Source organism: Actinomycetota bacterium, from assembly GCA_041658625.1.
In the GTDB taxonomy this organism is placed as follows: domain Bacteria; phylum Actinomycetota; class JAHEXW01; order JAHEXW01; family JAHEXW01; genus JBAZZW01.
Window position 1 is genome coordinate 344,958 of record JBAZZW010000002.1, and the last position, 57,671, is coordinate 402,628.

Genomic DNA, 57,671 nt, shown 5'->3' on the forward strand with positions numbered 1-57,671 from the left:
GTCGTAACCTCGATCGACGAGCAGTCGCCCGATATCGCCGGCGGGGTCGACCATGCTCTTGAGGAACGTTCGGGCGAGGCCAAAGACGCCGCGTTCGACCAGCTTGGGGCAGGCGACCAGGGTATGATGTTCGGGTACGCGGTCAATGAAACGCCGGAGCTTATGCCGATGCCGATCATGGCCGCGCATAAGCTGGCGATGCGATTGACAGAGGTCAGAAAGGACCATACGCTGCGGTATCTGAGGCCGGACGGCAAGACGCAGGTAACAGTGAGATATGAAGACGGACAGCCAAAACACATCGAAACGGTAATCGTGTCGACCCAGCACGGACCGGACATCGACCAGGATCAACTGGCGGCCGATTTGCTGGAGCACGTGGTTAAGCCCGTCCTGCCGGCCTCGATGGTCGATTACGACAAACTAAACCTCTACGTCAACCCGAGCGGCTACTTCGTTATCGGGGGACCGCAAGGAGACACCGGCGTGACCGGCAGGAAGATAATCGTCGACACTTACGGCGGATTAGCCCGGCACGGCGGCGGCTGTTTCTCCGGCAAGGACCCGACAAAGGTGGACCGGACCGGCGCCTACTATGCCCGTTACGCGGCCAAGAACATCGTCGCGGCCGGACTGGCCGACAAGTGCGAGATTCAGGTCGCCTACGCCATCGGCAGGGCTCATCCTGTTTCCATTATGGTAGAAACCTTCGGAACGGAAAAAATCGATAACGCGAAAATAGGAAAATTGATTCGCGAACATTTTGATTTCCGCCCAGCGGCGATTATAGAGAACCTTAACCTGCGCCGGCCGATTTTTAAGAAGACTGCCGCCTATGGACATTTCGGACGCGACGACGCCGATTTTACCTGGGAGAAGACGGATATCGCGCCGGCGCTAGCCAAGGCGGCCGGCGTCTAGCCAACAAACCGGCATTCTAATAGAATAATCATTAATGGCGAACACCCTAACGGTTTTTCGGCTAATCTCGGTCCCTGTCTTTTTCGGCCTGCTCGCGTGGTCCAATCCTAGCGCCGATAAGGTCGCCTTTGCCGTATTCGGGATCGCGGCAATTACCGATTTGTTTGACGGTTATATAGCCAGACGCTTTAAACAGGTAACCGAGTTCGGGCGACTTGTCGACCCGCTGGCCGACAGGGCCTTGATCGTCACGGCGATTGTCGCGCTTTTTATGCGCGGCGTCATTCCGACATGGGCCTTGGCCGCGTTGCTGCTCAGGGACGGCATGATGGTTTTAGGCTATTGGCTGACCAAAGAGCTTAACAAACCCCTGGTTCCGGTTAATCAGATGGGCCGGGTATCGAACTTCTACCTAATGGTAACCATATTCCTCCTATTGTTTCACTTAAGCTTCAACCCCTTGCTGCTTTTTGTTTGGGCGTTTTACCTGGGCGTCGTCCTTTATATGGTGAGCGGCTTGGTGTATATTATTCAGGAGGCGACGCTGTTGAATAAAACCGCCAAGGAGACCGATAAATGAACTTAAAAGCCAGGATTGCCGAGGACATGAAAACGGCCATGAAGGCCGGCGAAAAGCTAAAGGTTTCAACACTCAGACTGACCTCCTCGGCCATGACTTACGCCGAGAAAGACAAGAAACGCGAACTTAACGAAGACGAGGCCATGGAAGTGGTTGTTCGCGAAGTCAAGAAGCGCCGCGAGGCCGCCACCGAATACGCCAAGGCCGAACGGGAAGATCTAGCCGGCAAGGAGCGAGACGAGGCTGCGATATTGACCGCCTACCTGCCGGAACAGATGAGCGAGGCCGAAATAAACGAAATCGTAAAACAGGCTATCGAAGACGCCGGCGCGATGGGGCCGGGCGACCTCGGTAAGGTAATGAGTGTTGTTATCCCCAAAACTAAGGGCCGGGCTGACGGCAAGCTGGTCAACGAGATCGTCCGCCGGCTTCTCGAACAAGGGGCTTAGGATTCTAAAACACAAAGAAACCAAGCTGACAATCCCGTCATATCTGTCCATGGTGGACATTACTGGCCGCGCAGACGAGTGGCTTAAGATTATCGAACCCCGATTCAATTGCGTCATATCCGTCAGAGGCAACGAGATTACCATCAGCGGGGACGAAAAAGAGGTAGATTCGGCGGTCAAGCTGTTTGAGGAAATGATCGCCCTGCTGGAGAAGAAGCGGCCGTTAACGCCCGAGGGGCTGAATGTCGCCATCGACATGGTAAAAAGCGGCGCCGGACGACCCAGCAAGGTGTTTTCTGATGTGGTGCTGGTCCACCGCGGCAAGACCATCGCGCCCAAAACGCCCGGCCAGAAAGCCTACGTCGACGCTATCCGCAAACACACCATCGTTTTTGGCATCGGACCGGCCGGAACCGGTAAGACGTATCTGGCCATGGCCCTCGCCGCGTCGGCTCTGGCTAATAAACAATACGGCCGCGTCGTCCTGGTCAGGCCGGCGGTTGAGGCCGGGGAGAAACTGGGTTATCTGCCGGGGACGCTCTACGAGAAAGTCGACCCTTATCTTAGGCCGCTTTACGACGCGCTATACGAAATGATGGACCCGGACCACTTCCGTTACCTCATGGAACGGGGGACCATAGAAGTGGCTCCGCTCGCCTACATGAGAGGCCGGACATTGAACGATTCGTTCATCGTCTTGGACGAAGCCCAGAACACCAGCCCGGAGCAGATGAAGATGTTCCTGACGCGGCTGGGCTTTGGCAGCAAAGCGGTCGTTACCGGGGACGTCACGCAGATCGACCTCCCGCCAGGTCAGGAGTCTGGTTTAACGGTGATCGAGAAGATTCTGACCAACGTGGAAGACGTAGAATTTATCCATCTTGACGCCAAGGACGTAGTCCGGCATAAGCTGGTCCAGCAAATTGTGGAAGCTTACCGGACGGCGGGATTGTCTTGATTGGAGCGGGGTAGGTAGACCATGGAGAAATCCGCCGTATCCACACCGAGGCGTCTGCGAGCCAGCCTGGCCAGCAAGGAGATAACATCAAAGCACTGGTTGCTGGCGGCCGGCATGTTTGGCGCGCTGACAGCGATTCTATCCGTTAACTTATTGCCGCCGGACTATGTGTTTAAAGCCGTCGATGTTAAAGAACTCGCGGGGATCGCCCTGCTGGTTCTGGGAATTATTACGATATCCGGCTTGTACCTTTATGACTACCGGCCTTACGCTTTCGCCAGACCATCTCTTTTGCTGCTTTTAGGATTCATGTTCGTAGTCTTTACCGTGATCGCGAAAGCATTTTCGATCCTGGCGCTGACCAACGCCGCTTACTGGGGATACCTGATACCGGTCGCGTTCATCGCCATGCTGGTTACCATTTTGTTCGATCCTCACTTGGCGATCATGCTTGTCATTAGCGCGTCGATCATGGTCGGCTACGAAACGCACTACAACTTTTCTTACACGATAACGGCGCTTATGGGCGGGATGATAGCGGTCTATTCGACGACAGGAATATCCCAGAGGACGGAATTGGCCAAAGCCGGCGTGGTAACCGGCATCGGCATCGCGTTCTTCGCGATAACCGCCGGGTTGCTTCAAGACACCACCTCGGCCGCTTTTATAAACGGCATGATCGGGGTGGCCAACGGCGTGTTTTCAGCCGTCCTGGCGCTGGGAACATTGCCGTTCCTGGAGAGAGAATTCGGCATCTTAACGCCGATGCGCTTACTGGAGCTATCCAACCCCAGTCAACCGCTTCTAAGGCGGCTGATGACTGAGGCGCCAGGCACTTATAGCCATAGCATAGGCGTCGGTAATTTGGCGGAAGCGGCCGCCGAGGCTATCGGCGCAGACTCGTTGCTGGTCAGGGTAGGCGCCTATTACCATGACATCGGTAAGCTGAAAAGACCGTCGTTCTTTGTCGAGAATCAGGCGGAAGAGGAAAGCCGGCACGAGAAAATCAATCCGCAATTGTCATGCCTGGTAATCACATCTCATGTCAGGGAAGGCGTGGACATGGCCAGGGGTGAGAGCCTGCCGCAACCGATTATTGATTTAATCGACCAGCATCACGGCAAGAGCATCGTAACTTTCTTTTTCCACGAAGCCAAGAAGAGGAAGTTGAAAGAAGACGTCTGTGACGACGCTTTCCGGTACCCAGGGGATAAACCGCACAGCCGCGAGGCCGCGATTTTGATGCTGGCCGATGCCGTGGAAGCCGCGGCTAAAACAATTAAGGATCCGAGCGCGGTAAAATTCGAGACGTTGATCAAGAAGATAATTCAAGAGAGAATCGACGACCACCAATTGGATGAAAGCGATATGACGCTGGCCGACCTGAGTAAGGTCGCCAAAACGTTTACCCAGATTCTGAGCGGCGTCTACCACAAACGCGTCGCCTATCCGGACCTGAAAGATGAAGATATGCCGGCCAAGCATAAAGGCGCGGTCCATGGATGAGGCTAATCGAAAGTCCGGCGACGTTACCATCGCCAATGAGCAAGACTCTGTGGCCGTAGACAACGAGAAAGCCATACTTCTTGCCGAGTATGTCTTATCCGAGGAAAAAGCGTCCGGCCAAGGTGAACTGGCGATAACCTTCGTCGTCAAAGACGAGATGGCTTCCCTTAACTCAAGATACAGGCGCCTGGAGGGACCGACCGATGTGCTTTCTTTTTCCCTAAGAAAAAGCGGGGAGGACGAGTTTGTCTCGCCGGTGCCCTTGATGGGAAACGTCATAATCTGCCCGGAGGTGGCCGCGGCCAACGCGGCTAAAGACGGCCGCAGCCTCCAAAGCGAAATAGACCAACTGGTGGTTCACGGCATACTCCATATCCTGGACTACGGGCACTCAACGGCAGAGGATGAGGCTAAAATGTTCGAGCGCCAGGCCGAACTGGTGGACAGGTTCAAAAACGCGGGGCAGCTTTAGGTGAAGCACAGGAACGTGTTTGAGAGTTCCGTGACGGCTTTCCAGGGTTTGATGTTTGCTTTGAGGCATCAAAGAAGCGTCAAAGCCATCGCCGCCATCGCCATTATCGTTACAGCGGTAAGCGCTTTTTTAAAGTTGACGGCCGTCGAGTACATGATTCTGACGACCACGATATCCTTGGTTTTCATAACGGAGCTGATCAACTCGGGACTGGAATACGCGATCGACCTTGTGACCGAGGACTATCACGACCTGGCCAAAGCGGCCAAGGACGTTGCGGCCGCGGCTGTCTTACTGGCCTGCGTCAACGCCGTACTCGTAGGAGCGATCTGGCTAATGGGACGATTGGGGTGGATGTAGTTTGGCGCCAAGCACGATATTTGGATTAACAAGCTTGTTTTTGTTGCTTGTGTCGGCGGCCTATATGGCTTTAGCCGAGACGGCCATTCTGACAGTTACCCTTGTACAGGCGAGAAGGATGGAAGAGGAAGGACGCCGGGGAGCGGTCGCCCTGGGAAAGATACTTAAGAAACGCAGCGATTATCTGACTACGATCCTTCTCTTAACGCTGGTAACAAATCTCACCGCGACCAGTATAGCCAGTACGCTCGCTTACCGTTCTTTCAAAAGCACGGGCGTCGCTTTGGCGACGGCGGTAATGACCATAATAATCTTCATCTATTGCGAGGTGGCGCCGAAGACTTACGCCGTCCGTTACGCCGATAAGATGGCCGCGCGCGTCGCCGGTTCGGTCGTCTTCCTGGGCACCGTTTTCGGCCCGGTTGTGCATCTGCTGGCTCGTATCGCCATTTTATCGATGCGCCTGGTCGGTATACGGGTTAGCGCACCAGGACCGTATATGACGGAAGAAGAACTTTTGACGGCTGTTGAAATCAGCGAGGAAGAAGGCGTTATCAAGGAAGAGGAGAAACGCCTTATCCATCACATTTTCGAGTTCGGAGACACCATTGTCCGAGAGGTCATGATGCCAAGGCCGGATATGATTTGCATAGACGAGAACGTTTCCATGGACAAAGCGATCGATACGGTTGTCAAGGCGGGGCACTCTCGTTTTCCCGTCTTCAAGGATAATGTCGATAACATAGTCGGCATCCTTTACGCCAGAGACCTTTTAGCCATGGTGGCCAAGAAAACGACCGGCGGCGCGGTTAAGGACGTAATGCGGCCGGCCATTTTCGTGCCGGAGACGAAGCGGGTCGCCGACCTGCTTAGGGAGATACAGAAAGAGCGGGTGCACCTGGCGGTCGTTATCGACGAATACGGAAGCACGGCCGGCTTGGTGACGATGGAGGACCTGCTGGAGGAGATCGTAGGTGAGATATACGACGAGTACGACGCGGCTATAGCGGAAATCGAGACACTGGCTGAAGGCCGGCTGCGGGTTGACGGCCGGGCGCCGGTCGACGACGTAAGCGATTATTTTCAGGTTAAACTTGATTATCCGGAAGTGGACACTATCGGAGGTTTGATGCTAGAAATATTCGGGCGTGTGCCCTCGCGGGGCGAAAACATCGAATCTGACGGCCTGGAGTTCAAAATAGAAAAGGTAGCCGGGAAGCGGGTAAGGACTGTTCTGATTACCAGGGCGGAAGAAACCGATGAAGATATGAAAGGCGAGCGTTAAGTGGAGATAAAAGCGCCGAAAGGCACAAAAGACATTTTACCGGCGGAGTCGCGGAAATGGGACAGGTTTTTCGCCGACGTCGAGATGGTTTTTAAGAACTACGGTTACGGGCGGATCGAAACGCCCGTATTTGAGTCCGAAGGGCTATTCGCCCGGGCGATCGGGGAAAGTACGGACATCGTCAAAAAAGAGATGTACGTTTTTGAGGACAAAGGCGGACGCCGACTGGCGCTTCGTCCGGAAGAAACAGCCGGCGTCGTCCGGGCTTTTATCGAACACAAAATGTACACGGGGAACGGTCTGGAAAAGATTTACTACAAAGGCCAGATGTTCCGTTACGAGCGGCCGCAAGGCGGGCGGCAGCGGCAATTCTGGCAGATAGGCGTGGAGGCGTTGGGAAGCTCTGACCCGGCGCTTGACGCCGAGGTTATAGACATGGCCGTGACTTGCCTTGACGCGACCGGCTTGGGCGGATTAGAGCTGAAAATAAACAGCGTCGGCTGCCCGATTTGCCGCCCCGCTTACACAAAGGCCCTCAAGACGTTCTTGAACGAGAACCAAGAGGAGCTATGCGCCACCTGCCGGGAAAGAACCTCGACTAATCCGTTAAGGGTTTTTGACTGCAAGAACGAGCAGTGCAGAGCGGCGATAAAAAACGCGCCACTGGTAATCGATCATCTGTGCGAAGACTGCGCGGACAATTTTAATAAAGTTAAAGCTTACCTTGATACTATGTCCGTGGATTATACAGCTGACCCCCATCTGGTCAGGGGCCTTGACTACTATACAAAAACAACCTTCGAGATAACGGCGCCGGGATTAGGAGCCCAAAACGCGGTGGCGGCCGGCGGACGTTACGATAACCTAGTAAAATCTTACGGCGGCCCCGATACGCCCGGTTTAGGATTTGCCATCGGGATTGAACGGGCTTTACTAGCGTTGGGAGACGAGGCGGCCGAGGCGGATGAAGCGCTGGACGCTTATATTATCACGCTGGATGAGGAATCGAAACAAGCGGGCCTGGCTTTGGCCAAGACGGCCCGGGCGTCGGGACTCGCGGTGGAGATGGATTTCACGGGGAAGAATATGAAGAAGCAGATGGCCAACGCGGATAAGTCGGGAGCGAGATACGCTGTAATTATCGGGAGCGACGAACTGTTGACAGGCTCGCTGACCATCCGGGACATGGCCTCAGGCGAACAGAGGGGCGTCGACGCGGAAGCGATGATCGACGTCCTGTCGGGACATATCTAAAGGCAAGGAGAAAAGGTGTCGCATAAGTACAAAGACATTGGCTGCGGAGAGATTAAGAGGGAAGACATAGGAAAGACGGTGACCTTGTCCGGCTGGATAGACACCAGACGTGATCACGGCGGCCTCATATTCATGGATTTAAGGGACCGGAGCGGAGTTGTCCAACTGGTCTTCAACCCTGAACGAGACGCGGCGGTGCACGCGACCGGGGAGTTGCTGCGCGGCGAGTACGTAGTGACGGCGAAGGGAGAGGTCTCGCCGCGTCCTGAGGAAAACGTGAACCCGAAGTTGCCGACGGGAGAGATCGAGCTAATCGTCGACGAGCTTACAATATTAAGTAAAGCCAAGACGCCGCCGTTTGAAATAGAGGACGGGATTAACGTCGACGAATCCATCAGGCTTAAGTATCGTTATCTGGATATCCGGCGTCCCGAGGTCGCCGGCGCCTTGCTGCTAAGAAGCCGGGTCGTGAAGACGATACACAAGTATCTTGATGACAGGGGTTTTATCGAAGTGGAAACCCCGTATCTGACCAAAAGCACGCCGGAGGGCGCGCGCGATTTTCTGGTGCCCAGCCGGTTAAGCCCCGGTCATTTCTTCGCGTTGCCGCAATCGCCGCAGCTTTTTAAACAGATTTTGATGGTCGCCGGCATGGAGCGCTATTACCAGCTGGCCAGATGTTTCAGAGACGAAGATCTCAGGGCCGACCGGCAGCCTGAGCACACCCAGATAGACCTGGAAATGTCCTTTGTTACCAGGGACGATGTTATGGACGTGGCCGAGGGCATGATCAGAGAGATATTCCGCCAAGACATCGGCGTAGACATACCCGACCCGCTGCCGAGGATGACTTACCGAGAGGCGCTGGAAAATTACGGCACGGACAGGCCGGAGCTAAGGTTCGGATTGACGATCAAGGATCTTACTGGGGTTTTCGCGAGATCAGAATTCAAGGTGTTCAGCGGGGCGATTGCCGCGGGCGGCAGGATAAAGGGACTTGTCGCGCCGGGAGCGGCCGGATATTCCCGTAAGGACATGGACGAGCTGACGGAGTTCGTTAAGATCTACGGCGCGAAGGGCCTGGCTTGGGCGGGAGTCGGCGAGGACGGCGTTTTGACGGGGCCGATAGCTAAGTTCATCACGGATAACGAAGCGGACGCCGCGAAAGGCGCCCTGGGGGCAAGCCCTAACGATATGATCCTGATGGTCGCGGACAAAGAAGACACCGCCTTGAACGCGATCGGCAACCTGCGTCTCGAAATCGGCAAAAGGCTCGATTTGATAAAGGAAAGTGACTTCAGACTAACATGGGTCGTTGATTTCCCGCTGGTTCAATGGGACGAAGAAGAAGACCGGCCGAAGGCTGTCCACCATCCTTTCACCATGCCGACCGTCGATTCCATGGGGCTGCTTGAGGACGACCCGCTGAGCGCCAACGCAGATGCCTATGACCTGGTTATCAATGGTGTGGAGGTTGGCGGCGGAAGCCTTCGTATCCACGACGCGGACCTGCAGCGGCGGATGTTTAGGCTGTTGAAAATGTCCGATGAAGAAGCCAGGGATAAATTCGGATTTTTGCTGGAGGCGTTCGAGTACGGGGCGCCGCCGCACGGCGGTTTGGCTTTCGGCCTGGACCGCCTGGTTATGCTTCTGGCCGGCCAGTCTTCGATCAGAGACGTAATCGCTTTCCCCAAAACACAAACCGGGACCTGTCTGATGACGGGGGCGCCGGACACCGTACAAGACGAGCAGTTGCGCGATCTGGACATCAAGCTGCGATAAGTCAAAGGGGGCAACATGGAACAAGTTGTATCGGATGAAAGGGTGCCTAAGATGCCTTTGCTGACCTGGTGGTTGATTCTTATCGACGGGATATTCGTCACAAATCTGGGCATCTTGCTGCTGGTGTCTCCACAATCTACGTTAACGCTTCTAATTATTTTCCTTGGCGCATATTGGTTCGTGACAGGTATTTTTCAGTTTGCCGGGGCTTTTATGCACATAGAACACCGCGTCGCGAACATATTTATGGGTCTCTTGGGTTTAGCCGCCGGCGCAATCCTCTTAGTAAATCCCTTGATGGGCGACGTTATTATTCCCGGCATGATCGTCATAATCCTGGGAGCGGAGGGCATTTTGATGGGCGCGGCGGCGATGTTCCAGGCTTTCAAAGGCGCCGGCGCCGGCCGCTTTATTTTCGGCCTGTTCAGTATGGCCATCGGATTGATACTGCTTCTTAACCAACCGTTCGCCATAGGCGTTACGGCCTTACCGTTCGCGATTGGCTTATTCGCCCTCTTCATTGGGCCGGCCGTAATCGTAGCGTCTTTCAGGGTTCGCAAAATTCAGCAAGCATCCTAGGGCTGCCGACTAAGGAGACTACGATGGCGGAGAAGAAATCGGTAAAGAAAAAGTCAAGCGCAAATAAGAAATCAACCCCCACGGCCGCGGTTACCCCGCCGCGGGCGGAAGCGTCGGCCGCAACCTCGGCAACGGAGAGACACGGCTTCAGACGGTTCTTAGCCGGGACCTGCGTAGCAATCGCCTGCGTCATAATCATTTTAAGTATCTACGCGGTCTTCCTGCAGCAAACAATACTCGACACCGAGCGATATACGGCGAACATGCGCGAGATAATCAAGGAACCGGCGGTTAAGAAAGCGGTCAGCGAATACGCCACCGACGAACTTTTCACGGCGCTCAAGGTTCAGAAAAGAATCAGCGACGTCCTGCCGGAAAAAATCAGGATCGTCGCCGTTCCCGCTACGACCTGGCTGAAAGGCTTTACCGAGCAGCAAATCGAGGCTCTGATGGAGACCAAACAGTTCCAGGACGTCTGGGTAAGCGTAAACGAAACCGCCCATGAGAATATAGTGGCGGTCATCAGAGGCGAGACCAGGCAAGTGAAGATGACTTCCGACGGAACTGTTTACATAGATTTTATGCCTATCGTTAAGGATCTGGCGCTCAAGCTGACCGAGGACACAAGATTACACAGTCTGGTCAGTAAGATTCCGGAGGGGGCCGTCGGACCGGCCTTAAAAACAGCCTTGTCAACCGCTGGGGTCGAACTGCCGGATGATTTCGGCCAGTTGAAAATCATGCAGGCCAAACAGCTGGTCAGGGCACGACAGATTGTCGCGGCGTTGGACGCCGCGGCGACATGGCTGCCGGTCGCGTCGCTTTTATTCGTCGGCCTGGCCATGGGAATATCGGTCGGGCGGCGGCGGACGGCGATGCAGCTTGGCGCGGGCGTTACGGCTGCCGCGGTCATCGGTACTTTGCTTTCCCAGATTGCCGTCGAGCAGGCCTTGCTGTCGATAGCCGACGACACGGTCCGGAATATGATGACCACGATCGTTGAAATCGAGTTACGAGGACTACCTGAGTTGTTCTTGTACGCCGGTATAGCCGGAGCGGTCATTTGGGCGGTCGCGTTCCTGGCGGGCAAGAGGATTTGGATTGAGAAAATGGACGCCTGGTGGAGGTCGAGGATCGGCTACGCGACGCCGGAAGATTTAGCCAAACACCCGCTTATTCGCTGGATCAACTTAAACGTCAACATATTAAGGCTGGTTCTAGTTTTCACGGCGGTAATCGTCCTTCTGCTGATTAAAGGCTGGTGGGGCGTTGCCGCCTTCGGCATGATTCTGGCGGTCGGTGAAGCGAAACTGCGTTACCTGACGGGATGGTACTGGTTCAGCAAACCTGACGCCCGGGCTTGATGGCGGTCCGCCTTTGCACTAACATTACAGGTAGGCATTAAAATTCTGCCTTGTTCGTGATTTGCGAAGCGTATATTTGAGCCAACACTCAAATACAGGGAGCCGAGTAAGGGGGCACCCACCTGCGTGCGCACAGGGTTCAATTGCGCGGCGGACACGGCAAGGCGGAACCCTGCTAAATAGGAAATAATATATAAGAAACAAGAAACCCGCTTATGCGAGCCAAAGAAACAATTAATAAAAAACCTGAACAGGCCGATAACCTTAAACATGAAATAATAAACATGGTAAGAACCGTCATCCTGGGCGAGCGGCATTTGCGAGCGCAGCCTGCCTGCCGGCAGGCAGGGAACTGAGACGAGGCTATGCATTCGGTCCTAGTCGTGTTTGGTGGAACAGAAACAGTAAGCAATAAACCTTAGGAAGGGAGATTAAGCTGAAGAGTCGGAGGCTACTAGCGGCAATATCTTTAATCGCCCTGACGGCATTGTTAGCGGCCGGATGCGGCGGCGGAGAAGAGACCACCACCACAACCACTAACACGCCCGCCACGTCAACAACAACGCCGACGACGACCACCGGCGGCACCGGCAACTTAAGAAAAGTGCCAACGCCGTCCACTCTCGAGGTCAAGCCGGTCGAAAAATTCAACGACAAATTCCCGGACGAGTTCGCCGTAAACATTGTATTTACGCCGAACACGGACACCCCGCAGTTCTTTACCGACGCGCTAAAGAAAAAGATGCCGATGGTAGTGGAATTCTATGGTCAGGTAGATTCGATAAGCTCAAGCATGACGCAAGGTATCTCGGAGTTGCAGTCGAAGTACAGCGGTAAGGTTTTGTTTATCCTGCTTGACGCGGACAATCCGCAATCATACGGCTCTCTGTCGGCCCAGCTGCCGGTTCAGTATATTCCTCAAATATTTGTCTTCAACAAAAACTCGACGATAATTCGGAGCTATACCGGTTACGTTGATAAAACTCGCTTAGACCAGGCTCTTTATGACGCCGTCAACCGCGGATACTGATCGGCCGCTCTCACTTCGCATGCGGCCCAGGCGGCTTGAAGACTTCGCCGGGCAGGAAGAAATTGTCGGGCAGGGCACCGTCTTACGTCAGGCAATCCAAGAAGACACCTTAAGTTCCGCCATTTTTTGGGGTCCCCCGGGCTGCGGCAAAACCACGCTGGCTGAGATAATCGCCGAAATGACGTCGGCGGAATTCGTGAAAATCAGCGCGGTTACGGCGACCGTCGGCGACGTGAGAAAGGTTATCGCGGCGGCCAGGGAGAGGCAAAAAGCATACGGCCGCCGTACGATCATGCTTCTAGACGAGGTCCACCGTTTCAACAAGGCTCAGCAGGACACCCTGTTACCGGCCGTTGAGGACGGCACGCTCATCCTTATCGGCACAACGACAGAAAACCCCTATTTCGAAGTAAACTCGGCCCTGATATCCAGATCGCGAGTATTCCAGTTAAACGGGCTAAGAGACGGAGACCTTTCAGCCATCCTTAAAAGAGCGCTCAAGGACAATGAGAACGGCCTGGGGCGGGAGAAAGTCGTTTTGGACAAAGGGGCCGAGGAACACTTGATTAAAACAGCGGCCGGCGACGCAAGATCTCTTTTAAACGGGTTGGAGACGGCCGCGCTGGCGGCTCGTCCCGACGCGAAGGGGCGGAGACTGATTACCCTGGAAATCGCCGAAGACGCAATGCAGCGACGCGCCCTTTTGTACGACATGAAGGGCGAAGCTCATTACGATGTAGCCAGCGCGTTTATTAAAAGTATGCGAGGAAGCGACCCGCAAGCGGCTGTATATTGGCTGGCTGTTATGATTTACGGCGGCGAGGACCCGAAGTTTATCGCGCGCCGGATGATCATTTTCGCCAGCGAGGACGTGGGCAACGCCGACCCGATGGCGCTGGTCGTGGCGACGGCCACCGCTCAGGCCATGCAGAACGTAGGCTTGCCCGAGGCCCGGATAAATCTGTCGCAGGCGGCCATATATCTGGCGACCGCGCCAAAAAGCAACGCCTCCTACGCGGCCATAGACGCGGCCTTAAAGGATGTGGCCCAGGGACCTTTATCGCCGCCGCCCAAACACATCAGGAATGCGCCTCACCCGGGGATGAAAGAACAAGGATACGGCGTGGGGTATAAATATCCCCACAATTATCCCGGCCACGTCGTCGAGCAGGAATACCTGCCGCCGGAGCTGAAGGGACGGGAATACTACAAGCCGAGTGATTCCGGAGCGGAAGCCCTTATCAAGAAGCGAATGACTGACAACAAGTATGATAAAATCAAAGCACCGGACAAAGGATCCGGCGGTAAACCTTAAAGAGGAGGCGAGCGGGACGTGATCTATGTGCAACTGGCAGGCGCGGTGGCGTTGCTGGCGTTGGCTGTCTTGATTTCCGCTTTTGTTCCGGCGGCTTACCGTTTGAAGAATACCGTCGATTCCCTGGACGACATCCTCGGGAAGCTAAAAACAACAGTTGACGAGGTTAATGCTGAATTGGCTAAGGTAAACGAAACAACGGAATCCGTCCAGAAGGCCGTGTCCAGGATAGACAAAATCGCCAGCCTGCTTCAGGAAACAGTCTCTTCGCCGCTAATAAAGGTGGCCGGTTACGGGGCTGGTCTTGGCGGCGTCATTAAATCGTGGCGCGGCGGCTCGCGGAAGGGCAAATAAGCAAAGGTGGCAGACTTGAAGAACCGGAAGTTCTTTACGGAACGAACGGTCGAGCGATTCAAGGATACCGCCTTGGTAAGCTGGGCCCTGATCGGATTGATCGGCGTCGGCTACTTGGTCTGGAAAGGCATCGCCGAAATCAGCTTCATCCTTCGTCCATTCTTCTTCGCTTTGGTTATCGCGTTCATTCTCAAACCGTTTCTGGAATTCCTGGAAAAGCGCGGCCTGAATCGCACCATAGCTTTGGCCTTGACGTACATATGTTTCTTTACCGTTTTGGGAGTTATCGTGGGATTCCTGATTCCGATAATCAGCAACGAGGTCAGTGACTTGGTAAAGGCTTTTCCCAAGTACGCGCGGGATATGAGCGACACCTTTGCGTATTACCAGATGAGGCTGGCAGCTTTCCGGCTGCCGGCGCCCGCGGCGAGCGCCCTTGATTCCGCCTTGACCAACGCGCAGACCTCTACCTATGACGTTTTGAGAAAAGCCCCCAGCTATACCATGAGCTTCCTGTCGCTTATAATGGACTTTTTTTTATCGCCTTTGATTGCTTTTTTCATTCTTAAGGACAGAGCTTCGATAAGCCGCGGATTCTTCAGAATCGTACCGTCGGCGTGGCGTCCGGAGGCGATGTATCTTACTTTTCGGATAAACATCGTCATTCAGGGCGTTTTCCGGGTAATGCTGCTTCTGGCGTTGCTGGTTAGCGTGCTGGCGTCAATCGGGCTTTTCATAACTGGTATCCCGTACGCTCTGCTGCTCGGATTTGTTTGCGGCATCTTTCAGGTTATCCCTTATATTGGCCCCGTTGTCGGCGTCGTGCCGGCGGTCATCGTTGCCTTCGTTGTTAAAGGCGGTTGGTTCGCCTTAGGCATAGGCATTTATTTCGCGGTGCTGACCCAGGTGGCCAGCCTGATTCTGACGCCGATCATGATGAAGGACCGCGTGGGGGTGCCGCCGATACTGGTTATCTTTATTCTGCTGCTGTTCGGCGCCCTCTTCGGTTTCTGGGGCGTCCTGCTGGCCGTACCGGCGGCCGCGATCATCAATGAGATCGCGATTTTCGCGCTGATGAAGGACTTCGAGCGCGAAGCGGCGATCAAAGCCGAAGGTATACCGGTCGACTGATATGAAAAGCGCCGAAATCAGGTCCAAGTTTCTGGAGTATTTCGCTCGCCTTGACCACACAATCTTGCCCGGCTCCTCGCTGGTGCCTGATGAACCGTCGCTATTGCTTACGACGGCCGGTATGGTTCAGTTCATCCCGTATCTCCGGGGAGACAAAAAACCCGAGCATGCCCGTATGGCAACCGTCCAGCGATGTCTTCGCACGACTGACATAGACCATATCGGCCATACGGCCAGACACCTCACGTTTTTCGAGATGTTGGGAAATTTCAGCGTCGGCGATTACTACAAAAAGGAAGCCATCCCCTGGGCCTGGGAGTTTGTCACCAAAGAGCTCAAAATCGATTCCGCGAATTTATGGGTCAGCATATTCCTGGATGACGACGAGGCTTTTGACGTTTGGCATAAGGACGTCGGCTTGCCGGATGAGAGGATAGTCAGGCTGGGTGAGGACGAGAATTTTTGGAGCATGGGTCCGACGGGACCCTGCGGCCCGTGCTCGGAGATACATTATGATTTCGGCCCGGACAAGGCTTGCGGACCTGATTGCGCGGTCGGTTGCGACTGCGATCGGTTCTTGGAGATTTGGAACCTCGTGTTTATGCAGTACGACAGGGACGAAGACGGAGAACTTAAACCACTGCCAAAGAAAAACATCGACACTGGTATGGGTCTGGAGCGCGTGGCCAGCATCCTTCAGGGCGTCGACAACAATTTTGAATCGGACCTTCTAAAAGCCTTGATCGATAAGATGAGCGAGATCAGCGGCGTGGCATACAAGAGCGGCGAGCGCCAGGACGTTAGTCTGAAAATAGTCGCCGACCATAGCCGGGCCGTCGCGTTTATAATCAACGACGGCGTCTTGCCTAGCAACGAAGGCCGCGGTTACGTGTTGCGGCGGCTTCTGCGGAGAGCGGTCAGACACGGCCGCCTTTTGGGTGTGGAGCGGCCGTTTATGAAGGAAATGGCCGGCGCGGTGATCGATCTTATGGGCGGCGATTACAAGGACATCGCCAAGAACAGGCATTCGATCGAGGATATTGTCAAGAGTGAAGAGGTCAGGTTCCTGGATACCCTAAAAGCCGGCCTGTCCGTTTTGGACGGGTATCTTGATGACGCGGCAGCGGCGGGCGCTGATATGCTGGAAGCAGACAAAACGTTTAAACTCTACGATACTTACGGCTTCCCGTTCGAACTGACTAAAGAGATTGCCGCCGAGCAGGGCATCGGGGTAGACGAGACCGGATTCGCGGGGTTGATGGACAAACAAAAGGAAACGGCGCGCCAGGCGGTGGGCGAAACCAAAGGTAAAGCCGGGGAAGAGGCGCTGGTTGCGCTGGCGGAGGAGTGCGGCCAGACGGAGTTCACCGGCTATGGCAACGCGAGCGCCGAAGCGAAAATAAAGGCTATCTTCCGCGAAGGCAAAGAAGTCAAAACGGCCAAAGCGGAAGAAAAGGTGGAAATCATTTTAGATAGAACGCCGTTCTACGCCGAGATGGGCGGACAAATCGGGGATACGGGTTCGATAAAAACTAAGACCGGCCGGGTGGAAGTGTCCAGCGCTTTTCCGAACAGCGGTTTAACCGTTCATGTAGGAAAGGTGGCGGAAGGGTCGATCAAAGAGGCCCAGGAGGCCGAGGCCGCTATCGATATGGACCGCCGCCAGGCTGTCAGAAGGAACCATACCGCGACGCACATATTGCACTGGGCCCTCCGGATGACGTTGGGCGATCACGTCAGACAAGGCGGCAGTTACGTCGACAACAAGAGGCTGCGGTTCGATTTCACCCACGGTAAAGCCTTGACAAAACAGGAGCTAGACCAGGTCGAAAGGCTGATAAACAAAAAGGTCATCGAGGACAGCCCGGTTAGGGCTTATGCGACGACTTATAAATATGCCACCGAAAGCGGCGCTCTGGCGTTTTTTGGCGAGAAGTACGGTAAGCATGTCCGAGTCTTGGAGGTCGGTGACTATTCCCGCGAGCTCTGCGGCGGCACTCACGTGGCCAGGTCGGGCGAGATCGGCTTGGTCAAGATCATCAGCGAATCTTCAATCGGCGCCAATTTGCGCCGGATCGAGGCTGTTACCGGGCTGAACACTCTCGAGCGGGCCAGGGAGTCGGAGGCGCTGCTGCTACAGTTTGAGAACGAGCTAAAGACGGGCCGGGCCGGGATTGCCGGGCGCCTAAGCCACCTTATGCTGGCGCTGAAGGCCAGTGAGAAAGAGGTGCACCGGTTGAAGTCCAAGTTGGGCAGCGCCGATACGGCCGGTTTATGGGCCGGGGCGGAATCTGTTAACGGCGTGAAACTTGTTTTTACGATTGTCAAGGATAAGAAGCCGGACGAGTTGCGGGTTATCGCGGACGATATCAGAGGCAGAGGCGAACCGGCCGTGGTCGGTCTGGCCTCGGAGTCGGACGGCAACGTAGGCCTGATAATAGCGATGACCAAAGACCTGACCGCCAAAGGCTTGGACGCGGGCAAGATCATCCGCGAGGTCGCGCCGAGAATTGGCGGCGGCGGCGGCGGCCGGCCCGACCTAGCGCAGGCCGGGGGAAGCGAGGCCGGCGGCATGGTCGCGGCTATCGACGCGGCCAGACAAAAGGTTATCCAGAAGCTTTCATGAGATTTCTTGGACTAGACATAGGCGGGCGCCGCATAGGCGTGGCCGTTTCCGATCCAGGCGGCATAACCGCTCAACCCTTGACCGTAATCATCAGGGAGACCGACGATCAGGCGGTGGCCGACATAGTCAAGTTGGCCGTCGAGTATGAAGCGGAGGAAATAGTCTACGGCGTTCCTATGGAAGCGGACGGCGACTACGGGAAACAGGCGGAACTAACGCAAGACTTCGCCTATAAATTAAAGGCTGCCGGGTTAAACGTGAAAGGCCATGACGAAAGGTTCAGCACAGCTGAGGCGGAGAGAGTACTGATAGACCAGGACGTGTCGAGGATGAAAAGACGTGAAGTCGTCGATAAGATAGCGGCCTCGATTATTCTGCAAGGTTACTTAGACAGGCGGAATGGCTAGAAGAGAGATATCAAACAAACGCAACGGATACGGCAAGACGCTGACATCGCTCGCGGCGGTGGCGGTGTTGCTTATCGTGGTCGTCGGCCTGGTATTCTTATGGCCTCAACCGCATCAGAAAGTAACGGTGACGATAAAACCGGGTTCTTCCAGCGGTGAGATCGCGTCGGTTATGGCCGGTCAGGGCGTTGTCAGGAACGCGTTCTTGTTTAAGTTATTCATCGGCCGGCAAAACGCCCAGAACAAATTGCAGGCCGGCGATTACGCGCTGGAAACCGGCATGTCGTTCGCCGAGGCTTTGGCAGCCCTGCTAAAAGGTCCGGCGGTTAGACTTTATAAGGTGACGACGCCGGAAGGCCTGACCATCGAGCAGACAGCCGAGACTGTAGCCGCTAATTCTCCGATCAAGAAGGACGATTTATTGGCGGCCAACGATAAATCGAAATACAAGTTCGATTTTCTGGACGATGTGCCGGAAAACGATTTGGAAGGGTATTTGTTCCCGAAAACCTACACCGTCAGGCAGACGACGACTGCAGAAGATCTGATAAGGACGATGCTCAAACAGTTCGAAGAGGAGACGGCGATCTTGGATATGAGCTTGGCCGAGAAGAGGGGCATGAAGCTCTTTCAAATTGTCACCATCGCCTCCATCATTGAAAAGGAAGTTAAGATACCGGAGGAAAGACCGCTGGTAGCGGCGGTTATATATAACAGGCTGGACAAAGATATGTACCTGCAAATCTGCGCGACGGTAGAATACGCTCTGCCGGAACACAAGGAGTCCCTGTCATATCAAGACCTGGAATACGATTCTCCGTACAATACCTACAAGTATCCGGGCCTGCCGCCCGGACCCATCTGCTCGCCAGGTATGGCCTCGATGGAAGCGGCCTTGAAGCCGGCTCCGGTCGATTACCTTTATTATGTCCTCACCGGCGAGAACGGCAGTCACACCTTCACCAATAACTACGAAGAATTCGCCAAGATAAAAGAAGAAAAAGGACTTTGATAAGCGGTGAGCTTGCTGAGGCCCAACCACAGGTTCCGCGAAGCGACTGAGATTACGCCCGAATTCCTGACCGCCAACGATATCACCGGCCTTCTTGTAGACATCGACAACACGATCGTTCCTTGGCGAGGTGAAAATCCGTCGACTGAGATCCAGGGCTGGATAAAGAGACTGAAACAAGCCGGCGTCGTCCTCACGCTATTAAGTAACGCCGGTGGACGGAGAGCAGCGCGCATGTCGGAGATACTAGACGTGCCGGTCGTCGCTCCGGCCAAGAAGCCTTTCAGGTCCGGTTACAGGCGCGGGCTGGAGATCTTGGGACTGTCTAAACAGCAAGTCGCGGCCGTTGGCGATCAGGTTTTCATGGACGTATTCGGCGGCAACCGGTCAGGAGTCAGGACGATTCTCGTGGAGCCGGTAAGCCGTCACGAGTTCTTCGGCACGAGACTTTTAAGGCAGGCGGAGAAAATCGTAAGAAAACCCCTTTAAGGTAAAATCAATTTAGACTTAAAGTTTCCTCGCAGTTGCCGATAATATGCATAGGGTAAAATGCAAGCGTGCGCTTACTTACACGGCGTAGTCTTTGGGCGAAAGACAGGCGGACCGCGCTGCATAAGGAGGAACAGACTAAAGTGATTACCGGAACGACAAAAATAGTCGGTATTATCGGCGACCCGGTTGCCGGGTCGTTGTCTCCGCAAATGCACAACGCCGCTTTCTCCCACGACGGATTGGACTGGGTCTACGCCGCCTGGAAGGTATCGCAAGATGATCTGGCTGACGCGATCGCGGCGGTTAGGGCTCTAGGCATAGCAGGTTTAAACGTGACGATGCCCCACAAAGGACCGGTCATCAAGTATTTGGACAGCGTTGACGATGAAGCCTTGGCGATCGGGTCTGTCAACACCATCGTTAATACTCACGGTAGGCTTAAGGGTTACACAACAGACGGAGAGGGTTTCCGTCTTTCATTAAAAGACGCCGGATATGACCCAACCGGAAAAAAAGCAATCATAATAGGCGCAGGCGGGGCGGCCAGGGCGGTCGCCCGAAAGCTGGCCGAGAGACGGGCCGCGGTGGTCGACGTCGCCTGCCGGAATCAGGAAAGCGGGCGGAAGCTCGCGGATATCGTAAAGTCGGGCGGCGCGGAATCCACTCAATATGACATCAATGAAGAAGCGGCGGCCCCGCTAAAGCGGGCCGATATGATCATAAACGCGACACCATTAGGCAAATACTCTTTAGACGACATAAAATTCCTGGCGGACGGGCTCAATCCCGAACAATTCGTGGCCGACTTGAGCACCGTTCCTCCGCTCAGCGCATTCCTCGTCGCCGCCCAAGAACGAGGCTGCACCGTCATGGGCGGTTTGGGCATGCTCGTCCGTCAGGGATCTTTATCTTATAAGCTGTGGACCGGCCTGGACGCGCCCTTGGACGTCATGCGCCGGGCGGTCGGTGAGGAAAAATGAGAGAAGGAAGGAAACAGCTCGGCGACCTGTTGGTCGAACGTGGCAAAATTACAGCCGAACAACTTGACGAGGCCTTGACCCGCCAGCGCGCCAATGGGGAACCGCTGGGGCAGATGCTGGTCGACTCCGGTTACATAACGGAAACGGACCTATTAAAGATGCTGGCCGAGCAGCTGGGGCTAGATTTTGTCGACCTTACCGAATATAAGATCGACCTGTCGGCGGTCGCTATGCTGCCGCATAACGTCGCTAAGAAGAACCTGGTCCTGCCGGTGGGTTTCGAGGAGAACAAGCTGGTCGTAGCAACGGCCGACCCTACCAACGTGTTTATCTTCGACGACTTGAGGATTATGACTGGATTTGAGATAAAACCGGTTGTCGCCTCCAAGGAAGACCTTATCGGAGCGACCGAGCGTTTTGCCCAGAGCGAAGACGTTCTTGAGGAAGCGTCCAAGGGAGAGGAGACTTTTTCCGAAGCGCAGACGGCGGCCAAGGAAGCGGAAGAAGCGGCCGAGGAAGCGCCGATCGTCAAGCTGGTTAACCTGATAATTAACCAGGCGGTCGAGGAACGGGCGTCGGATATTCATATAGAACCCCAGGAAGACGACATGAGGATCAGATATAGGGTGGACGGTGTTTTACACGAAGTCATGCGGAGTCCCAAGAAGATTCAAGCCGGTCTTATATCAAGACTGAAGATCATGGCCGACATGAATATTGCCGAACGCCGGGTACCGCAAGACGGCCGGATCGGTCTGGTCGTCGGCGACCGCGCGGTTGATTTCCGGGTGGCCAGCCTGCCCAGCGTCTACGGAGAACAGATGGTTTTACGTATCCTGGAGAAGGAAAGCATCATGCTGGACCTGGAGGATCTGGGATTCTTCCCGGAAACGCTCGAGGTATTTCGCAAGGCCGTCGGCAAACCTTACGGAACGGTGCTGGTCACCGGTCCAACCGGCTCGGGCAAATCAACGACTCTATACGCCACTTTAAACGTCCTCAACGTGCCGGAGAAAAATATTATGACTATCGAGGACCCCGTTGAGTACCGCCTGTCGGGCATTAGCCAGATGCAGGTCAACCTGAAGGCGGGGATGACCTTCGCGGCCGGCTTAAGAGCGGTCTTGCGCGGCGACCCGGATTGCCTGCTCGTCGGCGAGATCCGGGACAGAGAGACCGCGCTGATCGCCATAGAAAGCGCCTTAACCGGACATCTCGTTCTCTCGACGCTTCACACAAATGACGCTCCGTCAGCGGTGACCAGGCTAATTGAGATGGGCGTGGAACCGTTTCTGATAGCCTCGGCCTTGGATTGCGTGTTGGCCCAGCGGCTGGCCCGGCGTTTGTGTAAGTACTGCAAAGAAAAGCACGTTTTGACGGGCAAAGAGGTAAAGAACCTCGGTTTTCCCGCGGATGAAACTAAGAAATACGAGTTTTACAAACCGATCGGCTGTACCCGCTGCAACAACACCGGATATAAAGGCCGGATGGGCGTTCACGAGGTAATGTTAATGACGCCGACTGTCGGGGAGCTCGCCGTTAAGAAAGCGAGCTCGGATGAGCTTATGAGAAATGCTATCAAGGAAGGCATGAATACCCTGCGGCAAGACGGCTTCAACAAAGCTCTGGCTGGCATGACGTCGTTAGAAGAGGTTATTAGGGTGGTCGCTTAAATGAAGGAAAGCCGGAAACAATTGGGCGACTTGCTGGTCGCTCAAGGCGTAATCAAACAGGAGCAGTTGGACGAGGCCCTGAAGACGCAGAAGGAGAGCGGGGAGCCGCTCGGCCGCGTCTTGGTTAAGAGAGGGCTCGTCACCGAGGCCGACCTGTTAAGAATTCTGGCCAACCAGCTCGGTTTGGACTACGTTGACCTGAACGAATACAAGATCGATTTAAGCGCGGTGTCGCTGATTCCGGAAAGAATAGCCAAGAAAAATGTAGTCTTACCGATAGGATTCGAGGACGACAAGTTGATTGTGGCCGTAGCGAATCCGACGGACGTCTTTATTTTTGATGACCTAAGGATGATGACGGGATTCGAGGTCCGGCCGGTGGTCAGCACAAAAGAAGATATTCTGGCTTCAATCAGTCGGTACGCCAGGGCGGACCAGCTGGTCGGCGAGGGGCTTGACGAGTTAACTCGCGAGGTGGCCGGCGAAGCCGAGGAAGAGGAATCTATCGCCGCGGCGATAGACGAAGCGCCGATCGTGAAACTGGCCAACTTGATTATCAACCAGGCCATAAACGATAGAGCCTCGGATATTCATATCGAACCGCAGGAGAAGGACGTTCGCGTCCGTTACCGCATAGACGGCGTTTTACACGAGATCATGACGCCGCCGAAGAGAGTTCAAGCCGGGTTGATTTCCCGCATCAAAATCATGTCGGACCTTAACATCGCGGAAAATCGCGTGCCGCAAGACGGCCGCATCGGCCTGAACGTTGCCGGGCGGGCTGTCGACTTACGGGTGGCGACGCTGCCGACGGTTTACGGGGAAAAGATCGTCATGCGTATTCTGGAAAAGGAAAGCATCATGATCGACCTCAAAGACCTTGGTTTTTTACCTGACACCCTGGAGAGATACCAGAGATCGTTTAAGAAACCGTACGGAGCCATCCTTATAACAGGACCGACCGGTTCCGGCAAAACGACGTCGCTGTACGCGGCGCTGAACGTGCTTAACACGATAGAGAAGAAGATCATTACGGTCGAGGACCCCGTGGAATACAAACTACCAGGCGTCATCCAGGTTCAAATCAACGCCAGGGTCGGCCTGACGTTCGCGGCCGCCCTAAGGTCTATATTACGCAACGACCCCGATATTGTAATGATCGGTGAGATACGGGATAGGGAGACAGCCCTGATCTCCGTTGAAAGCGCGCTGACGGGCCACCTGGTTTTAGCCACCCTGCATACCAATGACGCGCCGCAAGCCTTGACCAGGCTGACCGAGATGGGTATAGAACCATTCTTGTCAGCCTCGGCCGTCGATTGCGTCGTCGCTCAGCGATTGGCAAGAAAGCTCTGCAAATCCTGCAAAGAAGCTTATACGCCGGACGAGGAATCACTAAAGGCGGCGGGCTTTCCGTTCGAAAAAGGAGAGAAGCTGACATTTTATAAGGCGGTCGGTTGCGGAAAATGTAAGGGGAGCGGATACAAAGGGCGATTGGGGATTTATGAAGTAATGCTGGTCAGTGAGACGATTGAAAAGCTGTCGGTGGAACGGGCTTCGTCCGACGAAATCGGGCGACAGGCTGTCATAGAAGGCATGAGCACGTTGAAAGACGACGGTTATGAGAAAGTCAGGCAGGGGACGACAAGCTTGGAAGAGGTTCTGAGGGTCGTCGCGTAAAAAGAAAACAAATTAGCGTTATCATATATAGCGACAGGAGGATTAATGCCGAAAATCGAAGAGTTGATGGAAACAGTCATGGCCAAGGACGCCTCCGACCTTCACCTCACGGCGGGTATCCCGCCAACCCTTCGGATCCATGGGAAGTTGGAACACATGGACAAACCCATCTTGGAACACGAAGACGTTATGGCTCTAGTCTACGAGATTCTCAACGACAGCCAGAGACGTCGTTTGGAGGCGGACCGCGAACTGGATTTGTCGTATGCTTACGAAGACAAGGCCCGATTCAGAATCAATGTTTACTGGCAGCGCGGCAACTTGGCCGCGGCGCTCCGTCTGATTCCGCCGGCGGTAAAGTCCCCGCGCGATCTGGGGTTGCCGCCGATCGTGGAGATGCTGGCCGCGAAACCTCGAGGTTTTATCTTGGTGACCGGGCCGACGGGCTGCGGCAAGTCGACCACGTTGGCGGCGATGATCAATATCATCAACCGGACCAGAAGCGAACACGTCCTGACCATTGAGGATCCGATCGAGTTTATGCACAAACACGATAAGAGCATGGTCAATCAGCGGGAGGTTGGCGCCGATACCCATTCATTTTCCAGCGCGTTACGCCATGTACTTAGGCAGGACCCGGACGTTATTCTGGTCGGCGAGATGCGCGACCTGGAGACGATCTCCATCGCGCTGACGGCCGCGGAAACCGGCCACTTGGTTTTCGCCACCTTGCACACGCAGGACGCGCCTCAAAGCATCGAGCGTGTTATCGATGTTTTCCCGTCTCAACAGCAGCACCAGATTCGGATTCAGCTGGCCAGCACGCTGCAGGCGATTCTGGCCCAGCAATTGATTCCGGCCAAAGGAGGCGGCGAGAGAAAAGTCGCCGTCGAGGTCATGATGGCCACGCCGGCTATCAGAAACATGATCAGGGACGATAAGACACATCAGATAATCTCGGCCATGCAGGCGGGTTACAGCACAGGCATGCAGACCATGGATCAGGCGCTGGCAGCCCTCGTTAAAACGAATCAGGTCACGTACGACGACGCTATGCAAAGGGCAATCGACCCTGACGTTTTCAAGAGACTGGTCGGGTAGGTGGGAATAAATGGCGACAACATTCGCGTATAAGGGTCGCGACGCATCCGGGAAAACGATTTCCGGAACGCTGGAGGGAGATAACGAGACTCAGGTGGCGGAGAGCCTTCGCCGGATGGGTTACTTGGTTAACTCCATAACTGCCGAAAAGGGCGGCCTGCAGATGCAAATCGGCGGGGGCTCCAAGCGGAGGAAAAGGGTTAAGAGCGGCGAGCTGGTCGTATTCACGCGACAGTTCGCGACGATGATCAACGCGGGTTTGCCGTTAGCCCGCTGTCTGGGGGTAATGTCGCAGCAGTCGCCTAATCCGGGAATGGCCGCGACCATCGAAGACGTGCTGCACGACGTCGAAGGCGGTTTGGCGCTGTCGAACGCCATGGCCAAGCACCCCAAGGTTTTCAACACGCTTTACGTAAGCATGGTCAAAGCGGGTGAAACCGGCGGTATATTGGACGAGGTCCTAACCAATGTCGCCGAGAACCTGGAGAAGAACGAAGAGATTAAAAGCAAGATAAAATCGGCCATGGCTTACCCGGTGTTGATGTTCATCATGTCGATCGTCCTGGTCATTGTCATGTTGGTGTTTATCGTACCGGTCTTTACGGGGATGTTCGCGCAGCTAGGCGGGGAGCTGCCGCTGCCGACGCAGATACTTGTTAACTTAAGCGCTCTAATCAGTTCAACCTGGTGGTTCGGCATCCCGTTGACCATCCTGGCGATTTACGGAATCAGGAAATCTTTAAGCATCCCGGCGGTCAGGTTCAAATGGGACACCGTTAAACTGAGGATTCCCATCGTCGGTCCGGTTGTCAAACAACAGTCGGTGTCGAGGTTCGCGAGAACACTGGGGACCTTATCCAGCGCCGGCGTACCGATCCTAGAGGCGCTGGACGTTGTGGAGAATACCGTCGGAAACGCTTTGATTTCATCAGAAGTGGCCAAGATAGCGCTGGGGGTAAAAGAGGGACAGACGATTGCCCAGCCCCTCGGTAAGATAAAGGTCTTTCCGCCTATGGTCGTGCAAATGGTCGCCGTTGGAGAAGAATCGGGCGCCATGGACACGATGCTTATCAAAGTGGCTGAGTTTTACGACAAGGAGGTTGCGACGACCATCGAAGGGCTATCGTCGATTCTCGAGCCGGTCATGCTTATCGGCGTAGGTTTGGTTATCGGCGGCATCCTGATATCTCTATACCTGCCGATGTTCAAACTGGCCAGTTTGATTAAATAAGAAAATTATCAAATAAACAAATAATTCTAAAGTCGACAGGCGCCGCGTCCGACAATCAATAGGAAAGAAAGATACAGGTTTATTAAGGCATATGGAGGGAGGTGACTCAAATGCTAACGAAAATCCGCAAGATGTCAAGGCGGGAAGAGGGCTTCACTCTGATCGAACTCATGGTCGTTATTCTTATCATAGGTATCCTCATGGCTATCGCCATCCCGTCTTTCATCGCTGTACGCAACAGAGGTTATGCGTCAACCGCGAAGGCGATCCGTTCAACAGCTGTCAAGACAATGGAGTTGTACGGAGTCGACAACAGCGGCGACTATTCTGGAGCGACGGCCCTCGCCTTAGGCGCGTTGGAGAAGAGCATTCCTTTCCTGAATGCGGCTCCCGCCGCCGGTGATTTCAAATCGGCCGGTATGTCCGGATTAGCCGCTGACGCGTACACCATCACGGTTAACGGCCGTGACGGAAACACTTACACGGCAGTCAAGGCTGCCGGCCTGGCTGTTGTCTATAACACGAACGGCGTACCTGAATAGACACAAGCCGGCGCAAGAACAGAACTTAAAAAAAGAGGCGGCGCGGAAAAAACCGCGCCGCCTCTTTAGCTAAGCGGCGAAGGCGGCAGGCAGGCACGTGGTGAACCGAACCAACGGCGTGAACGAATAGAGCGGAAATATGCTTATAGGCTTATTTCTGTAAAGCCGGATGCCGATAATAGACTAGGTGAACACGATGAACCGTTTGAACAGCATACGCAATAATGAATCGGGTTTTACGTTAACCGAGATCATGGCCGCCTCGGCCATCATTACAATAGGCATTCTAGGTATTATGATCGTGTTCAACTCCACCTTAAACACGCAAACAAACACAAAGGTCAGAACCCTGGCGACGAATATCGCGACCGAGAAAGTGGAAGCCGCCAGGACGATCGCGTACGATACGCTGACGCAAGAATACCTGGCGGCCAATCTCGGAACGACCGCCACAAAAGGCGGCGTAACGTTTACTATTACATATACTGTGGCGTTTGTTGACGATCCTTCGGACGGCACTGGCACAGGCGATTTAAATCCTAACGATTTTAAAAATGTGCAGATTACCGTGGCTTGGACGAACCCTCAGCCTTCGTCCTCGGTCGTTATAGATACATTGATTAATAAGAACCCGGTCGCGCCGGCTAGCGCCAGCACCGACACGACCGCGCCGGTTTGGCCTAACGCGGGTGTAGGCGTTCTGTCCGGGCGCGCGGAACAGACAACGCCAGGGCTGGGTATGTATATCCAATGGTCGCCAAACTGGGCCACGGACGCCAACGGCGTCGTCGGCTATCTAATATACCGCCAGCCGCCGGACGACACGAGCTACATGCTTATCGCTACGGTTGCACCGAGCGTGGGTTGGTTCCTGGACAATTATTATACGGCGGGTGGCTCGTACAATTTTTATGTCAAGGCCTTCGACGGCGCGGGCAATTTGAGCGGACCGTGTAATATTGTGACGATTGTCGGTCCGGCGGATACGATTGCGCCCAGTATCCCCCTCAATGTAACCGGACAGGCTACCAGCCCGACGACGGGGACATTAAGCTGGTCGTTGGCAACGGACAACTCGGGCGTGGTCGATCACTACAACATATACAGAACGCATTCAGGCAATCCTTTCGGGAACACGCCTTATACGTCGAAAAGTTCCCCGCCGTTTAACGATACCGGACTTAGCACAGGCATTACTTACCAGTATTATATTGCGGCCGTCGATCCGACCGGCAATGAGGGCGGCAAGTCCACAACCGTATCAATAACTCCCTAGCGGGGAGGGTCCAATGACATTCGGCAACAAGCACATCGGGAAAGCATATCGAGGAAAAGGACAAGCCGGTTACACGCTTCCGGAAGTGCTGGTTTCCGCGATCATCGGCGTGCTTCTCCTAACGGCCGTGTTCGGGATATTGCAGTCGGTGATGAGCAGTTATTACGTGCAAAACGCACAAGCCGAGGCGCAAGCCGAGGCGCAGTTCACGATGATGAGACTTGTCAAGGAAATCAGGCAAGCGGAGAAGCCGCTATTGGCTATATCCATAAATCCGGGCAGCGTTGAAACGCTGGCTTTTAAAGCGGATTTAAACAATGACGGAACGTCTGAAGCGATCCTTTACTCATATAACGGATACTTGCATAAGATTGTCAAACAAGTAAATACAACCGGAGTATATGATTTTACCGCTTCGCCGCAAGAGACGATAGCCTCGAATATCCGGAACAATTACAGCCAAACGCTCTTTACTTTTTATGGAACCAGCCTGACAACGCCGCTTGATCCGACTAATCCGAGCGCCGATATTATTAATAAAACAAAACTAATAAAGATCAGAGTGGTAATCGACAAGGATGTGGCAAAACCGCCGGCGCCTATAGACTTGACGTCGGAAATCAAGCTACGCAATTTTGGCTACTAGACTGGTGGTTTAAGATGACACGCAAGAGAATTTTCAGTTTTGACGAGAAAGGTTCGGCCTTAATAGCGGCCATAGGCGTCATGATGGTACTGGACCTTTTCGCGGTCGCGGTGCTGGCCATTTCGGCAAGCCAAATGACGTTGGCTACAACCGAAAGAAAGACAAACCAGGCATTCAATGTCGCCGAAGCGGGCTTTAACAATGCACTCTGGAAGATCGACAATATCGCCAACTATGCTCCGGCTGAAAGCGCGCCTGATTACGGCTCCGTGTCAGGCGGCGATTATAAAATCGTCGTTACCGATGTCACAGGTACGACGAACCAGAAGAGGGTGGAAGTCACCGGCTACGTTCCGAATAGGTATCACTCCAATCCCGGAAGGCGAAAGATAGTGGCCATGGTTGAGGTGGCACCGAAGGTCTTAAGCTATGGCATGTACGCATTTTCCTGGATCGACATCCAGGGGGCGACCGCCAGAACATATCTGGCGCCGCTGGATTATCGCGCCTCCGACGCCAAAGGCGGAGACATGGGCTCCAACTTTGATATCTTTTTCAACGACGCGGCCATAAGGTTGAATGAAAGAGGAACCCAGCAGGGCGAGCAAAATACTTATGACGCGCTTTTCGGCGTTCCGGCGGTGCCGATGGGAGATCTTATAACGGCGGGACCGACGGCCGAGGTCCACGCGGTAAATACGGTGGTAAATACGATCCAGGAGCTAAACGCCAAGTGCCAGTACGTCAAGATGGCCAGCATAAAACACATGAACCAGCCGATCACCTTCCCGACTTTGAATTTCGAGGGCGCCGGCGGCTACAGAGAAATGGCCCAGAACAACTTTACGAACGGTACAAAATATTGGGCGACCGAGCATTCCGGGTATTTCACCAAAGCGGATTTTACCGCCTTGTTCTCCGGCCGGAACAACGTCGAGCTGACGGGTATGATTTTTATCGACGGCGAAGTTGACCTTCCCAACAACAAGAACCTGACCATTACCAACGGCGGGCTGGTCATCAAGGACGATCCCAATGACCCCAGTCAGGCGCTGTCGCTCGCCAATCGAGCGTCGCTTATAGTCAGACACTCGTCCGAAGCGAGCAAGGTCTTTCCCGGCTTGATCGTCTTCACGACCGTGGGGAGCACGGCGTCCGTCGTTGATAGGGGAACGATGGAGATTGAAGGACTAGTATACTCAGAGAGAACTTATAGCGAATCCAACTCGACAGTGCGCATTAAAGGAGCCCTGCTGGCCAGCGGTACTTCTGCGGCGGCCAGTATAGTTAACATGAATGCCAGCATTATCATCCAGTATGACCCGAACGTCACGAACATGTTAGGCTTAAAAACATTCGGCGACGTATTCGTAAAAAAGGTGACGAGCTGGCGCGAGGTTACGCCATAGCGGCAACGCACCGTCCATTCCAATACACGGCCCAACCTCCTATAACAGTCCGCTATAATGATATAATTCTTTAGGCGTCAACAAATGGGAGGTAAGCATGGCAGATTGTATCTTTTGCCTGATTGCAGGCGGTGAAATACCAGCCGATATTATTTTTAAAGGGGTAAACGTTATCGCTTTCAGAGACATCCAGCCGATGGCCCCGACGCATGTTGTTATCATTCCAAAAAAACACATCAACCCAATGGAGGATCTGTCCGAGTCGGATATAGCAGTTATCCCGGAAATCTATATGGCGGCGCGAGCGATAGCTGCCGGAGAGGGGATAGCGGAGAGCGGTTACCGTTTGCTTACCAACCACGGGCCGGACGCGGGCCAGGAAGTCGAACACCTTCATTTCCATCTTCTGGGCGGCCGCCGGCTGGGCGGTATTTGTTAACATGGATAAGGGATAGCTAGCCCATGAAAGCGGTCATCATGGCCGGCGGAGAAGGCACCCGCTTACGGCCGCTCACCAGCAACCAACCTAAACCCATGGTACCGGTATTGAACAAGCCGGTCATGGAGTATATTATCGAACTTCTTAAGAAACATGGCGTGACGGATATCGTCGCGACGCTGCAGTTTCTGCCTGCCATCATCAGGAACTATTTCGGCGACGGCAAAGACCTGGGCGTGGATCTTGCTTATAGCACCGAAGAAACGCCTCTAGGCACGGCAGGCAGCGTTAAGAAAGTCGAGGACTATCTCGACGAAACCTTCATTGTCATCTCGGGCGACGCGGTCACCAATGTCGATCTGACGGAAGCCGTCGCTTTCCACAAGGCCAACAAATCGGTCGCCACGTTGATATTGAAAAGCGTTGAGAATCCGCTCCAGTTCGGCGTGGTTATCACCGACGAAAGCGGCCGAATCCAAAGGTTTGTGGAGAAACCGAATTGGAGCCAGGTCTTCAGCGACACAGTCAACACAGGCATATACATCCTGGAGCCGAATGTCCTGAAGATGATTCCCGCCAATAAACCTTTCGACTTCAGCAAGGATCTGTTTCCGAAACTCTTAAAGGCCAAGAAGAGGATGTTCGGCTATGTTACCGAAGCTTACTGGCAGGACATCGGGAGCATAGAGCAATATATGCAGGTCCACCACGACATCCTCAAGCGGGAGACGGGCATCGAGCCGGAAGGGTTCAAGATCGGGCGCAGTATATGGGTCAACGGAGGAGCCAAGGTCGATCCTCTGGCTAAGATGAGGGGGCCGATCGTCATCGGCCGGAACGCAAAGGTTGAAGCGGGCGCCCGTCTAAATCCATACACGGTTATCGGCAATAACACGGTCGTCAAAGCCGGCTCTCTGGTCAGCCGGTCGGTAGTTTGGGAGAACTGCTATATCGGAGCGGGGGCCGAGCTTAGGGGCTGCACGATCGGCCGAACCTGCGATATTAAGAATAACGCCAGACTGGGGGAGGGCGTAGCCGTCGGTGACAACTGCACCATCGGCGAAAACGCCGTCATCAGCCCGAATGTGAGGATCTACCCGTTCAAAACGGTCGAAGCGGGGGCCGGCATCAGCAGCTCGATCATCTGGGAAACCAGGGGATTCAGGACTTTGTTCGGCCGGCAGGGAATAGCGGGCTTAATCAATATCGACATCACGCCAAGGCTGGCGATGCGGATCGCCGTGTCGTATGGCACTGCTTTGCCCGCCGGGGCGACGGTCGCGGTCAGCTGCGACAACATCAGAGCCTGTGAAATCATGAAGAACAGCATTATCGCCGGTTTGAATTCAACCGGCGTTAACGTCTGGGACATGGATAACGGGCCTTCGGGAGCTAATCGCTACGCGATTATTGGCGACCATCTGGCCGGAGGCGTCGACATCCGCCTGATGCACGACGACATCCAGTCCGTGGAGATGGATTTCTTCGACTCCAACGGCATCAACATAGGCGAAGACATGCAAAGCGCCATTGAGAAATACTTTTACCGGGGCGATTTCAGACGGGCTTTTTACGATGAAATGGGCGAGGTTATCTTCCCTGTTCGGGCGACAGAAACCTATATCAACAACATTTTAGAACATGCTGACCTGGGCTTAATCGGGAGATCAAGACTTAAACTAGTCGTGGATTACGGATTTGGCCGGGGCATAAAAGTCGGACCGGACATCCTGGCCAGGCTAGGGCTGGCCGTCATCTCGCTAAACGGCATTCCCGGCAGCGATCGGTCGGCCATGACTAAAGACGACATGGAGAGGGCTTTGCGGCAGGTATCGACCAGCGTCCGCGCCTTAAAGGCCGATCTAGGCGTATTGATTGACGGGCCGAGCGAACGAATCACCCTGGTGGACGAGAAGGGTCAGCGCATAAACCATTCGGTTGCCCTAATGATGATGCTTAAGATGGTCTGCGCTAAAGCGAAACAGGGGACCGTAGTTTTGCCGATGAGCGTGACTCAAATAGCAGACGATATCGTCGCGGTAAGCGGATGCGATGTTAAAAGGGTCGGCATCAGCTCGGCGGCGCTAATGGAAGCCGCTCTGGAAGAACACGCGATTTTTGCCGGCGCCGAAGGCGGAGGCTATATATTTCCGGAGATTGTTCCCGCCTATGCCGCCTTACCAAGCTTGGTAAAGTTGCTGGAAATTATGGCCGGATCCAAGAAACCGCTCAGCCAGCTGGCCGGATCTGTTCCCAGGTATCACGTGCTGCACCGGACAGAGGTATGCGCCTGGGATCGCAAAGGCTACGTCATGCGGCAGTTAATCGATTCGATCAAAGGGAAGAAGGTCGAGCTGATAGACGGCATAAAGGTTTATAGTCCCCGCGGTTGGGCGTTGATGCTGCCGGATCCCGTCGACCCGGTCTGCCACATCTACGTGGAAGGCGACACCGAGCAGCGCGCGGAGGCGCTAGCCGCTAAATACGCCGCGTTGATCAGAAAATTCAGGTCTTGAGAACAGATGATTAAATTCGGCACCGACGGCTGGCGCGATGTTGTCGCCGACGGTTTCACTATTACAAATCTGAGGCTGGTTACGCGCGGCATATCGGCTTATATAAAGACAAGCGCCGTCGAGCCGCGGCTGGTCGTCGGGTACGACTGCCGGTTCATGGGACGGGAGTTCGCCGCCGCCGTGGCGGATGAAATGTCGGTCAACGGCGTCAGCGTGATACTCGGTAACGAGGCTTATCCCACGCCAACCGTCGCTTATTCGGCGAAAGCGCTCGGAGCAGACGGGGCGATTATGCTTACGGCCAGTCATAATCCCTATTATTACAACGGACTTAAGTTCATTCCCGAGTACGCCGGACCGGCGACGGAGGAGATTACCACCGCCATAGAGGAGGCGATAACTTCAGTCGAGGGCCGCGCCAACCTCGAAGCAAGCGGCCGCCAGGCCACCGCGTCGATAGAGAATAAAGATTTAAGCACTGATTATATGAAGGCCTTGGTCGACTACCTGGACATTGACACGATTGCCGGGAGCGGATTAAAGACCGCCATAGATCCTTATCACGGGTCAGGGCGCAGGCTGATGCCGGAGCTCGCCCGGACGGCCGGATTGGACGCCACGGTCATCAGAGACAATGAAGATCCGCTCTTCGGGGACACCATGCCTGATCCGTCAGAGAAAAACCTGGGCGAGCTGAGAGAGCTTGTGGTCGGCAAGAAACTGGATGTCGGCCTGGCGCTGGACGGCGACGCCGACCGTTTTGGGATAATCGCCGACGACGGGTCATACCTGACACCGAACCAGGTGGTCGCGTTGCTCCTCGGGCACATGGTAAGAAACCGGGGCGCGGCCGGAATCGTCGTCAGGACCGTAGCGACGACGCATCTGCTAGACGCCATGTCGGCCAAGATGGGGCTAAAGATTGTGGAAACCCCTGTAGGATTCAAGCACGTTGGACTGTTGATGAGAGAGGAGAAGGTGATAATCGGCGGGGAAGAGAGCGGGGGCTTAAGCGTGCTCGGACATATTCCCGAAAAGGACGGCTTGCTGGCGGACATGCTTGTCGTCGAGATGATAGCTAAAGAATCAAAACCGCTGTCAACCATCTGGAAAGACCTGGTTGACGAGTTCGGACACTACTATAACGAAAGGCTGGATATACCATATCCGTCCGATAAGATAAAAATACTTTTTGATTCTTTGAAGGATAAGACGCCGGACAAAATCGGCGGCCTGAAAGTAGAGAGGATTGAGACAATCGACGGCGTCAAATTGATCTTAGCCGGTAACGCTTGGCTGCTGATACGACCTTCCGGCACAGAGCCGCTTGTCAGAGCATACATAGAAACCAAGTCAGCCGGCGACATGCAAGCGCTGAAAACCGCGGCCAGGGAATTGTTATCGGCATGATAGAAAGAAGAAGACCCAGGGAAAGAAGTTTCAGACGGTCCATGTCCCGCCTGTTTTTACTTATAATCGTTCTATTCGCTTTTATTATCCATTCATCGGCCTTGTTCGCCGTCGCCGATTACGCGTTTAACCGGGGAAGGATCCACTACGGCGTAAGCATCTACACCCAGAACGTCTCCCAATCGACCAGGGCGGAAGCAAAAAGCGCTATCTCAGCCAAGGCTAAGAAAGCGGCCGCGAAAAACCTAAGGGTAGAAGACGCCAACGGAAGCTGGCCGGTCGAGGTGTTGTTCTTGAAGCCTGCTCCGGACATCGAAGACGCGGTGAATGAAGCTTATCTGGCCGGTCGACAGGGAGGCTTTTTGCCGATGCTCGTGGATCGCGCGCGGCTATATCTAAAACCAAGAACTATCCAAATCACCTCAAAGGTAAACGAGGAATATGTCAAACTGACGACGGCGAAGATAGCTGGATTCATAGACAAGCCGGCCCAGGACGCGACGGTAGAAATTTCAGGCGAGACCGCTACGGTCAGGTCGGCTAAAAACGGGTGGGAGGTCAAACAAGCCTCGTTGCGGACTGAAATAATAACGCACGCCGCTGACTTTTCGTCGCGTACCATAAGCGTCCCCCAGGGCGTCGCCAAGGTAAAAGTGCATGACGCAGACGCCGGTAAAGCCCGTTTAATAGCCCTGAAAATGATGAAGGAACCGATTGAATACACGATAAACAACAAGGAATATGTTATTGACCCGGCGAAGATCGGCACGCTGATAGAGTTCTTGCCGGTCAGAAAGAAAATCAGGAAAGCCGGCAAAACCTCATACGAAACTGTTTTGACCGCGACAATGACCAAGAACAGACTTGAGCAGTACTTCATCCCCCTCAAGGACGAGTTCGAGGTCAGGCCCGTTAACGCGAGATTTGAAGCGGCCGAGGGTGTTGTTGACATCGTTCCGGGAATCAACGGTCTGGTCATAGACATGGATTCTGCCGTTAAGGATATCAACAAGCTGGCCCTGGAGCCGCCGCCCAGAAAAGCGACGCTTAAGATGAAAAACGTCGAGCCGGAGTTGTCGACGGCCAAGGCGCAAAGCATGGGCATCAAGGAACGGGTGTCGGTACATACCGAAAACTTCGAATTCACGCCTAACAGGTCTCAGAATATCGGGACTTTGGCAGAGGCATTAGATGGAATGCTGGTGGCGCCCGGGCAGGTTTGGAGTATCAACGAAGCGACCGGGCCGAGGACGGCGGCCAAAGGATATACGGAAGCGCCGGTCATAGTAAACGGCCAATTGTCTCCCGACATCGGGGGCGGCATCTGCAACGTCTCCACGACCATTTTTAACACGGTATTCTTCGGCGGATATGAAGCCGTCGACCGCTACCCGCACGAGTTTTATATCAGCCACTATCCGGACGGACGGGACGCCAGCATCTATTACGACGGGGGCATGGACTTTAAGTTCAAGAACGATAGTCCTTACTTCATCCTAATAAAAACGGACCACACGAACTCGTCGGTTACGGTCGCCTTCTACAGTACGAATATGGGTACCGACGTATCCTATTCCGATACCGGCTTCACAAATATAGTGCCCTATGGGATAGTCTATAAAGACGATCCGACCGTGCCCACGGGGTATGAAAAAGACGCCGATATGGGCTATGGTGTCGACGGCCGCGATATATCGGTTTTCAGGACCGTCAAACGAGGCGGCAATATATACAGGGAAGACAAGTTTATCAGCCATTACGAGCCCAAGCAAAGGATCGTTTTAAAGGGCACCGGGCCCGCTTTGCCGCCCGGCACGCCGCCACCTGCCGATTTAAGACCTTTGGGGCAGACACCTAGATAAACCGAAAGGCGAGTCGATGTTTCAGGAAGCCAAAAGGATAAAGCCGATCGGGAGCGGTATTTTCGCGGAAATAGCAGCCGTCAAAGCGGCCACCGAAGCGAAAGGCCTGTCCGTGATCGACTTGGGAATCGGCAGCCCGGATCTGCCTCCCCCGGCGCATGTCATAGAGAGACTCCGGGATGAATTATCAGTCAGAGAAAACTACGATTACGGAAGCTCGGATGGCCTACAAGAGTTCAGGGACGCAGCCGCTGCCTGGTATTCTGCCAGATTCGGCGTCGACCTAGACCCGAACGGGGAAGTTTTAACGCTGATGGGCTCCCACGACGGTTTGGCCCACGTGCCCTTGACCGTTCTCAACCCAGGCGATACTGCGCTGATTCCCGATCCGCATTATCCCGTATACCAGGTCGGCGCGATTCTGGCGGAAGCGGATATCGCGCCTATGCGCCTACGGGAGGAGAACGGTTTCTTGCCCGACCTGAACGCGATTGACGGAAAAACCGCGGATCGGGCAAAACTTATGGTCCTGAATTATCCGAACAACCCCACCGCGGCTGTCGCCGATTTATCGTTTCTTGAGGAAGCGGTAGCCTTTGCCAAAAAGCACGACATAGTCCTGGTCCACGACGCCGCTTATTCGGAACTGGCGCTGGACGGGACAAAGCCGCCGAGTTTGCTTCAGGTCGAAGGGGCCAAGGATATCGCCATAGAATTTCACTCCGTCTCCAAAACCTATAATATCGCCGGCTGCCGGCTGGGATTCGTTGTCGGAAACAGGCGAGTCGTCGGCGCGCTTGCTCGTCTTAAAAGCAACTTCGATTACGGGGTTTTCAAGGCGATACAGAAAGCAGGTGTAGCGGCGCTGCTCGGGCCTCAGGATATCATAGATAAAAACATTGCTGAATACAGGTCGCGCAGCCAGGTGTTCATTGAAGGGGTGGCGGAAAGCGGCTGGCGGATCGAGCCATCGCGGGCGACGATGTTCTTATGGACCCGGGTTCCCGAGGGCATAATGTCGCTGGACTTTGTATTGACGATGATAAGAGAGGCAGGCGTGGCGGCGATCCCAGGAAACGCGTTCGGTGAATTCGGCGAAGGGTATGTCCGTCTTGCAATGGTTACGACAATTGATAGACTTAAGGAAGCCGCGAAGCGCATCAACGAGGCGCGGATAATCTGACAAGGTCGATTAAGCTTAAAGGACGGCGAAGGAATCATGATCGAAAGGGGAACCGTCGCTAAGTACGAAGACGGAGAGATCATCTTCAACGAGAACGATTACGGCCGGGAAATGTACGTCATCGAGACAGGCAAGGTCAAGATATTTAGAATCCGAAACAAAAGGGAAATCGTCTTGGCTACCCTGAAGAAGGGCGACTTTTTCGGCGAGATGGCTTTGTTTTCCGGTCTGTCAAGGTCGGCGTCTGTTCAAGCCATCGGCAACTGCCGCTTGAGAAGTGTTAACCGCATCGACCTGAAGAAGATCGTCGACGAACCTGTCATCTGGCGGATTTTGCAGGAGATGAGCCAGAGGATCCGGGAGTTTGACGATAAGATGGAAGATCTTCTGATAGAGGATGAGCTCAGAAAGGTCATCCAGCTTTTCCGCAGATATGTCGCGCCTCAGGTCGTAGATGAGATTCTAAAAACCTCAGGTACTGAAACTTTGGACCTAATGGGAGAATTGCGGGAAGTCACCGTGTTATTCGCCGATATTAGAAACTTTACGTCGATTGCCGAGAAGATGCAGCCGCACGAGGTCGTTGAGTTATTGAACACATATTTGGGCGAGATGACGCACGTGGTGTTCCGTTACGACGGCACGGTCGACAAATATATAGGCGACGCAATTATGGCGGTTTTCAACGCGCCGATGAAGCAGAAAGATCACGCCCGACTGGCGGTAACGGCGGCGATGCATATCCAGGAAGCCGTGACGCGACTGCAGAAAGACAATCCGAACATATCGGTGGGGATAGGCATCAACACTGGCTCCGCGATTTTAGGCAATGTTGGCACAGAGCTGCACCTTGACTATACGGTTATAGGCGACGCGGTTAATATTGCCAGCCGGCTTTGCCGAGACGCAAAGGCCGGCGAGCTGTTGATAAGCCACTCTACATACGTGCAGATAAAAGAATATGTCACAGCTAACTGTCTGGACAGCAGGATGTTTAAAGGCAAGACGGAACCCGTGAAAGTCTACAACGTAAAGAACATGATAGAGGACGTCAAAGCGCCAAGGAAAACGGAAGGGAGCGTTTATGTCACCGGATAGGGGTACGGTCAAGAAATATGCGGACAAACAGGTCATATTCGAAGAAGGCGACCGAGGAGACAGGATGTACGTTGTCGTGTCCGGCTATGTGAGGATCTACCGGACGCGGGGCGGAAAGAACATTGATTACGGGATTATCGGACCCGGGGAATTTTTCGGAGAAATGGCGATGTTCGCCGAACACAAGCGGAGCGCGTCCGCGCAAGCCAAAGGCTTGACCGAGCTGTCGGTCATCGACGTAGACAATTTTTTAGGCAGAGTCAGGGACCCGCTGGTTCTTAACGTAATCAAGAAGCTTTCTGAAAGAATAAGGGAAATCGACGACCGCATCGAAGGTTTGATAATGCAGGATCAGGTCCGGAAGGAACATTTAAGCAACCTTATCACCCACAGTAGAAGGATCTACTAAAACCGGCGCGGTTTATGGGAGTCGTTGAACTTTTCTACGGGCTGGTCCTCGCACACTTCATCGCCGACTACATGCAACCGGCCGCTTTGGTCGAGTGGACGAAAAGAACAGGCCGCGGCCTATACGTTCATGTAGGAGTCTATACCGTATTGACGGCTGTCGTCTTATACGGTTACGGCGGCAATCTTTGGATCCCCGTGCTCATCGTAATGTCGTTAACTCATTTTCTGTTCGACAAGCTCAAATATTCGCTAGGCGATCAGACTGCCGGTCATTATCTATGGTCTTTCCTGCTCGATCAAGCCTTACATGGTCTGGTCATTATCGCGGCGACCGCATACCTTGCAGCAGCGACGGCGGGGCAGATCGATTTTCCGCCCTTTATCCGGTTAACCGCTCCTTACGTACGCGCGCTGATCGGCACGACCTGCGTAATCGGAGCCGGCTTTGGCGGATCGATCCTCGTCTTCGAGGCTTTGCGAACTTTTGCGCCGGCTGATGACGGGAAGATAATCACGTTCAGAGACCGGTTGCCGGGAATTTTGGAAAGATCGGCCGCCGGGATTTTCCTTTTTCTGACGCCCCTGCTTTGGCTAACTCCGCTAGCGCTTGGATTTTCGTTGGCCAGAAGCTTCTTTAACCGGAAGGATGTCGGCAATAGACGGGCGATGGTGGAATTCATTGCCGGCCTGGTTGGCTTTGGCATGGCCGCGGCATTGTATTATGGTAGGTATCTGGTTTAAGGAGAAGAATGATCCCTATTGTCTCGGTTATCGGATATGACAAAGAAGCGAAGACGGCAGCCGTGACGGCGCTGGTCAAGGAGATGACAGGCCGAGGATATCGCGTCGGTACGATAAAACATCACGTGCATAACGACTTCGAGATCGACGTGCCGGGCAAGGCGAGCCATAAGCACAGAGAAGCCGGCGCTTCCGAAGTCGCCATTGCCTCTCCGACCATGCTGGCCTATATAAGAACCCATGCTTCAGATCCCATGCTGGTCGACGTGGCGGCGATGTTTTCGCCGGACATCGATATCATAATCACGGAAGGTTACGCGGCCGCGGATACGTATAAGGTCGAGTCGCCGGTGAAAAATGTTGAGGCCGCGGCCGACGCGATAGAAAAGGAATTCCTGAAAGACAAGGACGGCGGTTAAAGATGCCTTTTAAGGCAGGGTCAAAGGAAATCGATTTTTCGACAGGTGGAAACGACGAGGTTGTCGACTTGACCGGCGGTGTTGCCAAAGCTGTTGCTGAGTTCGGCCTGAAAGAGGGAACGGTAACGGTCTTTGCCGTCGGCTCGACGGCGGCTATAACGACGCTTGAATTCGAGCCCGGTCTGGAAGCCGATATCAAGGTGTTCCTACGGGATATCGCGCCGGCCGGAGACTGGCGTCACAACGCGACCTGGGGCGATGGGAACGGGCATAGCCATATAAGGGCCAGCCTTATCGGACCATCGGTCACAATCCCGGTTACAGAAGGAAAGCTCGCGCTCGGAACATGGCAGCAAGTGGTCTGCATAGACAACGACATAAGAGGAAGGTCGCGAAGGGTGATCCTGCAAATGACGGGCGAGACAACCTGAACAACAAAGGAAGGGGGCAAACATAAAGATAAGGCACCTGGCCGCCGCTTCACTTTTTGCCGCGGGGCTGATTCTGCTGACGGCGGGTTGTTCGAACCGCCCGGAACTGGAACTGAATTATAGAAACTCTTTTAAGAAGATTTGGGACAAAGCGATGTCCGATACGGAAGCGGCCAGGAAGAAAATCGACCAGGCCTACGCTGCCGGTGACATAAAAGAGGCGTCCGACGAGTACAAAAAGCTTGGTTTGACCTACGTCAAAGCCCGGGAAGATACGCGGCGCTTGAAGGAACCGGCAGGATACTCAAAAATCCAGCAGCTCGTTATCAGCTATTTCAACGAAGGGGCCAGCTATTATACGACGACGGCCCGCGTTATCGAGGACAGCGGCGGCAATTATGATTCGGAACAGGAAGCGGACCTAAAGGCTCAAGAAAAGAAATGGAACGAAGCCGCCGAGAATCTTGCCAAGGCGCTTAAGGCGAAGAAGATACAGGTCAAGTAGCGCTACAGACCGGTCGGGTCCGAGGCGTACAGTTCGATATAGCCGCACTTGCGGCAGACATAGACGTTGATCTGGGAGCGGCGCTTAGGGTTGATGTAGAAAGTCTTATGAGGGCCTACAAGCAGGTTGTGCCCGAAATCAGCTTGGATGAAGTTAAGGATCTCGAAACTCGCCTCGATCATGGGGCCGCCGCACTTGTCACAACGTTTGTCGCCATTGTCCTTGTTGACGCCTTCCTCGATTTCCTCCATTATCTGGGCTTCTTGCTCGGCGAACTTGTCATTATCAGCCATTTAACCCTCCGCGTTCACGTAGAATCCGGCCGGCTTCGTCCATATTCTCGGGCGTATTGACGTTAAAAAACGACAGACCGCCGCCGGCGAACTTATTTATAGTATCGTCATCGATATATTGTACCCTGATCTTATCGAAAATAGAGGAGATGCGAAAGAGGCCGTCGTTTAACGAAGAGTCGATTGCGGGCACACAGGCTTTTGAATAAACAGCGTTTACCGTGTGCTCGCGCCCTTCGTAGCGGGGAACAAGAGCGTCGACATTGGCGTCAGCGGCGGTCTTAAGCATGTATTCCACCAGACCGGTATCTATGAACGGAGAATCACAGGGGGCGACGATGCTATATCGGTCCGGAGCGGCCTTCAAACCCGCGTACAAGCCTCCCAGCGGTCCCAAACCCGGCACTTCGTCAGTTACTATGGTGAACCTTCCGTCATGATCAACAAAACGTTCGGCCGAGTCCGCGACTACTATGAGGTTACCGGCCACCGGAGCAAGGGCTTCGACGACATAGTCAATAAGAGGTTTATCGTTGAGTTTCTCGAAAGCCTTGTCGCGTCCGAAACGACGGCTTCGTCCGCCCGCAAGTATCAATCCCGCCAACAGCGCCGCGCCTCCTTTGCTTGAACGAGAGGATTATATCACTATTCGACTAGGGTATTTGTGGTAGAATTACAGGTATCAAATGTTACGGAGGGAAATGGATGTTCGGCCTTGGCATGCCCGAGATTATCGTCATATTGCTTGTCGCTCTGGTTATTTTCGGACCGGATAAATTGCCGGAAATGGCCCGCGGAATAGGCAAGGGCATTCAGGAGTTTAGAAACCTGACAATGGGTGTCGAGAAACAAATGAAGGACGAGTTTGAAGCGATAATCAAGGAAGGCGAGGAGCCTCCAAAAACCGTCGCGGCCAAACCGGAACCGGCTGAAACGAAACCGGAAACCGCTGAAACAAAAACCGAAACGCCGGCCCAAGAAGAAAAAGCTGACGCCGAGACCGAGGCGGCTTCAGAGGACGGGCCGGAAGAAAAGAAGAATTGACATAGGACGGAAATCCGTTCGCGAATAAGAGATTCAAACGGGAGCTGCTATGAATCAAGCAAGCGGGGCGGCTGAGAGGACGCGGACGCGTCGACCGTTAACACCTGATCCGGGTAATGCCGGCGGAGGAAACTCAAAAGCTAATCGAGAGGCTTAACCGACGCCGGTGGAGTCTCTTTTTTATTTTTAAAACAGGGAAACGGGATTAAGGAGGAAACGTATGAATTGGGGAGTTAAGGCTGCAGATTTGATGGTAGCGGTAAGGGAGAAGAAACCACTGGTTCACCACATCACCAACTTTGTCGTCATGAACGAAACTGCCAATATCACGCTGGCCTGCGGCGCGCTGCCGGTTATGGCCCACGCCAAGGAAGAGGCGGCTGAGATGGCAGGCCAGGCCTCGGTTTTGGTACTCAATATCGGAACGCTTTGGCCTGACGAAGTCGAGGCGATGAAGTTGGCCGGACATCGGGCGAACGAACGCGGCATTCCAGTTGTGTTGGATCCGGTCGGGGCGGGCGCGACCGCCTACCGGACGCGCGTCTCGCGAGAACTGCTGGACGAACTTAAGATAAGCCTGGTTAGAGGCAATGTCGCTGAGATAGGTGTTTTGGCCGGGCTGGACGCTGAGATCGCAGGAGTAGAAGCAGCCGGCGGGCCGGGCGGAGAGAAGGAAGCGGCCGTCGCTTTCGTCGGTAAATACGGCTGCGCGGCGGCGGTCACCGGACCGGTAGACGTCGTCGCGGCGCCAGGAATCGTCCTGGTGATCGCCAACGGACATAAAATGATGGGGACTGTTACCGGAACGGGCTGCATGGCGACAACCGTCCTCGCGGCTTTCGCCGCGGTTAATGATAATATGGCGGAAGCGGCGGCGGCGGGATTGGCAGTCTACGGGCTGGCCGGTCAAATAGCCGCCGGCGAGGCCAAAGGGCCGGGGACGTTTCACGTGCTCCTGTACGACGCCATGGCCAACCTGACTGAAGATGAGATAAGGGCTGGAGCAAAAATAGATGAGATCTGAGAAGAAAAGCATCGACTGCAGCCTGTGCGCGATCACAGTCGATAACCCCACACTTGGGAGGTCGCACAACGACATAGCAGTAGCGGCTATTCGCGGCGGCGCGACGATGATCCAGTTCCGCGATAAGACCATGGACGATGCTATATTCGAGAAAGAGGCTGAGAGAGTCGGCGATATCGCTAAGGACGCGGGCGTTTTGTTTATCGTTAACGACCGGGTAGATATAGCCAAACGGTGTGGTGCCGACGGAGTCCACGTCGGCCGGGAGGATACCGACATCGTTGCGGCCAGGACGGCCTTAGGACTGGACGCGATCATAGGAGTGTCAGTTTCCGGCCGGGAAGAAGCGTTGGCGGCTGAGGCGGCGGGGGCGGACTATCTGGGCGCGGGACCAGTTTTCGAGACTGGCAGCAAGGACGACGCGGGCCGGCCGATTGGACTGGAAGAAATGGCGGAGATTTGCCGGTCGGTGATCTTGCCGGTAATCGCGATCGGAGGAATCACAATGGCCAACGCGGCCGATGTTATGGCCGCCGGGGCGGCCGGCATAGCGGTTATCGCGGCTATCGCCGAAGCCCCGGACATGACGCTGGCCGCCAACGATTTAAGAGGATGTGTTGAACGCAATGTCGCTTCTTGACGATTTGAGAAACGGAATAACGAGGCAGGAAACCGCCGACGTCGCGGCGATTGAGAATATAGACGAAAGCCGGCTGGTTGAGGATGTATTAAGCGGACACACGGTTATTATCAAGAGCGCGGCCAGGCCGGATCAGATTCCTTTGGGCGTAGGCGTAAGGCTTAGGACAAAGGTGAATGCCAACATAGGCACCTCAGACACCTTTCGTTCCGCGGACGAGGAGATGCTTAAGTTAGACGCCGCCGTTAGCGCCGGAGCCGACGCCGTCATGGACTTGTCTACTGGCGGGGACATCTACGGCATACTCGGAGCGATTATTAAACGTTCCCCGGTTGTTGTGGGGACGGTGCCCGTTTACGGCGCGGCCGTGGCCGCGATCGACAAGCGGGGGAGCATAGTCGATATGACGAGCGGCGATTTATTCGCCGCCGTCGAGAAACACTGCCGGATGGGGGCGGATTTCATCACCGTCCACTGCGGCACAAACCGGGAGTCGGTCGGGGCTCTGGCCAAAGACAGACGCGTAACGGATGTCGTCAGCCGGGGAGGCGCCTTGTTGACCGGCTGGATTCTTCATAACGACTGCGAGAATCCGCTCTTTGAGGAATATGATCGTTTGCTGGAAATCGCCCGGAAATACGACACGGTTCTCAGCTTAGGCGACGGTATGCGGCCCGGCTGCATAGCGGACGCGACGGACACCGCCCAGCTGACGGAGCTTAGGATTCTTGGAGAACTGGCCGCGAGAGCCAGGCAAGCGGGCGTGCAGGCGATGATCGAAGGACCGGGACACATTCCGTTGGACCAGGTAGAGATGAACGTGCGACTGGAAAAGGAATACTGCGACGGGGCGCCGTTTTACGTGTTGGGTCCGCTGGTCACCGACATAGCGCCGGGATATGATGAGCTGACGGCCGGCATAGGCGGCGCCATCGCGGCGGCCGCCGGGGCGGATTTTCTTTGCTACGTGACGCCGAGAGAACATTTGGGCCTGCCGGATATTAACGATGTGCACAGGGGCGTTATCGCTTCAAGAATAGCCGCCCACGCCGGGGATGTTGTGAAAGGCGTTCCAGGTGCGGCGGAATGGGATTTGAATATGGCCAAAGCCAGGAAGGCGTTGGACTGGGAAGCGCAGATCGCTCTGGCGATTGACCCGGAACGCGCGTCGGCCATGAGGGCGGAGCGCGGCCGGATCGAAGGCGAGGCCTGTTCCATGTGCGGACGCTTATGCGCGATGAAAGTCGTCGGTGAATACCTGGGCAGCCCTGTTTCCGAAGGATGTTCGTAGATCAAGCCGGAGCGGCGTATGAAGATTGACGACATAGGCGAATTCGGCTTAATCGAACAAATAGCGGAGCTCGTCAAAAAGGAGCAGAAAAAGAACGCTCGCGTCAGCGTGGGTATCGGCGACGACACGGCCGTTGTCGCCCCGCCCGACGCCGACCGGATGCTTTTAACAACCGACACGATGGTGGAAAACGTTCACTTTAACAGGGCATACGTCCGAGGCGAGGACATCGGATATAAGGCCATGGCGACAAATATAAGCGATATCGCAGCCATGGGAGGCCGGCCTGACTACGCGACGGTAACGCTCGGATTACCGAGGGACACGGAAGTTGAGTTCATCAAGGACATCTATCGCGGCCTTTTGGATTGTGGCCAAGAGTACGGGGCGACCATCGTCGGCGGGGATTTAACCAAAGCCAACAAGATTTTTATAACCGTCAGTCTTACCGGCCACGCTGGCACGGATTATGTAAAACTAAGATCTTATGCCGAACCGGGCGATGTAGTGATGGTAACGGGCGCTTTGGGCGGCGCCGGGGCGGCCTTAAAAGGTCTTAAGGCCGGCGCACGACCAGGCCGGGGGATGCCCAAGTCTCTTTTCCTGCGATTTGCCCGACCAACGCCCAGACTTGCCGAAGGTCTGACTGCGGCCAAAGAAGGGGCCGGCGCGATGCAGGATATTAGCGACGGATTGCTGGCCGACCTAAAGCATATCTGCCAGGCCAGCGGGCATGGGGCAAAGATACGGCTAAACTCTATTCCTGTCTTTCCGGAAGCCAGCCGCTTACCGGGATTGTCAAAAGCCAGCGCTTTGCGGCTGGCTTTAACCGGAGGGGAAGACTACGAGCTGATTATTACGGCCAACCCGGCCCAAGCAAACATAATTAAAGCCAAAGTTGAGGTTGAGACTAACACGCAGGTCTCATTTATCGGAGAGATTACGGAAGCCGGCGGCGGGGTTGAGATGATAGACGAGGAGGGACGGGCCGTTGTCCAAAGAAGGACAGGTTATGACCACTTTACAGGAGGAAGCATCCGAGAATAAAACGCCCCTGGTGATCGTCGCGGGCGGCCTGGATCCCAGCGGGGGAGCCGGCCTGGCCGTAGACATAGGCGCCGTCCACGCTTCCGGAGCGATAGCTTTGCCTATCGCGACCTGCCTGACAGCCCAAAGCGCCGCTACAGCCTACGCCGTCTATCCCGTCGATCCGGAGATAGTCGGCTTGCAGCTTGAAGCCCTTTTTAAGGACAGCCGTCCTTCGATCATAAAGACCGGCCTTATTCAATCGTCGGCCATGGCCAAGCTCCTGGTCGAGTTTACCCGTCAGCATAACCTAAAACTTATTGCAGACCCGGTCATAAAAAGCACCTCGGGTTTGTTGATGGCCGGAGAAGGGGCCCCCGAATTCATGAGCAATATTCTAGTTCCCGCGGCTTATCTGGTAACTCCAAATGCCAAGGAAGCGGAGATCCTGACAGGATTGAAAGTCAATGACGCGGCTGGAGCGAAATCGGCCGCGAAGAAGCTGGTCGAGTCGGGCGCGGCTAACGCGCTGGTTACCGGCGGACATATAAATTCCGATGGCGATATTTCCGCTGACTACTTGTATAATGGATTTGATTTTGTCGAATTCAAAGCCAAACGGGAATCCGGCGGAGAAACGCGAGGGACCGGTTGTATGCTGGCGTCAGCTATCGCCGGTCGCTTGGCCGGCGGAGAGGATTTGGAGGAAGCAATAACCGAGTCAAAGACCTTCGTATCGGAAAGAATCGTCAAGGCAGCAAATATTGCGGGAACACGTGTGGCGACATTTGGCGGGGCTTAAGAAAGGGTAAGGGATAAGAATAAGTTGGCTAACAAAAGAGACAAAGCGCTCTTGGAGCTGCAGGAAATTGACTCAACACTGGATAGGCTGAAGAAAGATCTGGAAACAATGCCGGAGAAGCAGGAACTGGCCGAGATAGAGTCTCAGCTTCAGGCGTCGCGGGATGAACTGGCCGAAGCCGAAAAATCGGTAGTGGATGTCGAACACAGCCAGAAAAAACGGGAAGACGAGTCGACGCGCTTCGAAGACAAAATAAAGAATGAAGAGAAAAAACTGTACGCGGGGACGGTAACGAATCCGAAGGAGCTTATGTCGCTACAACAGGAGATAAAGGTCTTGTCGGACGAGAAGGACACAGTCGACACGGAGTACTTGATCGGCCTTGACGAGTTGTCGGAAGCCCAAGGCCTGGAAGCCGGGTTGAAAAACGATTTACGCGACAGGGAAGAAAAAGCCAAAACACTGGCCGAAACAATCAGTAAGAAAAGCCGCGAGCTCAAGGAAGCTATTGCCGGCTTAGCGGAAAAAAGAGATGCTGCGCTAAAAGACATTGATGAAATGACGCTGAAGACATACGAGCAGATGAGAGTCAAGGGTCACGGGAAAGCAGTCGCGATCGCGGCGGAAGGGGTTTGCGGGGGCTGCAACCTTGAGAACTCGGAAGACAGCGGACACGGTCCCAGCGGCGGTCCAGTAAGGCGGTGCGAATATTGCCACAGAATACTGATTTCGAAATAACCTTATTCGTTGACGGCGGCTCCCGCGGCAATCCGGGACCGGCGGCCATCGGCGCCATAATCAAAAAGGACGGCTCTGAAATAGAACGGATTTCCGAGTACATTGGCGAGACCACAAACAACCTGGCGGAATACAGCGCGCTGGTAGCAGGCTTGCGGCGGGCGGCTATGCATAACGCGGGCTCGATTCACGTTAAAGCCGACAGCGAGCTTATGGTCAACCAGTTGCTGGGAAAATTCAAGGTCAAGAATGCCGCCATTAAGCCGCTGTATGAAGAAGCAGTTGCCATCCTTAAGAAATTCGATAATGTGGGTATCGAAAGAATCCCCCGGGAGAAGAACGGCGAAGCCGACGCTCTGGTTAACGAGGCCCTTGACGCGCGTACCGGCAAGAAGAAAAAGCCTAAACCGGGCAAAGGCGGGCTGGTAGGATTCTTGTCGGATTTCGGAACCGGAGACGCTTGGGCGGCGGTCGTCAAAGGCGTTATGAAAAAGGCCAATCCGTCGGTTGAGATAATCGACATCAGCCACGATGTACCCGCCTATAATATCCGTAAAGGAGCTTTTGTTCTGGAAACCGCCGTTGAACATATCCCGGCCGCGGTGTTTCTAGCGGTTGTCGACCCGGAAGTCGGCGGGCAAAGGAGATGCCTGATTATAAGCACGACTTCGGGCACATATTTGGTCGGACCGGACAACGGCTTGCTGATGCCGGCCGCCGGCAGACTGGGCGGCACGGTGGAGGCTTACGCGATATCGGTCCCTAAAGGAACAGAAAAGAGTGTGTCGGAAACCTTTCACGCCCGGGATGTTTTCGGTCCCGCGGCGGCGCGGCTGGCCGACGGAGTTCTACCTTCGGAACTTGGCGAGGAGATCGACCGGTCCGGATTAATTGCGGCGCCGTACGGACGGACGGATGTCGTCGACGGCGTGATTAATGCCGAGATCATTGACGTTGACCGCTACGGCACGCTGCGTCTGAACATACGAAGGAGTGAAGCCGAACCGGCGGGATATACAATCGATAGATCGGTTACAATCGTTTTTGACGACGGCAAAACGACTCTAAAGGTAGTCAGGACTTTCCGCGATGTCGAGCAGGGCCGCGCCATGCTGCTCTATGATTCCTCCGATTACTTATGCGTTTCCGTAAACGGGGCGCACGCCGGATTAGCCTTTGGCCTCAACGCCGGCGACCGACTGACCCTTAAGCTAACTGGCTAAGAAAGATGGAAGAGGATCTGGCCCGATACCTTGGTTACCTAGAAAGCCAGAACCGGTATTCTCCGCACACGATAGACGCCTTCGGACGCGACGTAAAAACCTTTCTGGAGTTCTTGTCACGCTCGGGAAAGACGGATTTAGGGGCTGTCGATTACCGCTTTCTTAGAAGATATCTCGCCTATTGCGACACGTTAAAGCTCTCCAAAAATACCGTCAAAAGACGTCTTTCCGCTATCAGATCGTTTCTGTCTTTTCTCTGCAGCGAAGGCCGGTTGGAGGCCAACGCGGCTATGTTGGTAGGTTTCCCCAAGGCGCCGAAAACCTTGCCTAGGGTTCTAAGCCGGGACGAGGTCGTCAAGATGATCGAGGAGCCCGGGCCCAACCTCAAAAGGTCCTTGCGCGACCGGGCGGTACTGGAACTTCTTTACGCGACCGGCCTCCGAGTCAGCGAACTCGCGTCGCTTAATGTAAGGGATTTGAATCCGGAGACAAAGGAACTACGCGTCAAGGGAAAAGGAGATAAGGAACGGATCGTTTTCTATACCGCGGTCGCCTCGCAAGCCCTGGCCGATTATGTGGCTATTGCGCGGACCAAAGACGCGGTAACGGAACCGCCTCCGGAAGCTTTGTTCATAAACAACCGAGGCGGCCGCCTGTCGGTGAGAAGCCTTCAGTATGTCGTCGAAGCGGCGGCCGGAAGAAGCCGGCTGGGACGGCGGGCCAGCCCGCATATGCTCAGGCATTCTTTCGCCACGCATCTGCTGGAGGAGGGCGCCGATTTGAGGACCATCCAGGAGCTTTTGGGGCACGCCGACCTGGCGACAACGCAGATTTACACGCATCTTGATAAACGGCGCCTTAAAAACGTCTACCGGCAAGCTCACCCGCGACCCTAAGTTGTAGTATTCTTTATTCATGAATCGAATAGAGGCGAAACCGCAACAGGACAAGGAAAAGACACAAGAGCAGAACGAGATTCAGGAGGTCTGGCGGCAATACAAAGAAACGGCGGCGCCGGAGCTTCGCGACAGGTTGATTCTGCATTATGCGCCGCTCGTGAAATACGTTGCCGGCCGCATCTATGTTAGAGTCCCCCCAAACGTCGACCACGGAGATCTGGTAAGCTGCGGCGTCTTTGGTTTAATCGACGCCATCGAGAAATTCGACTTATCAAAGAACATTAAGTTCGAAACCTACGCCATCGCCCGAGTCAAAGGCGCCATCATCGATGAACTTCGGTCCCTGGATTGGATTCCCCGCTCGATTCGCTTTAAAGCCAAAGAGCTGGAGAAGACCTACGTGGAACTCGAGGGACGCCTGAAAAGGACACCGACGGACGAGGAAGTCTGCCGGGAACTCGGAATATCCAAGGATAAGCTCCATGAAACCATTAGTCAGATCGGCAACACGGCCGTAGTAGCCCTGGACGACACCTTTACTGTCGGCAAGGATATGGACGGGCGCGTCGGCTTAATCGACATTATTGAAGACGAGACCAGCGCCGAACCGGCCGCGACCTTTGAGGTCGAGGAGATGAAGACGCTGCTCGCGCAGTCTATCGACCGCCTGCCGGAGCGGGAAAAGACCGTTATCGCGCTTTACTACTACGAAGGCCTAACATTGAAGGAGATCGGCGAGGTTCTGGGGGTAACGGAATCACGCGTCTCGCAGATGCACACGAAGGCCATTCTGCAGCTAAAAGCAAAGCTGAAGCAGTATATTTAATTTGAACGGGTAAAAATATCTGTGATAAACTAGACGTTGCGTCTCTAAGGAAGAGACGCGCGTATTTTTTTGCAAAAAAAGGGGGTGAGACAAGAATTGGCAATTATCTCGATGAAGAGCCTTTTAGAAGCGGGCGTACATTTCGGTCATCAGACAAGACGCTGGAATCCCAAGATGAAGAAGTACATCTACACCGAACGCAACGGAATCCACATTATCGACCTGGAACAATCGCTCGACTTCATTGATAAGGCCTACGGATTCGTTAAGGATGTGTCGACGAAAGGCGGGATGGTGCTGTTCGTGGGGACCAAGAAACAGGCCCAGGAAGGCATCAGGGAACAGGCCGACCGGTGTGATATGCCGTATGTGAACCAGCGCTGGTTGGGCGGTACGCTGACCAATTTCGTCACCATTAAGGAGCGGTTGCGCCGACTGGAAGAGCTCGAAAAGAAAGACGAGAGCGACGACTGGGGAGGCCTGCCCAAAAAGACCATCCTGCAACTAAAGCGCGAAAAGGAAAAGCTGGCCATCAGTTTAGGCGGTTTACGCAGGATGAATAAGCTGCCGGACATTATGTTCGTCATAGATGGCCGCAAAGAAGCCCTCGCCATAAAGGAGGGCCGGAAACTGGGAACGCCCATTATCGGGCTGATAGACACGAACAGCGATCCGGACGATGTGGACTACATCATCCCGGGCAATGACGACGCTATCCGCTCGGTCAACCTGATCGCCAGGGTAATAGCCGACGCCGTCATGGAAGGCAAAGCGGGCTCCCAGGCGGTAAAGGACGCCGAGGCGGCCGCGGCGGAAACAGCCGCCGCAGAAGCTCCAACAAGCGAGCCAGCCTCTGCCGAGCCAGCCTCTGCCGAGGCTCCATCCTCGGCCAAGGATCCCGCCGCCGCTGAAGCTCCGGCGGGCAGGACGGCTGGTAAACCGGCTGTGGAAACAAAATAAACGAAAGGAAGAGAAGAACTTGGCATCAGTAGATGAAATCAAGAACCTTCGCGAAGTTACCGGCGCCGGCGTCATGGACTGCAAACGGGCGCTGACCGAATGCGGCGGTGACGCTGCCAAGGCGGCTGATTTCCTAAGGGAGAAAGGCCTCTTGAAAGCGGCCGATAAAAGCGAGAGAACGGCCAACGAAGGCCTGGTCGAGCCCTACATTCACGGGGGAGGCCGGCTGGGGGTCCTGGTCGAGATAAACTGCGAGACGGACTTCGTCGCCAGAAATGAAGCGTTCAAGCAGTTCGCTCACAACGTCGCCATGCATATCGCGGCGGCCGCGCCGGATTACGTTAAGGAAGACGATGTGCCCAAGGAAATCCTGAAGGGCATGTCCGACGCCGAGGCGAAGGATTATCTTAAGGAAAAAGTCCTTTTGAACCAAGGCTTTGTCAGGGATGAGTCGATGACTATCGGTCAATTGCTGACCGACCTGGCCTCAAAGACCGGAGAGAATGTTGTCATCAGACGATTCGCTCGTTTCGGCCTGGGCGAGGAAGGATAACAGATGCCGGAACCGGTATATAAACGGGTTCTGTTAAAGCTGAGCGGAGAATCGTTGGCCGACCCCGACTCCGGAACCGGCTTGTGCTACGAAATAATCGGCGCCATCGCCGAACAGATTAAAGCCGTCCACGATGAAGGTGTGGAAATAGCCATCGTCGTGGGCGGCGGTAACATTTTTCGGGGCGCTCCGGCCGAGAAACATGGTATCGAGCGGGCGACCGGAGACTATATGGGTATGGTGGCGACGGTAATCAACGCGCTGGCCATGCAGAACGCGCTGGAGCAGCACGGCGTTTTCACCCGCGTCCAATCGGCCATCTCCATGCAGGAGGTCGCCGAACCCTATATCAGGCGGCGGGCTGTCAGGCACCTTGAGAAAGGCCGAGTCGTCATCTTCGCGGCCGGCACCGGCAACCCGTACTTCACAACGGACACGGCCGCTTCGCTTAGGGCTTTGGAGGTCGAGGCGGACGCGATTATAAAAGCCACTCGCGTCGACGGCGTTTACGACTCAGACCCGGAAACCAATCCGTCGGCGAAGCTGTTTGACTCTTTGTCATACATGGACGTAATAAACCGCGATTTAAAGGTGATGGACGCAACGTCAATCACACTTTGCCGGGACAACAGCCTGCCCATAATCGTCTTCAACATCACCGAACCCGCCAATATCAAGAAAGTCATCCTGGGGGAGAAAATCGGTACTATCGTTTCCTAGAACCAACTCAAGGAGGGACAATGGACCAGTTCAGCGGCAAAATCGAGGTTGACGCCGAGCACCGGATGAAAAAAGCGATCCAGGTTTTGAGAGACGAGTTCATGACCGTCCGTACAGGCAGGGCGTCGACTGCTTTGCTAGACAGGCTAATGGTGGAATATTACGGCGCCGAAGCGCCGCTTATCCAGCTGGCGACCGTATCCGCGCCGGAACCGCGGCTTCTTGTAGTGCATCCGTTCGACAAAACGTCCATCCCGGCCATTGAGAAAGCCATTCAACAGTCGGACTTGGGGATAACCCCCGGCAACGACGGCAACGTAGTGCATCTGCCTATTCCTCCGCTAAACGAAGAGCGCCGCAAAGACCTGATTAAAGTAGTCAAAACGATGGCCGAGGAAAGCCGGGTTGCCATCAGAAACGTCAGACGCGACGCCAACGAACATCTGAAGTCTCTCAAGAAGGACAAGAAAGTTTCCGAGGACGATGAACGTCGGGCTGAGGAAGAAACGCAGAGACTAACCGACAAATACATTAAAGAAATCGACGAGATGCTTAAGAATAAGGAGCAGGAGATATTGGAGGTGTAGCGCGGGCCTCCGGTATATTGATATGAAAAAGACAACAGGTCTTCGCGCGGACGGTTCCGGCGAAGACCTATTTCTAGGAAAAATAGATAGGGCTAGAGTCCCGGCGCATGTCGCCATCATCATGGACGGCAACGGCCGCTGGGCCAAGAAACGCGCATTGCCGCGCATCGCAGGTCACAGGGCTGGCGTCAAATCGGTAAAGAGAGCGCTTGAAGCCGCCCGGAACTTGGGGGTCGATTACCTTACCCTGTACGCTTTCTCGCTGGAGAACTGGCGCCGGCCGGAGGATGAAGTCAGCGGGCTGATGAAGCTTTTGGTCGAAACGATCAAGGGCGAGCTGAAAGAACTGAACGATCAAGGCATAAGGTTAAAAGCCTTGGGCAGATGGCGCGAGTTGCCGCCAGAGATTGTCGCGGAGATTGAAAAGTCGTTGGACTTGACGGCGGGCAACACAAAAGGCAACCTGGTCCTGGCGGTCAACTACGGCGGCCGCGCGGAGATCGTCGACGCCGCCAAGCGCTTGGCGGCCGAGGCCTCCTCGGGCGCGATAAATCCTGAGGATATCGACGAGGATGTTTTCGCTGCCAGATTATATGACCCCGAAATCCCGGATCCGGATTTGTTCATAAGAACCAGCGGGGAGATGCGCGTCAGCAACTTTCTATTATGGGAAATCGCCTACACGGAAATGTGGGTTACGCCGGTTTTATGGCCTGATTTCGACAAGAGAGACTTTTACGAGGCGGTCTACGAGTATCAAAAGCGTTCCAGGCGGTTCGGCGGCCTGGACCCTGAGGCAGGTTAAACATGCTGTGGGTTAGGATTGTCAGCGGACTTATCGGGGCTCCGATTCTGGTCGGCTTGATATGGCTGGGGTACTGGCCGTTCGCGGTGGCGGTTATCGCTTTATCTCTGATTGCGTTGCTGGAATACTACGCGCCGTGGCCGAACAAAAACATATTTCCGGTGACCTGGCTGGGCGTCTTGTTTGGTCTCACTTTTCCGGTTATGGTGGCGGCGGGTTTCCGTCAATTGATTATGGTTTTCATGGCGGCGCTGGTCGCCTCTGTCTTGATATGGCAGATATTTACGGCCCGCCGGGCGCGCGCCGGTCTTGACGCGGGTGTAACAGTCTTGGGATCGCTCTATGCGGGGCTTTTCCCAAGTTTTCTGATCTTGACCTACCGTCTGGGATCCGGCCGGGACATTATCCTGGCCGCGGTCGTCTGCGTCTGGGCTTGCGATATGGCCGCGTTCTTTATCGGTAAGGCCATCGGAAGACACAAATTAGCGCCGGAAATCAGCCCCCAGAAAACGATTGAGGGAGCGGTGGCCGGCGCGGTCGCGGCGCTGTCGACTGGCGTTTTCTTTTCGGTTATTGGTTGGCTGAGCTGGCCCAAGGGCATTTCGCTGGGAATTACCGTAGCCGTCATCGCGCAGCTGGGAGACTTGGTCGCCTCGATGCTTAAGAGGGAAGTGGGCATTAAGGATTTCGGCCGCATCATCCCCGGTCACGGAGGAGTTTTAGACAGATTCGACGGTTTGTTTTTCGCCGCCCCGTTTATTTACATTTTGTTCTACCTGTATTAGGAGACCGTATTTATGGAAAATATCGTAATCCTCGGCTCGACCGGCTCCATCGGCCGCCAAGCGCTGGACGTGATAGCCGCTTACCCCGACGAATACAATGTTGTCGGGTTGTCGGCATTCTCAAACGCGGTTCTTTTAAAAGAGCAGGCAGCGGCCTTACCCGGCAACCCGAAGACCGCGCTGGCTTCAGGCATCGGCCTTGAAGGCATCCTGGAGCTGTGCCGTCTGAAAGAAGCCGACACGGTCATAAACGCCCTGGTTGGTTCAGCTGGCTTACGGCCGACTCTAGAATCCCTTAAAGCGGGCAAGCGCCTGCTTCTGTCAAACAAGGAGAGCCTGGTGGCGGGAGGTGAGCTTGTGATGAGGGCGGCCAGAGCTGCCGGCTGCGACATAATCCCGATCGATTCGGAGCATTCGGCCATCTTCCAGTGCCTGACGGGTGAAAACATGTCCGAAGTCAAAAGGATTATTATAACCGCGTCCGGCGGACCGTTTCGCGGCCGGACGCGCGCGCAGTTGCTGAATGTGACTGTGGAAGACGCGCTGGCGCATCCCCGCTGGACCATGGGCCCGAAGATTACAATCGACTCAGCGACCTTGATGAATAAGGGGCTTGAGGTCATCGAGGCGCATTTCCTGTTCGGCCTGCCGTACGAGCAGATCGACGTGGTTGTTCACCCGCAGAGCATTGTCCATTCTTTGGTCGAGTTCGTCGACGGCAGCGTGCTGTCGCAACTGGGTCCGACCGATATGAGGTTGCCGATCCAATACGCGTTGACCTATCCTACCCGGCGTCCGACGCCGGCGGGCTTCATCGACCTGATACACCTTGGCAAGCTGACGTTTGAGGCCGCCGATAGAAAGACATTTCCGTGTCTGGAATACGGCTATGAGGCGGGGCGGCGGGGCGGCACCTACCCGGCCGCCGTCAACGCGGCTAACGAGGAAGCCGTGACGGCCTTCCTGAAAGCGGATATCGGGTTATCCGACATCCCGGCCGTTATCGAAGAGATTTTGGAAAGCCACACCGGCCAAGCCGCCGACTCTATAGAGGCCATCGAAAACGCGGAGAAGTCGGCTCGCGCCGGCGCTTTGGCCTATATCAATACGGTCACGGAGGGCTGGTCTTAACGTGTGGTATATTCTGCTAGGAATCCTGGTCATCAGCATAATTGTGATTGTTCATGAGTTCGGACATTTCGGATTCGCCAAGCTGTTCGGCATTCCGGTAGATGTTTTTTGTCTGGGCTACGGCAAACCGATCATCAAGAAAAAGATCGGCGGCACCGTCTATGGCGTCGGGCCGATACCGTTTGGCGGCTACGTTAAAATCCCAGGTCTGGACCCGCGGGAGAAGGAAATGCTCCCCCCGGAAGAAGCTGAGAAGTTTTTTCTATACCCATACTGGAAGCGCGTCCTGATGGTGACGGGCGGGCCGGTCGCCAATACGATTCTGGCCTTCCTGGTCTATGTGGTTATCTTCATGGTCGGCGTCCCTGGCGTAACGACGACCATAGATAGCGTAGAAGCCAAATCCCCGGCGGCCAAAGCGGGTATAAAAGCCGGCGACAAGATTGTGGCGATTAACGGCGCCAGTGTTACGACATGGCAGCGGGCGGTCGAGAAACTACAGGGCGCCAAGGGCGATACGGTTAAAGTCACCGTCGTGCGAGATGGCAAGAAAATTACCTTAACCAGCGGTTTCGGCACAAAGGACGGCGCCCGCTATATCGGCATCGTCGCCAAGAGGACTACCTATAACATCGGTATGGGTTTCTTTCCGGCAGTTCAAGCTGCTTTCATATGGGTAGCCACGTTGTTCTACGAGATATTTAGAAGCCTTGTCCTGCTGCTGATGGGAAGGTTGCCGTTCCGGCCGATGAGTCCTGTCGGCATCGTACAGGTAACGAGCCAAGCCGCCCAACACGGCTATATAATCTTCCTGAATTTCGTGGCCTTTATAAACGTCGCGATCGGAGCGACAAATCTGATACCGATTTTCCCGTTGGACGGGGCGAGGGCCCT

Annotated in this window: 60 protein-coding genes, 1 other RNA gene and 1 riboswitch (2 of these 62 cut by a window edge); of the genes, 59 read left to right on the forward strand and 2 right to left on the reverse strand. The window is 54.7% G+C overall.

What is annotated here, in order from left to right:
* The 41 genes from metK to WC891_06805 form a co-directional block, all read left to right on the forward strand.
* On the forward strand, positions 1–921 hold the 3' portion of the coding sequence (gene metK / locus WC891_06605; GenBank protein MFA5867611.1) for a methionine adenosyltransferase. It extends 276 nt beyond the left edge of the window; the window shows 921 of its 1,197 coding nt (coding positions 277–1,197); its start codon lies off the left edge, out of view; the stop codon is at positions 919–921.
* A gap of 34 nt (positions 922–955) precedes the next feature.
* The gene (gene pgsA / locus WC891_06610) at positions 956–1,501 is read left to right on the forward strand and encodes a CDP-diacylglycerol--glycerol-3-phosphate 3-phosphatidyltransferase (GenBank protein MFA5867612.1); all 546 of its coding nucleotides are present in this window, start codon (positions 956–958) and stop codon (positions 1,499–1,501) included.
* Positions 1,498–1,950 (forward strand): GatB/YqeY domain-containing protein, encoded by a 453-nt coding sequence (locus WC891_06615; protein MFA5867613.1) that lies wholly within the window; start codon positions 1,498–1,500, stop codon positions 1,948–1,950. Before pgsA ends, WC891_06615 begins: the two co-directional genes overlap by 4 nt.
* Positions 1,951–1,999: 49 nt before the next feature.
* A complete protein-coding gene (locus WC891_06620; GenBank protein MFA5867614.1) occupies positions 2,000–2,908 on the forward strand; it encodes a PhoH family protein in 909 nt (302 codons plus the stop codon).
* A 21-nt stretch (positions 2,909–2,929) separates the two neighbouring features.
* On the forward strand, positions 2,930–4,414 hold the full coding sequence (locus WC891_06625) for an HDIG domain-containing metalloprotein (protein ID MFA5867615.1): 1,485 nt from the start codon (positions 2,930–2,932) through the stop codon (positions 4,412–4,414).
* Positions 4,407–4,886, forward strand: coding sequence for an rRNA maturation RNase YbeY (ybeY, locus tag WC891_06630; GenBank protein ID MFA5867616.1), 480 nt, complete (start codon positions 4,407–4,409; stop codon positions 4,884–4,886). The genes WC891_06625 and ybeY overlap by 8 nt, the downstream gene beginning before the upstream one ends.
* A 15-nt stretch (positions 4,887–4,901) precedes the next feature.
* The gene (locus tag WC891_06635; GenBank protein MFA5867617.1) at positions 4,902–5,246 is read left to right on the forward strand and encodes a diacylglycerol kinase; all 345 of its coding nucleotides are present in this window, start codon (positions 4,902–4,904) and stop codon (positions 5,244–5,246) included.
* 43 nt (positions 5,247–5,289) lie between these two features.
* Positions 5,290–6,531 (forward strand): hemolysin family protein, encoded by a 1,242-nt coding sequence (locus WC891_06640; GenBank protein ID MFA5867618.1) that lies wholly within the window; start codon positions 5,290–5,292, stop codon positions 6,529–6,531.
* Complete coding sequence (hisS, locus tag WC891_06645; protein ID MFA5867619.1) at positions 6,532–7,785, forward strand: histidine--tRNA ligase; 1,254 nt, start codon at positions 6,532–6,534, stop codon at positions 7,783–7,785.
* 15 nt (positions 7,786–7,800) lie between these two features.
* Positions 7,801–9,567 (forward strand): aspartate--tRNA ligase, encoded by a 1,767-nt coding sequence (gene aspS / locus WC891_06650; GenBank protein MFA5867620.1) that lies wholly within the window; start codon positions 7,801–7,803, stop codon positions 9,565–9,567.
* A gap of 15 nt (positions 9,568–9,582) precedes the next feature.
* Positions 9,583–10,146 carry a DUF308 domain-containing protein gene (locus WC891_06655; GenBank protein ID MFA5867621.1) on the forward strand — a complete coding sequence of 188 codons (564 nt, stop codon included), beginning with the start codon at positions 9,583–9,585 and terminating at the stop codon, positions 10,144–10,146.
* A 23-nt stretch (positions 10,147–10,169) separates the two neighbouring features.
* The gene (locus WC891_06660; protein MFA5867622.1) at positions 10,170–11,510 is read left to right on the forward strand and encodes a hypothetical protein; all 1,341 of its coding nucleotides are present in this window, start codon (positions 10,170–10,172) and stop codon (positions 11,508–11,510) included.
* A gap of 39 nt (positions 11,511–11,549) precedes the next feature.
* Positions 11,550–11,685, forward strand: a non-coding RNA gene (ssrS, locus tag WC891_06665) — 6S RNA.
* A 312-nt stretch (positions 11,686–11,997) separates the two neighbouring features.
* On the forward strand, positions 11,998–12,540 hold the full coding sequence (locus tag WC891_06670; GenBank protein MFA5867623.1) for a thioredoxin domain-containing protein: 543 nt from the start codon (positions 11,998–12,000) through the stop codon (positions 12,538–12,540).
* On the forward strand, positions 12,515–13,855 hold the full coding sequence (locus WC891_06675) for a replication-associated recombination protein A (protein ID MFA5867624.1): 1,341 nt from the start codon (positions 12,515–12,517) through the stop codon (positions 13,853–13,855). Before WC891_06670 ends, WC891_06675 begins: the two co-directional genes overlap by 26 nt.
* 18 nt (positions 13,856–13,873) lie before the next feature.
* Complete coding sequence (locus WC891_06680; protein ID MFA5867625.1) at positions 13,874–14,209, forward strand: hypothetical protein; 336 nt, start codon at positions 13,874–13,876, stop codon at positions 14,207–14,209.
* Between the two features lie 15 nt (positions 14,210–14,224).
* A complete protein-coding gene (locus WC891_06685; GenBank protein ID MFA5867626.1) occupies positions 14,225–15,340 on the forward strand; it encodes an AI-2E family transporter in 1,116 nt (371 codons plus the stop codon).
* 1 nt (position 15,341) lies between these two features.
* Complete coding sequence (alaS, locus tag WC891_06690; GenBank protein ID MFA5867627.1) at positions 15,342–17,966, forward strand: alanine--tRNA ligase; 2,625 nt, start codon at positions 15,342–15,344, stop codon at positions 17,964–17,966.
* Positions 17,963–18,373 carry a Holliday junction resolvase RuvX gene (gene ruvX, locus WC891_06695; protein MFA5867628.1) on the forward strand — a complete coding sequence of 137 codons (411 nt, stop codon included), beginning with the start codon at positions 17,963–17,965 and terminating at the stop codon, positions 18,371–18,373. Before alaS ends, ruvX begins: the two co-directional genes overlap by 4 nt.
* Complete coding sequence (mltG, locus tag WC891_06700; protein ID MFA5867629.1) at positions 18,366–19,385, forward strand: endolytic transglycosylase MltG; 1,020 nt, start codon at positions 18,366–18,368, stop codon at positions 19,383–19,385. Before ruvX ends, mltG begins: the two co-directional genes overlap by 8 nt.
* 12 nt (positions 19,386–19,397) lie before the next feature.
* On the forward strand, positions 19,398–19,874 hold the full coding sequence (locus WC891_06705) for a YqeG family HAD IIIA-type phosphatase (protein MFA5867630.1): 477 nt from the start codon (positions 19,398–19,400) through the stop codon (positions 19,872–19,874).
* Between the two features lie 68 nt (positions 19,875–19,942).
* Entirely contained in the window at positions 19,943–20,857 is a 915-nt protein-coding gene (locus WC891_06710) for a shikimate dehydrogenase (protein MFA5867631.1), read from the forward strand.
* Positions 20,854–22,530, forward strand: coding sequence for an ATPase, T2SS/T4P/T4SS family (locus WC891_06715; GenBank protein ID MFA5867632.1), 1,677 nt, complete (start codon positions 20,854–20,856; stop codon positions 22,528–22,530). The genes WC891_06710 and WC891_06715 overlap by 4 nt, the downstream gene beginning before the upstream one ends.
* Positions 22,531–24,210 (forward strand): ATPase, T2SS/T4P/T4SS family, encoded by a 1,680-nt coding sequence (locus WC891_06720; GenBank protein ID MFA5867633.1) that lies wholly within the window; start codon positions 22,531–22,533, stop codon positions 24,208–24,210.
* Positions 24,211–24,255: 45 nt separating this feature from the next.
* On the forward strand, positions 24,256–25,311 hold the full coding sequence (locus WC891_06725; GenBank protein MFA5867634.1) for a type IV pilus twitching motility protein PilT: 1,056 nt from the start codon (positions 24,256–24,258) through the stop codon (positions 25,309–25,311).
* A gap of 10 nt (positions 25,312–25,321) precedes the next feature.
* Positions 25,322–26,542, forward strand: coding sequence for a type II secretion system F family protein (locus WC891_06730; GenBank protein MFA5867635.1), 1,221 nt, complete (start codon positions 25,322–25,324; stop codon positions 26,540–26,542).
* Positions 26,543–26,652: 110 nt separating this feature from the next.
* Positions 26,653–27,084 (forward strand): prepilin-type N-terminal cleavage/methylation domain-containing protein, encoded by a 432-nt coding sequence (locus WC891_06735; protein MFA5867636.1) that lies wholly within the window; start codon positions 26,653–26,655, stop codon positions 27,082–27,084.
* Positions 27,085–27,280: 196 nt separating this feature from the next.
* Positions 27,281–28,360, forward strand: coding sequence for a fibronectin type III domain-containing protein (locus WC891_06740; protein ID MFA5867637.1), 1,080 nt, complete (start codon positions 27,281–27,283; stop codon positions 28,358–28,360).
* 13 nt (positions 28,361–28,373) lie between these two features.
* A complete protein-coding gene (locus WC891_06745) occupies positions 28,374–29,006 on the forward strand; it encodes a prepilin-type N-terminal cleavage/methylation domain-containing protein (GenBank protein ID MFA5867638.1) in 633 nt (210 codons plus the stop codon).
* A 14-nt stretch (positions 29,007–29,020) separates the two neighbouring features.
* On the forward strand, positions 29,021–30,415 hold the full coding sequence (locus tag WC891_06750; protein ID MFA5867639.1) for a pilus assembly PilX N-terminal domain-containing protein: 1,395 nt from the start codon (positions 29,021–29,023) through the stop codon (positions 30,413–30,415).
* 97 nt (positions 30,416–30,512) lie between these two features.
* The gene (locus tag WC891_06755; GenBank protein MFA5867640.1) at positions 30,513–30,854 is read left to right on the forward strand and encodes a histidine triad nucleotide-binding protein; all 342 of its coding nucleotides are present in this window, start codon (positions 30,513–30,515) and stop codon (positions 30,852–30,854) included.
* 23 nt (positions 30,855–30,877) lie between these two features.
* Positions 30,878–33,370, forward strand: coding sequence for a sugar phosphate nucleotidyltransferase (locus WC891_06760; GenBank protein ID MFA5867641.1), 2,493 nt, complete (start codon positions 30,878–30,880; stop codon positions 33,368–33,370).
* Between the two features lie 6 nt (positions 33,371–33,376).
* Positions 33,377–34,780, forward strand: a complete 1,404-nt coding sequence (locus WC891_06765) for a phosphoglucomutase/phosphomannomutase family protein (protein ID MFA5867642.1) — start codon at positions 33,377–33,379, stop codon at positions 34,778–34,780.
* Complete coding sequence (locus tag WC891_06770) at positions 34,777–36,642, forward strand: VanW family protein (GenBank protein ID MFA5867643.1); 1,866 nt, start codon at positions 34,777–34,779, stop codon at positions 36,640–36,642. Before WC891_06765 ends, WC891_06770 begins: the two co-directional genes overlap by 4 nt.
* Positions 36,643–36,658: 16 nt before the next feature.
* Entirely contained in the window at positions 36,659–37,825 is a 1,167-nt protein-coding gene (locus WC891_06775) for an aminotransferase class I/II-fold pyridoxal phosphate-dependent enzyme (protein ID MFA5867644.1), read from the forward strand.
* A 36-nt stretch (positions 37,826–37,861) separates the two neighbouring features.
* Positions 37,862–38,923 carry an adenylate/guanylate cyclase domain-containing protein gene (locus tag WC891_06780; GenBank protein ID MFA5867645.1) on the forward strand — a complete coding sequence of 354 codons (1,062 nt, stop codon included), beginning with the start codon at positions 37,862–37,864 and terminating at the stop codon, positions 38,921–38,923.
* A complete protein-coding gene (locus WC891_06785) occupies positions 38,910–39,332 on the forward strand; it encodes a cyclic nucleotide-binding domain-containing protein (protein MFA5867646.1) in 423 nt (140 codons plus the stop codon). Before WC891_06780 ends, WC891_06785 begins: the two co-directional genes overlap by 14 nt.
* Before the next feature lie 14 nt (positions 39,333–39,346).
* Entirely contained in the window at positions 39,347–40,075 is a 729-nt protein-coding gene (locus tag WC891_06790) for a DUF3307 domain-containing protein (protein MFA5867647.1), read from the forward strand.
* Between the two features lie 8 nt (positions 40,076–40,083).
* Positions 40,084–40,494, forward strand: coding sequence for a molybdopterin-guanine dinucleotide biosynthesis protein B (gene mobB, locus WC891_06795; protein ID MFA5867648.1), 411 nt, complete (start codon positions 40,084–40,086; stop codon positions 40,492–40,494).
* 2 nt (positions 40,495–40,496) lie between these two features.
* Positions 40,497–40,925, forward strand: a complete 429-nt coding sequence (locus WC891_06800; protein MFA5867649.1) for a secondary thiamine-phosphate synthase enzyme YjbQ — start codon at positions 40,497–40,499, stop codon at positions 40,923–40,925.
* 154 nt (positions 40,926–41,079) lie between these two features.
* On the forward strand, positions 41,080–41,430 hold the full coding sequence (locus WC891_06805; GenBank protein ID MFA5867650.1) for a hypothetical protein: 351 nt from the start codon (positions 41,080–41,082) through the stop codon (positions 41,428–41,430).
* A 2-nt stretch (positions 41,431–41,432) separates the two neighbouring features.
* Here WC891_06805 and WC891_06810 read toward each other — a convergent pair whose 3' ends face one another.
* On the reverse strand, positions 41,433–41,723 hold the full coding sequence (locus WC891_06810; GenBank protein MFA5867651.1) for a hypothetical protein: 291 nt from the start codon (positions 41,721–41,723) through the stop codon (positions 41,433–41,435).
* Entirely contained in the window at positions 41,716–42,327 is a 612-nt protein-coding gene (locus WC891_06815) for a molybdenum cofactor guanylyltransferase (GenBank protein MFA5867652.1), read from the reverse strand. Before WC891_06815 ends, WC891_06810 begins: the two co-directional genes overlap by 8 nt.
* A gap of 101 nt (positions 42,328–42,428) precedes the next feature.
* Here WC891_06815 and WC891_06820 point away from each other — a divergent pair, with 101 nt between their 5' ends.
* The 18 genes from WC891_06820 to WC891_06905 form a co-directional block, all read left to right on the forward strand.
* Positions 42,429–42,767, forward strand: coding sequence for a twin-arginine translocase TatA/TatE family subunit (locus tag WC891_06820; protein MFA5867653.1), 339 nt, complete (start codon positions 42,429–42,431; stop codon positions 42,765–42,767).
* A gap of 27 nt (positions 42,768–42,794) precedes the next feature.
* A riboswitch (TPP riboswitch) is annotated at positions 42,795–42,915 on the forward strand.
* A 72-nt stretch (positions 42,916–42,987) separates the two neighbouring features.
* Entirely contained in the window at positions 42,988–43,791 is an 804-nt protein-coding gene (gene thiM, locus WC891_06825) for a hydroxyethylthiazole kinase (GenBank protein ID MFA5867654.1), read from the forward strand.
* Positions 43,781–44,431: a thiamine phosphate synthase gene (thiE, locus tag WC891_06830; protein ID MFA5867655.1), complete on the forward strand. Its 651-nt coding sequence runs from the start codon at positions 43,781–43,783 to the stop codon at positions 44,429–44,431. Before thiM ends, thiE begins: the two co-directional genes overlap by 11 nt.
* Positions 44,418–45,722, forward strand: coding sequence for a phosphomethylpyrimidine synthase ThiC (gene thiC / locus WC891_06835; GenBank protein MFA5867656.1), 1,305 nt, complete (start codon positions 44,418–44,420; stop codon positions 45,720–45,722). Before thiE ends, thiC begins: the two co-directional genes overlap by 14 nt.
* A gap of 18 nt (positions 45,723–45,740) precedes the next feature.
* Complete coding sequence (gene thiL, locus WC891_06840) at positions 45,741–46,769, forward strand: thiamine-phosphate kinase (GenBank protein MFA5867657.1); 1,029 nt, start codon at positions 45,741–45,743, stop codon at positions 46,767–46,769.
* Positions 46,735–47,550 (forward strand): bifunctional hydroxymethylpyrimidine kinase/phosphomethylpyrimidine kinase, encoded by an 816-nt coding sequence (locus WC891_06845; GenBank protein ID MFA5867658.1) that lies wholly within the window; start codon positions 46,735–46,737, stop codon positions 47,548–47,550. The genes thiL and WC891_06845 overlap by 35 nt, the downstream gene beginning before the upstream one ends.
* 24 nt (positions 47,551–47,574) lie before the next feature.
* Positions 47,575–48,288, forward strand: a complete 714-nt coding sequence (locus tag WC891_06850; GenBank protein MFA5867659.1) for a hypothetical protein — start codon at positions 47,575–47,577, stop codon at positions 48,286–48,288.
* On the forward strand, positions 48,261–49,511 hold the full coding sequence (locus WC891_06855; protein ID MFA5867660.1) for an SAM-dependent chlorinase/fluorinase: 1,251 nt from the start codon (positions 48,261–48,263) through the stop codon (positions 49,509–49,511). The genes WC891_06850 and WC891_06855 overlap by 28 nt, the downstream gene beginning before the upstream one ends.
* Positions 49,512–49,516: 5 nt before the next feature.
* Positions 49,517–50,407 carry a site-specific tyrosine recombinase/integron integrase gene (gene xerA, locus WC891_06860; GenBank protein MFA5867661.1) on the forward strand — a complete coding sequence of 297 codons (891 nt, stop codon included), beginning with the start codon at positions 49,517–49,519 and terminating at the stop codon, positions 50,405–50,407.
* Positions 50,408–50,426: 19 nt separating this feature from the next.
* Complete coding sequence (whiG, locus tag WC891_06865; protein ID MFA5867662.1) at positions 50,427–51,236, forward strand: RNA polymerase sigma factor WhiG; 810 nt, start codon at positions 50,427–50,429, stop codon at positions 51,234–51,236.
* Between the two features lie 111 nt (positions 51,237–51,347).
* Positions 51,348–52,196, forward strand: a complete 849-nt coding sequence (gene rpsB, locus WC891_06870) for a 30S ribosomal protein S2 (protein ID MFA5867663.1) — start codon at positions 51,348–51,350, stop codon at positions 52,194–52,196.
* 19 nt (positions 52,197–52,215) lie between these two features.
* Entirely contained in the window at positions 52,216–52,749 is a 534-nt protein-coding gene (gene tsf / locus WC891_06875; GenBank protein MFA5867664.1) for a translation elongation factor Ts, read from the forward strand.
* Between the two features lie 3 nt (positions 52,750–52,752).
* Positions 52,753–53,469, forward strand: a complete 717-nt coding sequence (gene pyrH, locus WC891_06880; GenBank protein ID MFA5867665.1) for a UMP kinase — start codon at positions 52,753–52,755, stop codon at positions 53,467–53,469.
* Between the two features lie 20 nt (positions 53,470–53,489).
* Positions 53,490–54,056, forward strand: a complete 567-nt coding sequence (gene frr, locus WC891_06885; GenBank protein MFA5867666.1) for a ribosome recycling factor — start codon at positions 53,490–53,492, stop codon at positions 54,054–54,056.
* Positions 54,057–54,078: 22 nt separating this feature from the next.
* Entirely contained in the window at positions 54,079–54,861 is a 783-nt protein-coding gene (locus tag WC891_06890) for an isoprenyl transferase (GenBank protein ID MFA5867667.1), read from the forward strand.
* 2 nt (positions 54,862–54,863) lie between these two features.
* Positions 54,864–55,646: a phosphatidate cytidylyltransferase gene (locus tag WC891_06895; GenBank protein ID MFA5867668.1), complete on the forward strand. Its 783-nt coding sequence runs from the start codon at positions 54,864–54,866 to the stop codon at positions 55,644–55,646.
* A gap of 12 nt (positions 55,647–55,658) precedes the next feature.
* A complete protein-coding gene (gene dxr, locus WC891_06900) occupies positions 55,659–56,777 on the forward strand; it encodes a 1-deoxy-D-xylulose-5-phosphate reductoisomerase (GenBank protein MFA5867669.1) in 1,119 nt (372 codons plus the stop codon).
* A gap of 1 nt (position 56,778) precedes the next feature.
* A protein-coding gene (locus WC891_06905) for a M50 family metallopeptidase (GenBank protein MFA5867670.1) crosses the window boundary here: on the forward strand, positions 56,779–57,671 show its 5' portion. The gene runs 151 nt beyond the window's last position; the window shows 893 of its 1,044 coding nt (coding positions 1–893); it begins with the start codon at positions 56,779–56,781; the stop codon falls past the right edge of the window.

Excerpts from the sequence above, each read along its gene's own strand:
- pgsA (MFA5867612.1), top strand. The coding sequence starts at position 956 with ATGGCGAACACCCTAACGGTTTTTCGGCTAATCTCGGTCCCTGTCTTT.
- WC891_06615 (MFA5867613.1), top strand. The coding sequence starts at position 1,498 with ATGAACTTAAAAGCCAGGATTGCCGAGGACATGAAAACGGCCATGAAG.
- WC891_06620 (MFA5867614.1), top strand. The coding sequence starts at position 2,000 with ATGGTGGACATTACTGGCCGCGCAGACGAGTGGCTTAAGATTATCGAA.
- WC891_06625 (MFA5867615.1), top strand. The coding sequence starts at position 2,930 with ATGGAGAAATCCGCCGTATCCACACCGAGGCGTCTGCGAGCCAGCCTG.
- ybeY (MFA5867616.1), top strand. The coding sequence starts at position 4,407 with ATGGATGAGGCTAATCGAAAGTCCGGCGACGTTACCATCGCCAATGAG.
- WC891_06655 (MFA5867621.1), top strand. The coding sequence starts at position 9,583 with ATGGAACAAGTTGTATCGGATGAAAGGGTGCCTAAGATGCCTTTGCTG.
- WC891_06660 (MFA5867622.1), top strand. The coding sequence starts at position 10,170 with ATGGCGGAGAAGAAATCGGTAAAGAAAAAGTCAAGCGCAAATAAGAAA.
- WC891_06675 (MFA5867624.1), top strand. The coding sequence starts at position 12,515 with ATGACGCCGTCAACCGCGGATACTGATCGGCCGCTCTCACTTCGCATG.
- alaS (MFA5867627.1), top strand. The coding sequence starts at position 15,342 with ATGAAAAGCGCCGAAATCAGGTCCAAGTTTCTGGAGTATTTCGCTCGC.
- ruvX (MFA5867628.1), top strand. The coding sequence starts at position 17,963 with ATGAGATTTCTTGGACTAGACATAGGCGGGCGCCGCATAGGCGTGGCC.
- mltG (MFA5867629.1), top strand. The coding sequence starts at position 18,366 with ATGGCTAGAAGAGAGATATCAAACAAACGCAACGGATACGGCAAGACG.
- WC891_06715 (MFA5867632.1), top strand. The coding sequence starts at position 20,854 with ATGAGAGAAGGAAGGAAACAGCTCGGCGACCTGTTGGTCGAACGTGGC.
- WC891_06720 (MFA5867633.1), top strand. The coding sequence starts at position 22,531 with ATGAAGGAAAGCCGGAAACAATTGGGCGACTTGCTGGTCGCTCAAGGC.
- WC891_06725 (MFA5867634.1), top strand. The coding sequence starts at position 24,256 with ATGCCGAAAATCGAAGAGTTGATGGAAACAGTCATGGCCAAGGACGCC.
- WC891_06730 (MFA5867635.1), top strand. The coding sequence starts at position 25,322 with ATGGCGACAACATTCGCGTATAAGGGTCGCGACGCATCCGGGAAAACG.
- WC891_06735 (MFA5867636.1), top strand. The coding sequence starts at position 26,653 with ATGCTAACGAAAATCCGCAAGATGTCAAGGCGGGAAGAGGGCTTCACT.
- WC891_06740 (MFA5867637.1), top strand. The coding sequence starts at position 27,281 with ATGAACCGTTTGAACAGCATACGCAATAATGAATCGGGTTTTACGTTA.
- WC891_06745 (MFA5867638.1), top strand. The coding sequence starts at position 28,374 with ATGACATTCGGCAACAAGCACATCGGGAAAGCATATCGAGGAAAAGGA.
- WC891_06750 (MFA5867639.1), top strand. The coding sequence starts at position 29,021 with ATGACACGCAAGAGAATTTTCAGTTTTGACGAGAAAGGTTCGGCCTTA.
- WC891_06755 (MFA5867640.1), top strand. The coding sequence starts at position 30,513 with ATGGCAGATTGTATCTTTTGCCTGATTGCAGGCGGTGAAATACCAGCC.
- WC891_06760 (MFA5867641.1), top strand. The coding sequence starts at position 30,878 with ATGAAAGCGGTCATCATGGCCGGCGGAGAAGGCACCCGCTTACGGCCG.
- WC891_06765 (MFA5867642.1), top strand. The coding sequence starts at position 33,377 with ATGATTAAATTCGGCACCGACGGCTGGCGCGATGTTGTCGCCGACGGT.
- WC891_06770 (MFA5867643.1), top strand. The coding sequence starts at position 34,777 with ATGATAGAAAGAAGAAGACCCAGGGAAAGAAGTTTCAGACGGTCCATG.
- WC891_06775 (MFA5867644.1), top strand. The coding sequence starts at position 36,659 with ATGTTTCAGGAAGCCAAAAGGATAAAGCCGATCGGGAGCGGTATTTTC.
- WC891_06780 (MFA5867645.1), top strand. The coding sequence starts at position 37,862 with ATGATCGAAAGGGGAACCGTCGCTAAGTACGAAGACGGAGAGATCATC.
- WC891_06785 (MFA5867646.1), top strand. The coding sequence starts at position 38,910 with ATGTCACCGGATAGGGGTACGGTCAAGAAATATGCGGACAAACAGGTC.
- WC891_06790 (MFA5867647.1), top strand. The coding sequence starts at position 39,347 with ATGGGAGTCGTTGAACTTTTCTACGGGCTGGTCCTCGCACACTTCATC.
- mobB (MFA5867648.1), top strand. The coding sequence starts at position 40,084 with ATGATCCCTATTGTCTCGGTTATCGGATATGACAAAGAAGCGAAGACG.
- WC891_06800 (MFA5867649.1), top strand. The coding sequence starts at position 40,497 with ATGCCTTTTAAGGCAGGGTCAAAGGAAATCGATTTTTCGACAGGTGGA.
- WC891_06805 (MFA5867650.1), top strand. The coding sequence starts at position 41,080 with ATGTCCGATACGGAAGCGGCCAGGAAGAAAATCGACCAGGCCTACGCT.
- WC891_06810 (MFA5867651.1), bottom strand. The coding sequence starts at position 41,723 with ATGGCTGATAATGACAAGTTCGCCGAGCAAGAAGCCCAGATAATGGAG.
- WC891_06820 (MFA5867653.1), top strand. The coding sequence starts at position 42,429 with ATGTTCGGCCTTGGCATGCCCGAGATTATCGTCATATTGCTTGTCGCT.
- thiM (MFA5867654.1), top strand. The coding sequence starts at position 42,988 with ATGAATTGGGGAGTTAAGGCTGCAGATTTGATGGTAGCGGTAAGGGAG.
- thiE (MFA5867655.1), top strand. The coding sequence starts at position 43,781 with ATGAGATCTGAGAAGAAAAGCATCGACTGCAGCCTGTGCGCGATCACA.
- thiC (MFA5867656.1), top strand. The coding sequence starts at position 44,418 with ATGTCGCTTCTTGACGATTTGAGAAACGGAATAACGAGGCAGGAAACC.
- thiL (MFA5867657.1), top strand. The coding sequence starts at position 45,741 with ATGAAGATTGACGACATAGGCGAATTCGGCTTAATCGAACAAATAGCG.
- WC891_06845 (MFA5867658.1), top strand. The coding sequence starts at position 46,735 with ATGACCACTTTACAGGAGGAAGCATCCGAGAATAAAACGCCCCTGGTG.
- xerA (MFA5867661.1), top strand. The coding sequence starts at position 49,517 with ATGGAAGAGGATCTGGCCCGATACCTTGGTTACCTAGAAAGCCAGAAC.
- whiG (MFA5867662.1), top strand. The coding sequence starts at position 50,427 with ATGAATCGAATAGAGGCGAAACCGCAACAGGACAAGGAAAAGACACAA.
- rpsB (MFA5867663.1), top strand. The coding sequence starts at position 51,348 with ATGAAGAGCCTTTTAGAAGCGGGCGTACATTTCGGTCATCAGACAAGA.
- pyrH (MFA5867665.1), top strand. The coding sequence starts at position 52,753 with ATGCCGGAACCGGTATATAAACGGGTTCTGTTAAAGCTGAGCGGAGAA.
- frr (MFA5867666.1), top strand. The coding sequence starts at position 53,490 with ATGGACCAGTTCAGCGGCAAAATCGAGGTTGACGCCGAGCACCGGATG.
- WC891_06890 (MFA5867667.1), top strand. The coding sequence starts at position 54,079 with ATGAAAAAGACAACAGGTCTTCGCGCGGACGGTTCCGGCGAAGACCTA.
- WC891_06895 (MFA5867668.1), top strand. The coding sequence starts at position 54,864 with ATGCTGTGGGTTAGGATTGTCAGCGGACTTATCGGGGCTCCGATTCTG.
- dxr (MFA5867669.1), top strand. The coding sequence starts at position 55,659 with ATGGAAAATATCGTAATCCTCGGCTCGACCGGCTCCATCGGCCGCCAA.